Consider the following 45,835-nt stretch of genomic DNA (forward strand, 5'->3'; position numbering starts at 1 on the left):
AACGAGGCTCCGAGGCACACACCCGATGAGGCGCGGCCAACGCGTGTGCGATCGAGGAGCCATTCGGTGACGGCAGCACCAACCGCTCGAGTCCCGAAGCGGATCGGACGCTGGCAGGTGACAGGCTCACGGCTGCCCCGCGCATGTCGCTTCGACCGACCGCGAGGACGGCATGATGATCGGCGGCGTACTGCTGTGCCCTGTTGTCTTTCCAACGGTAGGGAAACACCTCGATCCCCTGCTCCACGGCAACAGACAATGTGGTGGTGAAGGACAGCACGTCGACGACGACCGACACATCGGCGTCGAGGGCGATGGCCGACGCACCGGTGAGTCCCCACTCGAACCGGACGGAATAGGGGCGTTGCTGGTGGGTGGGGTTCATGCGGTTACTTTGACAGACGCCGCGTGAAGCAACAGGTGACGACGCTGCTTGCGACGGCGCAGCAGGGAGAATGTGCCTACGGATTTCGATCCGAGGGCCGGGTTGCGTCCATCAGAGTGGTGTACGAGCCACAGCTGAATGAGCTTGCTGGCGTGTCGTAACCGAACGAAAGACGGTCACCGCGTGATCCTCAGAGAGACCGACCAAAGTCACTCGAGACAGGACCACACGATGACCACTGCCCACGATATCGACCTGCGCAAGCTTGTCGACGACCGACTCACCGGTGCCAGCCCTGACCTGCTGCGCGAACTGCTGGCGATGTTCCTCGACGCCCTGATGAGCGCCGAAAGCCGACGCACTGTGCGGCGCCAGCTACGGCCAACGCTCCGACGAACGGAGCAATACCCGCAACGGGTACCGGCACCGCGACTTCGACACCCGTGTCGGCACTCTCGACGTCGCCATCCCCAAACTGCGGCAAGGCTCCTACTTCCCTGATTGGCTGCTGCAACGCCGGAAGCGGGCCGAGAGGGCCCTGACCACCGTGGTCGCGACGTGCTACCTACTCGGGGTCTCGACCCGACGAATGGAGAAGCTCGTCGACACCCTCGGCATCACGTCGTTGTCGAAATCGCAGGTCAGCGTCATGGCGAAAGAACTCGACGAACAGGTCGAAGCCTTCCGAAACCGGCCACTCGATGCCGGGCCATATGCATTCGTCGCCGCCGACGCTCTCGTGCTCAAAGTCCGCGAAAACGGCCGTGTCGTCAATGTCCACACGCTGGTGGCGGTCGGGGTCAACGCCGACGGCTACCGCGAGATTCTCGGTGTCGATGTCACTTCTGCCGAAGACGGCGCCGGCTGGTTGACCTTCTTCCGCGGGCTCGTCGCCCGAGGCCTGTCCGGAGTGCAGCTCGTGACCTCCGATGCACATGCCGGCCTTGTGGGAGCGGTCGGCGCGACCCTGCCCGGCGCATCGTGGCAGCGATGCCGGACGCACTATTCGACCAACCTGATGGCGGTGACACCGAAAGCGTCGTGGCCGTGGGTGAAGACGCTGTTGCATTCCGTTCACGACCAACCGGATGCGGATTCGGTTCACGCGCAGTACAACCGGGTGATCGACGCCTTGGAGGAGAAGCTGCCGAAGGTGGCCGAGCATCTCGACGGGGCGCGAGCGGATCTGCTGGCATTCACTGCGTTCCCGAAGCAGATCTGGCGGCAGATCTGGTCCAACAATCCGCAGGAGCGGCTGAACAAGGAGATCCGCCGCAGAACCGACGTCGTCGGGATCTTCCCGGATCGGACTGCGCTGATCCGGCTGGTCGGTGCCGTGCTCGCCGAGCAGCACGACGAGTGGATCGAAGGGCGACGCTATCTCGGACTCGACGTCCTCGCTCGCTCTCGTAGCGATAGGACCGCTCAGAACGTCACTGAGTCTGACGAGGAGGTGGTACCGGCTTTGACCGCATAACCCGACAACGAGGAATCACGCGACGACGTCGCACACCACCTCACGGGACTTGACCGAGGGCCGTTCGAGTTGAGTGATGCGCTCGATGGACTCGAGACCGACGGTCCATGTCCTAACTCAGATGTGTTTTCACGGGCCGTCCGAACCGCCGAACACGAGGTGGGGTGTACCGACGACCGGCTCGTGAGGATGGAGTTGGTGTTGCAGCGATGTCAGGGCGTCGTCGTCGAGCGTTCCCGGGTGAATCTCTCCGGGTTCCCAGACCGGTCGACGGCGCCTGGGTCGCCCCCTCCAGCTCAGCGAACCGCCGTAACGGCAAGGTCCTGCGGGCGTGCGGCCAGGACGTGAGCGTCACCTGCCGAACTATGCGAATCGCTGCCTCACTTCAGTACGACCTGTTCGGCGTGGGGAAGTCGATCTGTTCGCGGATGATGTCGCCGTGGCCTGCGTGTCTGGCGAACTCTTGGATGAGCAGGAGAAGTGTCCACCGCATGCTGACGGTTCCCTCGCGTGGACGGCATTTGGTGTCGTCGAGGTCGAATCGCGCAGCAATGTCCCGTGATCGTTGGCTCGCCCGCTCGAACTCGGCAATGACGTCTTCGAGCGACTCGTCGTCGCCAACGGCGAAGGTGCCCTCGTCGCGGCGTGAATATCCATCGCACTCGGACTCGTCGAGACCCGCCCAGAACCGTTGGAACCAGATGCGTTCTGCCGCGGCGGCGTGCTTGATCAGGGAGATCGGTGTGGTCAGCGACGCGACGAGGCGACGGCGGGCGTCGTCCTCGGACAGGCCGCGTGCAGTGTCGGTCAGTGCCGCGCGGTTGCGGTCGAGCATGTCGTTGATGACTGCGCGCTCGGCGCCGGTGGTGATCCCGAAGTTGCTCATGCAGTGCACTCCATGTCTGTTGGGCAGGTTCGTCTGCGGTGCGTGTTGTGGTGCTGGGTGGCGCAGATGTGGCGGCAGTCGGCAGGAAGAAGCGAAGGCACGATGCCGGGGACAGGCTGGGCTGGCGGAAGGCAATCCGTGCGGATCGTCGCAAAAACCCTGCACGGCGCGGAAAGAAGTGGGTGGACGTTACCGTCGGCCGCGCTACGAAGCGCTGCTGTCTAGGTCACTGTATGTCCCACGCTGCCAATCCGGAAGCCCTTGAACCGAGCCCGTTGGCGGCGGCGGTGAAAGTGGCGGGTGGCAAGCACTCGTTCTTCCTCGATCCGGCGAAAGCGGCACGGTCGTCCTCGACTGCCACCGCCGAGTGCTCCGAACTCACGGTCACCACAGTGGACAGCCTCACCACCGTGACGATTCCTGCCTGGGCGCGGTGTCGAACGAGTTGCAGCAACGCTACGCCGACGCCGCAGCTGTCGGCATCGGCAGCGCGGCGACACCGCGGCCGGGACGAGCGTCGGCGTAATGGCGGTGGTGGTACGTCGTCGAGGTCGCGATCGTCCAGCCCCCCGCTTTCGCTGATCCGGTCTACGCCACGAGTCGGATGGGCGGGTGTCGTCGCGGAAGACTCCGGTCGCCGCCGCCAGGTCCTGGAATCGGCGGGTGCCGGGGACCGGAACCCAGCGTGGCGGACGGGCAGGTTCCGACGAGGATTGCTCGGCGAGTCGGTAGGTGTCGGAAACGATCCGGGCGCGCAGGATCCGGCCGGTGACCGAGCCGGTGGTGGCGTAGCCGAGGTCTCCGATGATCCGGCCGGTGAGTCGTTGCCGGCCGAGGAGGGGGCGTCGGCTGTACCAGGTGGCCGTCCACCCGTCGCCGCGCAGGAACAGTCGCCATTCCCACCAGCGTTCCTCGTCCCGAAAACCTGTAGTGGCTGCGGGCTGGAACAACGGGACACCGTCGTCGAGGGGTTCGACGTCGACGGTGACGGTGACGATGCTCGGGTCGGTCTCGTCCGGTGGGGTCTCGGTGAACAGCAGGGCGTAGCGGCCGGTGTCGCCGACCTGCGGTGGTGCGACCTCACCGTCGCCGATGGCCAGGTCGGTCACCAGCACCGACAGTCTCCGGTGTGGTCGAACCGGTGGCTGCGAGGTCGGCATGCGGCAGTGTGCCATCACGACCGGAAACCTCCGGTCCCAGCGATGGCAACGGCGAGGCGAGGAACCGTAGCCCCCTAAAGTTCTGCTCGGCACCGCAATCGACACCCGCCAGCAGCGTTTGCGACAACGACGCGCACCCGTCGGCCACCGGGGAACGGTGCTGTCACTGTCCGCCTCCGGTGCTGGGGTTCTGGGCTGTGATCGATCGTGGCGTGAGGTGCCGCTGGTCGGTGCCGTCGGGGTTCATCGAGGCCAGTTCTGGACGGGTCGAGGTCGCGATATCGGTGACCGGTGTGCCGTCGGGGCTGGTGGCGCGGGTGTAGAGAATGCGCGAGCCGTCGGGGGTGAACTGCGGGTGCACCGCGTAGGTGGCGGTCAACGGGGTGATGGGCCCGCCGCCGGCAGGCATCGCATAGATCTCCGAGCCGTTGTTGCCACCGCGGTTGCTCACGAACACCAAGGTGGAACCGTCGGGGGAGTAGACAGGGTCCTGGTTCCAGAACTGATCGCGCAGAAGCACTGTCGGGTCACCCCCGGTGACCGGCACCTCGACGAGGTGGCCGTCGGTAGCGAAGACCACGCGGGAGCCGTCCGGGGAGAACGCCGCACCGAAAGCGGAGTCCTGTTCGACGATGACGCGCACGTCGGAGCCGTCGGCGTTCATGATGCTGATTCCGTCGCTGCTGCTGAATGCGATCGAGGTGCCGTCCGGGGAGAAGACCGGTTGATAGCCACCCTCGTACAGAGTGCGTGATTGACCGGAGTCGAGATCGACGATGTCGATGAACCGGCCGGCGCGGGTGTAGGCCAACTGTGTGCCGCCGGGGGAGAGGGCGGGATAGGTGCTGTACCGGTCATCGGTGTTGTCGACGGTTGTGGTGGGGGTGATCTGCTGCAGAGCGCTGCCGTCGGCGTCGGCGAGGAAAACCTGTCCCCATCCGTCGTCGAAGGCCACTTTCACCGGTGACGGTTCGGATGATGGCTCGTCCGCACATCCGACCGTCACGAGGGCAGCGGTGATGAGCACGGGCGGCAACCGGAAGCAGCGCATCGCGTGATCATCGCAGCCGGGCGGGCCGACTGCGCGCCGACCGGACGATCGGAGGGCTGGGCTACGGATGGCTGCTCGGAACATTTCTTTCCGGTGTCGCGGAAGCAGCAGGACAGCGGCCGCCTGCGGGGTTGTGGGCGTGTTCGTTCCCGGATGTGTGGGAGGGGGAGCTCGGATGCTGTGGCCCAGTGTTCGGCGTCGACCGACTCATGGTGTCCCCACGCCGTCACCCGCACCCGAGGTGTCGGGGCCGGGCGGGAACTCGTGCAGATAGAACGTCGCTCCGTCCTCGATCTCGTCCATGCTGAAAAACAGGCGACTCGACGCCTCCGCGCCGGCCCGAAGGTCTCCGCCCCTGGAGTGCAGGACGTACCTGACGATCCGAACCGGGACTCAACTTGGGCCGAGACCGCGGAACGGATCCACGGCCGCAGCGACAAGGCGTTGTAACAGCTTGGGTGCCGGCCGGACGCTGCGCGAGGCAGGCGGGCACGGGGCCACGCCACCGCAGCGTGCCGGCACGGAGTGGAAAAGAAGGATCGGGTGCATTCGGTCGCCTCTCGGCGAAAGGCGCAGCACGGCTCCAGCCGAACGGAACTCCGTGAAGGCAAAGGGTTGAGCCCGGGGGACACGAAAACGCACCCGATCCGGCTAGTGCAACATGACCGTGCCTCAAGCTATTCCCGCCGGAATTGTCGGGGCCTAACCGCGTGAGCTGCGCCAGCGGCGGGATCCAGGACTTCGTGAATCCGTGTCGGCGCGGATGCGTGCAGTGCGTGCGATGCGTGCACGCATCGCGAGTCACGCATGCATATTCTGCCGATGCTGAGGGTAGAGCTCGTGATGTCGCGGTTTGGTGCTCTGGTCCGAGGTCGGTGAGTGAACGCGTCCTCATATCGCATGGATAACCAGGATTATCCATCAATATCAGTCAGGGAAGGTTGCCCACGGCCAGGGAGTCATTTCAGATGTAGCTGCGACGAGTGCTGGGGCGGCTGGCGCGCCCTCGGTAGGCATGCTGCCACCCGGGATGGCCCCGGGGCCGCCGCGATCATCGGCCGCCTGCCGGAGGTGTACGCCCGCCAGGCTATGGAGTAATCAACGTCCGCCCGGGACGCATGGATCCGGTGGCCGCGGGACTGTGGTGCGCGTCGACGGGCCGCGCGATCGGGACAGGTCGCTGGGGCCCGTCATTTACAGCCACGAGGCAGTCAAGTTACTAGTGAACATAAGAGCGCCTATCGGCCCGCCGGCACCGGGGCACCCGGGTGAGGGAGCGAGGTGCGCACTCGTCGCTGCCGTGCGGCCGCATCAGTCGGGTGACAAGCCCGCGGTTTGTACCGCCGCAGGGGCGTTGTCGAGGCGGGGTGGAAACGAAGAAGGATCGGGTACGTTCGGTCGCCTCTCGGCGAAAGGCGCAGCACGGTTCCAGCCGAGCGGAAATCCGTGACGGCAACTGGGTTGAGCCCGGGGGACACGAAGACACCCGATCCGCTCAGCGAAACACGACCCAAGGACGAGGTATTCCCGGGTGTCGAACTGTGGCGGACGGAGCAGGGTGACCTGCAGAAATCGTTCGGATTCCGGGATGTTGAACCGAGTCATCCCCCTGCGTGCTGTGCGTGCACGCATTGCACGCACAGCACGCACGATGTCGAGAAGATCGACTGGCTCCCGAAGAAGGGTGCACGGGGCGCATCGAGTCTCGGGATGCGGCGAGTTCGAGGACCTGCATGTTGGTCAACCCCTGCTAGGGGGAGATCTGCGGTGTTCGACGGTTCGACGGAGCATGCCGTGTCACCGCAGGACCAACGGGTGGACCCAGGACTTCATGAATCCGCGTCGGCACAGATGAGTGCAGTGCGTGTGATGCATGCACGCATCACACGCAGTGCACGCGGAGTGGCTCACGCAACGTGCGAGAGGGTTCCTCCCAAGCGAGGGCGGACTCACAGCCCCATTTCGGGGCCGGTCTGGGGACTGTGGTCGGGTGGTTCCGGCTGGGGCGGGGTCGTACTGCCGCCGGGTGTGCCGGGTTTCGCGCGGTGCGGGTGACCGGACGCGGCGGCGCGCAGAGCAGACAGCAACGACTCCTGTCCGTTGGCATCACGAGCGACGTGCTGCGCGGTGCCGGTATCGGTAGGTGGTCGGGGTGTGTGGCGGTCGGCGACGTAGCGGCGGATGAGGCCGGACAGACGCGCCGGGGTGATGGTCAGCCCGTCGATGCGCTGGCCGCGGTCGAGCATGGTGACCAGCTCGTGCAGCGCCCGGGCTGCGTCCTTGCGGGCACCGGTGCGGGCGGTGTGCAGCTTCCACTCGGACAGCCGGTCTCGGTGTTCGTGGGTGATCGACAGCAGGGTGCACAGGTCGGCGACATCCTTGGCGGCGAGGCGGCTGCGCCAGGCGAGCGCCTTGAGCACCACCGCCTGCTCGACGCCGGGCACCGGCACCTCGAAACGCAATGTCTCGCTGGTCGTCAACCGTGCTCGCACCCGCACCCGTAGAGGGTCGGAGGCAAGCGCGAGGGTCAGGCCGGGGATGGCGTCGAAGCCGCGCCCGGCGTACTCGATGCGTTCGAGCCGGCGACCACCGGTGCCGGGAACCAGCAGATCCACGGACAGGGGAGTGTCGTCGCCGGAGGGTGCCTCGTAGTGGTTGCCGGTCACCAGCCGATAGCCGCGGGCGAGCAGCGCGGTGTGGAAGGTGGCGTCGGCTGCGGCGACAGGGTCCATGCCGGCATCGGCGTCGGCGGTGACCCGGGCAGCGGTGTCGGTGGGGTAGAGGCGACCGAGCAGGTGCACCATGTGCCCGCCGACGACCCGATAGTTGGCCCCGGCCGCAGCGGCGGCGAGATCGGCCAACGCCCGCAGGCCGCGGTCGGCGGCATTCGACGCGGCGAGGATCTCCACCTCGGCCATATCAGTCACAGAGCAGCCTTCTGACGGATCGTGGCGAACACATGATCGGCGGCTTCGGCGGCATCAGCGCCACCGGTGCGCAGCACATCGCCCGCAGTGATCAGCGGATCGGCCAACAGCACTGGCTCGCTGATCTCCGCGGTGCGCCACAGGGTCGGATCGGCGGGGACCTGCACGGCCATGGTGTGTTCGGCCTCGGTGGCGGGACTGAAGCCCGCGGCGCTCAGGTCGACGAACCGATCGGTGTAGAGCAGCGCCCGGGTCGGCAGCCGCCATGGGGCGTACACATCGGCCGCGGCATCGCCGCTGATCAACACTGCCACATCCTGCCGGGCGCAGAAGTCAACAACGGCGGTGGCCTGTGCAATCACCGGATCCAGGCCGTACCAGTAGGTCACGGCGCCACCGGGACCGGGATAGCCGGCCAGATAGTCCGCGAGCAACTCCTCGGGGGATGCGGCGAACCAGCCGTGCTCGGTGCGCCGCACCGCCTGTAGCTGTTTGAGGGCGAGTGAGACTGCCTGCTGGGAGACCTCCAGTGTCTCGGCGAGCCGGTGTTGGGTTTGCGCCCTATCCGAGAGCAGCAGGACCCGGGCCAGAGCCCAGCGCACCCAGGGTTTGCGGCCCCGGGCAGCAGATGCGGCAGGGGATGTAGGGGTTGCGTTTTCGGTCACGTCGTAGCGCGCGCCGGCGAATACGAGTAGGTCTTCGTCCACGGCGATGAGATCGATTTCGCCGTTTGTCGCGAGAGTGCGCAGATGCGCCGTGGCGTGTGGGGTTACCACGAGCACGCGCCGGGCTGGGCTCGGTTCGGCGAGCAGCCGGGCGAGGACCGTGGGGGTGGGTGGCCGCCGGGATATGCGCACCCGGGTCGGCAATTCCCGGCCGTCGGGCAGAGTCAGGTCCCAGGCGTCGAGGGAACCGGAGACAAGGCGGATGCCGGCACGACGCAGCAGCGCGATCGCGCCGGAGAGAAGCTGTGATGTTTCGGCCATGCTCGTCCCCTCGACGTGTACAAGCTTAGATGAGAAATCCTACTTTATCTTGTATTAGCTGCTAGAGCGTATAAGGATGTCGAAGTTCGCCCGGTCGCTGGTCGACTGGAGGCACGAGCGGGCACCGAACGGTGGAGCGGCTCGGCGCCGGCGTGCCTAACGTGACGGTGTCCGGTTCTGGTCCACCCTTCCGTGACGATCCAGCGGCGGGGTCGGTATCACCGGTTGTCGGGGTGAGACGGTCGCCGGGTCCCGATCCAGTGAATACCGTCGGGGCCAGGCGAATACGGGTGCGGCAGGTAGCTGGGACAGAACTCGCCGGTGTGCCAGGCGCTCGCGACTGTCTCCGGATCGTCGGGTGCGAAACCTGCTCGGATTGTGGGCAGGTGTTCGCGCCAACCGACCAGGCCGGAGTCATCGCGACCCCATACCCGCACCACCAACGTCATGACCGAATCCGCCCAGCTCAGCCGTTCGATCTCGTACACCCCAGTGTCCCAGGGTCGTGCCGACAGATGTCTGGTCAGCGCGGACAAAAAGCGCATATCCCAGTCCGCTTGTTCGAAGTCACCGTGCCGGACGGTCGGCAGTTCCTCACCGACGTCGCTGGTGCTGTAGTACTCGTGGCGACCGTTGTTTCCGGTGCCTCGGTTCCGGTACATGGCCGAAGTCTGCCAGGCGGAATTGCCAGGATCCCTACCCTGAGTCGCAGTGTCGCACCATCACACACAGTGGTCCAGAACCCGGTTTCCGACCCCACAGAGGATCCCCGGTAGCAACTCGCACGTGCCAGCGGGCTTGACGGCCTCTCGACGTGGCGTCCTTCGGATCGCAGGATGGCGCTGATTGGCGGGGTCACCCTTGCGCAGTTCCGCCACTGCGATAAATCATGGATAACCCCGATTATCCATCGAAGTCGAGCATTTCGTGCACAATGCAACCAGAGCAGCACCACGCCCCGTTCGAACTGACGGGTCTCACGGTGACAGTGCCTGGCTCGAATACGATCCTGTCCGTGGCATTTGAGAAGTTTCCAGATCCGACCTCGGAGTCGATCGGTCAATTCCAAGTCGTTGACTCGAACGGCAAGGGACAAAGCCCGCAACGGACTGGTGTACTGCGGTTCAGCGACAATCGCGTCACTCTGGAGGTGAGTCCAGGTTTTACGCCGACTGTGAGGTGGAGTCAGCAGCCGAGCGGTGGATGGGTCGGAAGCAACAACGACTCGGAGCCTGCTCGATTCGCCGTTCTGGGTTCGCTTGCGGTGAACCCAAGCGCGGTAACTCTCTGGGGCGTGCGCACGACCCGCCGCCGCTCAATCGGATTCGCGATGCCTGACGAGGAGGCTCCAGGCAACCATGAGATGCGAATGGATTGGTGTCTCGTCGGCGACCACATCCCTGACGAAACCCAGCGGTTCGGCGAGATCCGGGTAGAAGCCACGAACCTGCACGACTGGGCCGGGATTCCGACGACGACGCACACCATTCCTTCGAGTGGTCGCGGCCCACGCGGATTCTCCGTTGAACTCCCCGACGCTCCACAAGCTGTACTGATCAACCCGCCGGGGCAGGTCCGTCTGGTCTCATCGGCCACGATCTCACCGCCAGCGTTCGACGGCTTCAAGGTCTCGACGAACACCGCCGCGGTGTTCAACATCGACGACGGACTGGTCCTGACTGACGCCCTCTCTCAAGTCGCGACACCGATCGCGAGCTTGATGACGATGCTGTCCGGAGCTGAAAGCTCAGTTCGACGACTCGGGTTGATCGAGGGCGACATCAGCGTGAACGTGCTGGGATACCAGGTCGACGCAGCCGCCCCGAAAAGTGCTGGTGAGCTGTTTCTATACCGCGGCGACGTCGACAACGACTTCCTCTCCCGATGGCTGGACCTGTCGCCGCGGGTGTCCCCAGTCCCGCAAATCCTCGCCGCCGCGTGGAGCGGCGAATTCGCCACCGTTGATACTGAGGCTCTCACGCTCGCCACCGCCGCCGAAATGCTTCACCGCCGGCTCTACCCGAATGCAGTGCGGTTCTCGGATGCTCAGATCGAGCAGGCAGTCGAAGCGTTACGTGACTCAATGGTCGAGGAACCGGTCAAGGAGAGCTTATTGAACGCTCTGGGGACATGGTGGGCGGACCAGTCGTACCCCCAGCGGCTCAGAGGAATCGCCGAGCCCGTCGCCGAAGCAGTCCCTTCGGCCGTCGGCAAAATCGGTCGATGGAGAAACGCCGTGCACGCCCAACGCGTTGCTGGCGCCCACGGTTTGGGTGAGAACGAAGCAGGGCGCAATCCAGACATCCTCGACGTCCATGCACTCAACCAGTCGCTGCGGTGGGTCTTAACGTTCAGGCTCCTTCTTGAGACTGGCGTTACACCAGAACAGCTCGCCGCCGTAGCCGGACGTAGTCGACGGTATGAGGCCGACTCGCGGCAGTGGAAGTATCAACTGCCGGACATCTTCGGCTGAGCCGAAGGTCAGGTGAGTGGTGAACGAAGCTACGATCACTAGTTAACATAACGGGTGGAATTATCGGGAGGCAAACGCGAGCGTGCATTGCACGCAGTGCGTGTAATGCACGCGTGACGCGCATCGAGTCCGCGTCACGCAGGAAGGGCTCCACGGCGCGGCGAGCGCCACCGAGCGCGTCGAGCTCGGTGAAGGTGAGCCCCCGGCGGAAACCTCCGGTGCGAGGATGTCGCGCAGAACCGGCGTGGGGTCGCCGCGTGCACCTTGATGCCGACGACGGGCGCGATGATGATGACCGCGAACATCGGTACGAAATGAGGACCGGGTGGCCGGCAGCCAGGGCCTCGATCGAGGCCCAGATCGCGTGCAGCAGCATCGCGGTAACAGCCAACGCTGGCCCGGGGTCGATCCGGTGAGGTTCGGCCGACCCGGTGAATCAACCCGGCTCAGGAGACGGCGCTGTAAAGAAGCTGCTCGTAGATGGCATCCACGCACGGACCCCTGGCCGAGTCGCTGTTCGAGCGGTCGATGCGCGCAGCGAGATCACTGGTGGCCGCGGCGGTGACACTCTGCTTACCGCGACGCAGCACAGGCTCGCATGATCACAACCGGAGACCGACAAGGTGGCCGCGACACAGATCGCCGCATGCCCCCGCTCGGGTCCGAGCCGCTGCAGGGGATCTCTACCAGCGCGAAGAACACCGTCGCCGGGACCGACGAAGAAGGAATCGGGACGGGGAAGATATCGACCTGGTGATTGTGAACCGGATCACTTATTTTCTGCAGGAGGGGGGTTATTCCTCTGTTTCGACGGGTAGCCAGATGCCAGCCCGGGAAAATCCGGGCGACCCGGTACGAATCGGGCCGGGTTCGAATCGACACGAGGAGAAGATGATGACCGAGATCCTGAATGCCTTCATCGAGAACTTCAACGTCGTTCTGCAGACCCTGTCGACCGGTAGCGCGGACCTGATCGACACCGTGGTCTGACCGGAGTCCACCGGGAAGATCGGAGGGTTCTTCCCGAAAACTCCACTGCCCCTGAGGAGATCTGCCACGCTGACTCAGCTGCCACCGTGGCAGATCTCCTTATGCCAACTGACGGTCGACCATTGCAGCTCGGCCGCCGAGGCAATGTCGATCACCTCGCGGAATGTCCGATCCTTCGTCTGCGAGAGACAACCACGAATACGTGTGGATATGCATGAATAAGGCGTCATGTGTTATCGATACGATCACACACGTCATTGTCGCGTTTGTCAGGGGGTTCCTGGTGAATGATTCGAAAGCGCATTACCTCAGAGGGCGCCGTGATATTAATGCGTTCGGCTTCCCGGATTGCGCGTGGCGTACTGACGATGGGGCTCGTGTCCTGTGGTACGCGTGACGACACCGACCCCGGTCTCTGCTCGAAACCCCGACATCAGCCGGCGCGACGGTGACCTCGGAAACCGCACCGCAGAAGCGGCAACCGGGTGGCGACGACGAAGGACTGCCCGTCGAGACGTCGGACAGCAGTGTCGAGGCCCGACTGAAAGCAGCGGGGGTGAGCGATGCGCTGGTGTGTGAGCTCGGTGCCCGCGCCGACGGTACCGGTTACGGACTCGACGGCGAAGCCGCCACATTCGCCCAGCGGGAGGATTTCGCGGTGATGATCGCGCAGACCTGCGCGGAGGTGGCCAGCGGATACCGCAGCTGGGAACAGGCGATCGACGACGACGTCGCCCAGGGGACACCGGTAGCGTCGGCGTCGAGACTGTGCAGTTATCTGCGCACCGCCTTCGGCCCCAGGTGAGCGCCTCGACTCTGTCCTGGTACCAGGGACGCTTCGAGGCGGTGCCACTGTCCGAGTGCACCTCCCGCCTGGGGAGTTCACCTTCGGTCGGGGATACGCGTTCCGCTTCGCCGCCGACACCGTGCTGTGCCTCGAGGATTACTCCGATCGGGGTGACCGTGGCGGGCACGAATTGTGGAGCGCTGATGTGGTGTTCGCTGACGCGGTGGCCGAGGATGTGGCCCTGGATGCCGCCCGGCAACTGCTGCCCGAAGATGCGGTCGAGGACAGTCGACCGGTGGCACGAACGCGACCGGTCCCAACAGTTGCCTGAGCGTCGATCACCACTCGGAACGTCTCGAAGGCCACGCCCGGGATGCGGTGTCACGACGGACGAACGATCCGGACTACGTCAACATCCACCTGTATTCCGAGCGTGAATCGGATCTGGGATCGTCGGCGCCGTATACCGGCACCGTGCAGCTCGCGTTGCTGAGCGCCTCCCTCAGCAACGACACCGACGATCCGGTGTGTTGACCCACACCCTTCGGCATCCGTTACCGCATGGCCTGGTGGTCGTGTCGGCTCGTTCACTTGGCGTTGGGGCGATAACACCCTTGGCATTCGCACGCCCGAGCCTGCTCGGTGGTCATTGTGTGCTGCCGTGACCCTCGGTTCAGCCACTGTCGAACAAGCGCATCGAGCTGGTATGGGTGGTGAACCAGCGCACCGGCCCGAAGTCGTCGGCACCGGAGACCAGTTCGTGCTGCCCCCTCCTTTCACCCGGGCCGGAGCTCGCGATCGCGCTGCGCGTCGGATGCTCTCCGATCAGCCCGGGTGATGTCGGCGCCGACCGCACCGAGGTCACTGTCCGATAACAAGCACATTTTTGATAAAGCTCATGTGTCGAAAGCGCTGCGACGGGTATTCCTGGACCAGCGTCCGACACAGGATGCACATTCGATCCCACACTGCACAGGAGGAATACACATGCTTCTCGGATCTCTCGCCCTGACCCTCGGCGGCCTGCTTGCAGCCCTGGGCATCGTGCTCTGAACCCGCTCACCGACCGCATCCGCGTCCGTCCCCATCCCTCCGGGGGCGGACGCGGTCCCCTTTTTACCCTGGAATCTCGGTGGGGTGCAGGGTAGTCCGAAGAGTTTCCCGGGCCCGCCCCGCCGCCGTGGCCCAGACCTGGTTCCCCGGCCTGAACCCGCTCCTCGACGACCGTCCGCCGGCGCTGCTGCTGCGCGAAGGAGACCTCCCCGACGTCGGCCCGAAGGTCCTCGCCGCGGCCCGGCAGTTCGCGGCGGTCGGATGAACGCACCGGACCCGACGCTGATCCGGATCCCGCGCGGCGATATCGCTGCATCCACGTCGACGGCGTGGTCGCCTACCTGCCTGGCGCTCACCACTCGAGTTCGTGTCGGTACTCGATTTCCTGGTCGCAGTCCTGTCACGGTGAGGACCGGGGTGTTGCCGATGCTCCCGCATAGCAACAAGGACCGGAACAAGAACGACCGGAACAAGGCAGAAGTGCCGCCGACACCGCTACCGGTGCCAGCACCGCCGTCACGCATGCCGACGGGTCGAAAACGGGATGAAAACAGAACGACTGGTCTGATAAGTTGGATTCGCTGTCATGCAACTGGCATCGGGACGGTTCACTGCGAGAGCTTTCGAAGCGGATACCGGTTCGCGTCAGCGCTGGGTCTCGAGGGGCTCGGTGATCGAACCGCAGCCTACAAGAAATTCCCGACCGGAAGGGTGAGTTGACGCCAATGCCAAGACAACCCGGGAGAGCGCCCTTCAATGAGTAGCCCCATCAACCAGGCTCGCAAACTCGAACAGGTGCGATACGACATCCGCGGACGCATCCTGGACAAGACGGAAGAACTCGAAGCCGAGGGTCACACTATCCTCAGGCTGAATGTGGGTAACCCGGCGCCGTTCGGGTTCGAAGCTCCCGACGAGATCATGATGGCGATGATCCGGAATCTCCCCACCTCTCAGGGATACTGCGACTCACGCGGGTTGTTCTCCGCCCGGACCGCGGTGGTGCAGTATTACCAAAGCAGGGGCATTACTGCACTCGACGTAGACGATGTCTACCTCGGAAACGGCGTTTCCGAGCTGATCACGATGACCCTCCAAGCGATGTGCGATCCTGGGGACGAGATCCTCATTCCAGCACCGGACTATCCGCTGTGGACTGCCTCCGTGGCGCTTGCGGGCGGAACACCGGTGCACTACTTGACGGATGAGGTCAGCGCCTGGGCTCCGGATTTCGAAGACCTCGAGGCGCGCATCACCGACCGCACCCGGGGCATCGTCGTGATCAATCCGAACAATCCCACAGGTGCCGTCTATTCGCCGGCAGTGCTCCAACGATTCGCCGGCATCGCACGCAGACATGACCTCGTACTGTTCGCGGACGAAATCTACGAGAAAATCGTCTACGACAACCAGGACGTGACCAATCTGGCTTCATTGACCGGCAGCGACGTCCTGTGTTTGACCTACTCGGGGCTGTCCAAGGCCTACCGGGTGTGCGGGTTCCGCGCGGGCTGGTTGGCCATTACCGGTCCACGTCACCGCGCCTTCAGTTTCATCGAGGGCATCAAGCTCCTCGCCAATATGCGGATGTGTGCCAATGTCCCGGCGCAGCATGCCATTCAGACGGCGCTCGGCGGCTATCAATCCATCAACGACCTGCTTCTGCCGAAGGGGCGGTTGACCGAACAGCGCAACCTCGCTCACCGGATGCTCAACGAGATCGACGGTGTCAGTTGTGAGCAAGCGCGAGGGTCGCTATACCTGTTTCCGCGCCTTGATACCGATCGATTCGGCATCGTCGACGACGAGAAGTTCGCCCTGGACCTCCTCAGCTCGGAAAAGATCCTCATCAGTCACGGCCGGGCATTCAACTGGTCCAAGCCCGACCACTTTCGGCTGGTGACTCTGCCGAGGGTCGATGAACTCGGTACGGCGCTCGATCGCCTCGGTAACTTCTTGAGCCACTATCGGCAATAGCCTTCCGGCTGGGAGGAAGGGCCACGGGTCTATGGTCGCCGTTCCTCCGGCAGGGGATGTTGCGATCGACGCTCGGCCCGCCTGCGCTGGCCGCAGAACTTCCGGTCGGTTGACGCTACCCCGTCAGCCGGCCTCTGACATGTATGGGCCGGCTTCATGGAAAAGCCCTCCACGGTCGCCATCATGTTGTCGAACAGTTCGGTGTCATTCTCACCGGAAAGACGGAGGTGGCCGACGACGTGATCGAAGAATGTGCTCGTCCGTGGAACAACCGCTTCGGTTCAGGGAGTGCCTCAGCACAAGAGCCCGGGGTGACACCGATGATCGACGTCACCGACTCGACTCGGCATACCGAGGTGGAGCACGCGCAGACTCTCGTGCGTGGAGGAAAGGCCGGGCAGGGACGGGAGGCTCCTCGGGGCGCCCGCTACGCGTGCAGCCACGGCACCGCCGGCAGTGAACCAGGATGCCGCGCGGGTGGTCTCAGTGACCGGAGCATCGCCGGAAGCACGGGGGTGTAGGTGGTTCGGTGACCCCGGCATCGGAGATCCACGCTCCGGTGTCCGGGTCGCGGCCTGCTCCCCGATGCTGCACCGGGGCCGACGCATCGTCGGCACTCGAGCCGATCCCGCTGGACGGCGCGTTCTTGGTCGCGAGCGGCCATGACGTTCCCGGTAGAGCGTCCAGCAGGCCGTCGGAGCCTGGTGGCGGAGTCGCGCTACCGGCGGGTAAATATGGTTCTTGTGTTCTCGCACGTAGCCTGAAAGCCGATGCACTACCGCACGGAGCACTTCGTGATGCGGTCCGAACAGACGTGGGAGACGAGACAAAAATGAGCGCCGATAAGCAGTCGACCATCATCTACACGTTGACCGACGAGGCACCGTTGCTCGCGACCTACGCCTTCCTGCCGATCGTGCGTACCTTCGCCGGTGCCGCGGGCATCGAGATCGAGTCCAGCGACATCTCGGTGCCAGCGCGAATCCTGGCCGAGTTCCCCGACAGCCTTACGGAAGAACAGCGCGTCCCGGACAACCTTGCCGAGCTGGGGCGACTGACGCAACTGGCCGAGACCAACATCATCAAACTGCCCAACATCAGCGCGTCTGTGCCGCAGCTCTTGGCCGCCATCAAGGAACTGCAGGGCAAGGGCTACCAGGTCCCGGACTTCCCGAACGCCCCGAAGACGGACGAGGAGCGTGCAATCCGGGAGCGCTACGGCAAGATTCTCGGCAGTGCGGTCAACCCGGTCCTGCGAGAGGGCAACTCCGATCGGCGCGCACCTCGGGCGGTGAAAGAGTACGCCCGTAAGCACCCGCACAGCATGGGCGAGTGGTCGATGGCCTCACGCAGCCACGTCGCGCACATGCGGCACGGCGACTTCTACCACGGCGAGAAGTCGATGACGCTGGACCGGCCGCGCAAGGTTCGGATGGAGCTGGTGACCGAGGGCGGTGAGACGATCGTCCTCAAGTCCGAGGTGGACCTGGGTAAGGGCGACATCATGGACAGCATGTTCATGAGCAAGACGGCGTTGCTCGACTTCTACGAGGAGCAGATGGAGGATGCGCGCAAGACGGGCGTGATGTTCTCCCTCCATGTCAAGGCGACGATGATGAAGGTCTCGCACCCCATCGTCTTCGGCCACGCGGTGAAGACCTTTTACAAGGACGCCTTCGCCAAGCATCAGAAGCTGTTCGACGAACTGGGCGTCAACGTCAACAATGGTCTCGGCGACCTGTACGACAAGATCGAGACGCTGCCCAGCACGCAGCGCGACGAAATCAAGCAGGACCTGCACAACTGCCATGAGCACCGTCCCGAGTTGGCCATGGTCGATTCCGCCCGTGGCATCTCGAACTTCCATTCACCCAGCGATGTCATCGTGGATGCCTCGATGCCCGCGATGATCCGCTCGGGCGGCAAGATGTACGGCGCCGACGGAAGACCCAAGGACGTGAAAGCGGTCATGCCGGAGTCGACTTTCGCGCGCATCTATCAGGAGATCATCAACTTCTGTAAGACCAACGGCGCGTTCGACCCGACGACCATGGGTACCGTCCCCAACGTCGGGCTCATGGCGCAGAAGGCCGAGGAGTACGGCTCGCACGACAAGACTTTCGAAGTTCCGGAGGAGGGCGAAGCCAACTTCGTCGATGTCGACACCGGTGAGGTGCTGCTCACGCAGCATGTCGAGGCGGGTGACATCTGGCGCATGTGCACTGTCAAGGACGCGCCGGTCCGCGACTGGGTCAAGCTCGCTGTCACCCGGGCACGCAACTCCGGTATGCCGGTTCTGTTCTGGCTCGACCCGTACCGCCCTCACGAGAACGAGTTGATCAAGAAGGTCGAGCTGTACCTGCAGGATCATGACACCGACGGCCTGGACATCCAGATCATGTCGCAGGTGCGTTCGATGCGATACACGCTGGAGCGGCTGATCCGCGGGATGGACACTATCGCCGCGACCGGCAACATCCTGCGTGACTACCTTACCGACCTGTTCCCGATCCTCGAACTCGGTACGAGCGCCAAGATGCTGTCGATTGTGCCGCTGATGGCGGGCGGCGGCCTTTACGAGACGGGCGCCGGCGGGTCGGCGCCCAAGCACGTCAAGCAATTGGTGGAGGAGAACCACCTGCGCTGGGATTCGCTTGGGGAGTTTCTGGCGTTGGCCGTAAGCCTGGAGGACCTCGGCATCAAGACCGGCAACGAGCGCGCCAAGATCCTGGCAAACACGCTCGATGCAGCGACCGGCAAGCTGCTGGAGACGAACAAGAGCCCGTCACGCAAGGTCGGCGAGCTCGACAACAGGGGTAGCCAGTTCTACCTCGCGATGTACTGGGCGCAGGAACTTGCCGCGCAGACCGGTGATCCGGAACTCGCAGAACAGTTCGCCCCGCTGGCCGAGACGCTGGCCAGAGACGAGGACACGATCGTGCGGGAGCTGATCGAGGTGCAGGGCGCGCCGGTCGACATCGGCGGCTACTACAAGCCGGACGGCGATAAGACCGTGGCCGTGATGCGGCCGAGTCAGGCCTTGAACACCGCGCTGGCGGCCGTCAACCCTGAGTCCGGAACCGCACCGTGACAGGTAGACCTGCATCCTTGTGAGTAAGGTCCGTCACTCCACGGCCGATGTGACGGCAGGTCGTCGAGCAGCCCCATGAATGCACGAGCAGGTCTCCCAAGCGGAAGGTCGGTCGACCTGCTCGTGTAGTACGGTTCGACACCAACGACGGATCGATCGTCCTCTCCGGCGACACCGGACCGACCTCGAACCGCGCACCGACGCCCAGGAGGGGCTGTACCAGCATCTGACCGAGTCACACACATCGATGACATCGACCCGATCGCACAGCAGGCGGGGTCGGGACGGTGGTGCTCTCGCACATGGTTCCCGGCAACCGCCCGGAGGAGACCTGGGCGGCATGCGTGGCGGGCTTCGGCGGAAGGCTGAGCATCGGTCACGATCTCGAGGTCGTCGGCATCGGTGTTATCCCGTAACCTGCCCTTCGTTCCGGCAGCGGACTCGGGAGAGTCCATGTTGTCCAGTCCCGCCTTGTTCCGAGAGGGCTCAACGCGGTTGGGAGGCTTCGAGGAGTTTCCACATCAGCGAGTTCGACCTGTCGATGATCTTCATCGCCCACAACATGGCGGTGGTGAAGAGCATCAGTGACCGGGTGATGGTGACGTACCTCGGGAAGGTCTGTGAGGTATCGCCCGCTGCGAACATGGAAAATGCTGTGCGGCATCCATATTCGAGACTGTTGCTGGATTCGATTCCCAACCCCGAACGACATCACGCAGACGCGTTGGACGTCGGGCAGATCGAAGGTGACCTGCCGTCGCCACTGAACCCGCCATCGGGCTGTCGTTTTCGGACGCGGTGCCCCCTCGCGACCGACAACTGCGCGGCCGAGGAACCACAGCTGCGCGAGGTCGGCGACAACCACTTCGTGGCCTGCCACCACGTCTGACGATTCGTACGACAACGCTGTCACCGACAGTCGAACAATCCTACTGGCATTCACACAGTCCAGCCGGAACAACCGAGCGGGTAGCCGAGAGCCCCTACTGAACCCGGCGCGCAACACTTCTCCCGGAGCGGGGTGTCCACCGTGGCGACGTAGGGTGATTCGTGTCGCTGTCGACATCGAGCGGTTCTTGCCGAACATCCGCGTCGAGCACCGTATTCAGGACGGCAACTGTCCTGCATTTGCGGCACTCGGGTCATGAGCGGAATCTTTGCGGCTGCGAGTCGGTCGGATCGGGCCGATATCACCGACTATTGCGATCCCGATGCGCCGTGGAACCAGGCTTGGGACGGGCAGGGCGGCATCGTCGATTGGAATGATGATGTGATCAGGGAGTTTCGGGAGAATTCGGGCAAGGTGGGTGGTGCTTACGCGGGTGGGGATCTCATCTTGCCCACTACCAGGGGAGCCAGGAGCAGGAGGCGGCATCCGGTTCCGTTGGCGCCTCTGTACCGGGGCGACGTCATGTTCGTGAGCTCGTTCACGGAGGACAGGTACCCGGCCTGGTGGTACAACATCAAGGTGAATCCGCAGGTCGTTGTCGAGCTCCGGGACTAGATCTACCGGGGGGCAGGCAGGGTGTTCGAAGGTGCGGAGTACGACGAGTTTGCGGGCTGGGTGCTGGTCGACAACCCTCTGTTGGCGGATTCCAGTCCAAGACGGGCCGGCCTGTGCCGTTGGTCGTGTCGACTCTCGACGGTGAGGTCTGAGCGCTTCCTGAGAATTGCCGGCCTCGGCGCGTCGAATGGTGTGCACCGGGCTGCACTACTCGTTCCCCGAACCCTGAGGAAACACTGTGGCCTGCACCGATATAGGGGTGCAGGCCACAGTCGTGCGCGGAGCGTGAGGGTGGTTAGTTGCTGCTGCCGAACAACGGGTTGGGCACCGGCTCGTTGCCGGGTGACGGGAGCGCCGGGAGTTCGGCCGGCACGGTGACCACTGTTGCCGCCTGTTCGACGGTGAACGATTCGTACGGGAACAGCGCCAGAGTTTCTTCGATGCCGGGATAGTCGGAGACCCACATGGCGGTCGCGTCGGCATTTACGCACGACGCCAAGGCGACGTAGGAACCGTCGGGAACATCGATCACGGTGTGCACGGTGGCGCCCGGTCGGATGTCGCTGGAAGTGCCGAGTTGCGTGCCGTAGAGGACTTCACTCACTGGGGGAAGGACCCCGCCGGGCGCGGGTGCGAGCGACGTCGCGCAGGTCAGGATACCGCCGGTGTTGTTGGTGACTGTATTGGTCACGCTGTGGCCGTCGACTCCGAAGGCGTAGGTGACTTCGCTCGCGTCGGCGGCTGCGGCGAGACCGGGGACGGCCACAGCCAGGGGAACGGCTGCGGAGGTGACAAAGGCGGTGCGGAGGATCGATCGCATGGAGGGTTCCTTGTGGTCGGATGATGGGACAACATTTCTGATCTTGGTGCGTGGGTGCGCGCCCCGCATGTTTTCGGCGGAACCCTGTTCCAGGCGGGGAAGAATGTGGGGTGAGTGCGCGCGTGCTCCAGGAACTCATTGCCCAGCGCAACATCGTCGAAAGGATGGCGTACACCAAGCGGGGCCACGACGATCCGCACCGCAATCATGTGCCGAGTCGATCGGAGGTCGAAGCGATCCCGACCGGGATGTACCGCCATCGGTTCGATCGGGGGAGAGGGCCATGGAGAACCTCGAGAGGGAGCTCGAGGCGGTGCGTCGACCTCGACGAGACGATAACCGCGACCGATTCGATGGCCGGGAGATGCCGCCCCGATCACGGTGCGTGCAAACTCCCCTCCCGGTCTTCGCGTTAAGGTGCCCTGCATACCCCACGGGTGTCGAAGGGAGTCTCGCGATCATGCAGGTACCTGTCCGTATGGCCGCAGTAATCCTCTCGCTCGCGGTCCTGGCCGCAGGATGCGCAACCGGGGAGCAGATCACTGGACCCGGCGCGCGAACCGGCGATGCGTCCGGGATGTCCTGCGAGCGGGTGGAGTCCTTCACCGGGACTCTGCGGGTAGGAATTTCTGCGCCGCCCCGCCCGACAGGAATGCCTGCAGACGGCACGTTCGCACCCGGCGAGACCCCGCCGGCGGTGGTCTATCCCGTGCTCGACTCCGTCGACATCGTCGGTACCGATGAGGATCGGGTGATGTTCACCTTCAGTGGTGACGGATCCATCGGATGGTCGGCGCGTTTCGTCGCCGTCGCGTTCCGCCAGGGGGAGGATGCTTCTGCACCGGTCTCCGGCCGGTGCGTGCTCCAAGTCGACTTCAGTGGCGCCGACACCGGTGAAGTCTGGTCCGGTGGAGCACCGGTATACCTTTCCCCTTCGAGTACCTCGGAAGTGGTCGAGGTGTTCGGCTACCCCAGCGTCAACCATCTCGCCCAGACGTTCATCGGTACCCGCACCGGCACACCGGTGGTCACCGTGGACAGCGCGCCCGCCGCCGGCACCCTCGAGGTGGCGGTCGCCACGGCGTCGCGGTAACCGCCCCAGGCCGGAGTGGAACGCGAGTACCGGCTGGGCTCGTGACGGCCGGTGTGCGTTCGACTGTCGGCCCGTCGTCCGAACCTGCCGGACCAGGTGTGCAAAGTCCGGGACGCGATCAGCATCGAAACCTTCCGAGTTGCTCCTCGTAGGGTCTATAGCCATGACACGGTGGTGGTGGGCAGCGATCGTCGGCGTTCGACGTATCCGGTGGTCACTCGTCGATCCGACCCGGGTCGGTCCACTTCCTCTACGCCACATCGTTTCGTTTCCTCAACTCGCACATGACATCTGCGATCAACGACGCCGGCTTGGGTGCGAGCAGCAGTCAGAGAGGCCCGTACGTGGCATTGCCGACAGGATCGCGCCACGTCCGGAGGTCCTGTTCGAGGAGAGCCTCCTCGTGCCCCGTTGTCGAATACGCTGTAGCCGAATACCGCGCCGAGGACGACGGCGAAGAAGGCGATCATGCTGATGCCACCCCGTGTCGATCCCGGTCCGCGCGTGATCAGGGTGCGTCGCGTGTTGGGCAGCCGGGATCGAAGGCGGCGGCATCCGAGCATCGAGAACCAGGAGTCCCGCTCCGATGATTCCGAGGGCGGCCGAAGGTCCGACGCCTCCGCCCAGGATGGTGATGAAGACCCCGGTGAGAATGAGAACCGCGCCGGCCCCGATCTGCGCTCCCGGGCTGCTGTCACAGCGCCCCGGGTGTCGGCCAGTTCGCGCAGGCGGGAGCGAGCCTCCGGGTCGCTCGGCCGCGCCGGGCCCGGAGAGATCCAGTACTCCAGTGGTCGCTCCGGCAGCGAGGAGTGGGATGAGCGCCCCAGGTGATCGTCCATCGCTTGCCTTCCTTGCGGACGAAGAGGGTGTTCCCGAATTCGCCGCGGCCGCGCCTTCATCGAGGTGTGGGCTCATCCCAGATCTTCGGCCCGGAACCGACGAAGGTCCTCGGCCATTTTCCTGGTCACCCGGGGCGGTTCGCTTCGTCACCGCGGAGGGGCCTACTACGGGGACCTACTGAAGTAGATCCTTCGCGATCTGCTCGATTCTGAGGACGCTGTCGAACAGGTCTTCGCCGATGCCGGCGCGCAGCTCGGCCTCGATGCCTGCCGCGAGGTCGTCGGCTTCCTCGATGGCCTTCGCGCCGAGCGTTGTCAGCCGTACCTCTACGAGCTTCTGATGCATCGGGGACGGTCGCCGACTGATGAGGCCCTTGCTCTCGAGAGTGGCCAACATCGTGGCAGTCGCTTGGGGGGTGCTCTGCCCAGTTCGTGCGAGCTGCGCTGCAGAGGTCGGCTCGAGGTGCCTGATCGACAGGAGGGTCGCATACTGCGGCACGGTGAGGTCGAGTGGACGCAGGGCCGCCGCCTTCGCGTCGATGATCAGCCGCGAGATTCGCCGAACGTGGGTGCCGAGTCGGTCGTCGAGCACCTCGGACAGCGAGTTGTCGACAGTCTCATCCCTCACCGAGCGCTTCTCCTCCGTCTACACCTACTTTGATGTATCAGAGTATTGCTTCATGTCGGCGCACGCCAATTCGCTGGCCGAGAGCCTCTGCATGGCGCCGCCCTCGACGGTCTCGGCCGGCCAAATCTTACCCGCCCATGAAGTCCTCGAAGCATGAGTTTCTCGAACATGTGATGCGGTGAGTGCAGAAGTGTCAACATCGAGCCGTGAATAAGTCTATTGATCTATGACAGATAGTTGCTACTGTCGTCGTGTCGCCCGACGGAGGACAATTCAGAGTCCGCCCGCCCACGCGGCTCGGGCGCGCCACGTCGACTCGCCCGTTGATTACAGAGTGGAGGAGCCAGATGTCCATGACGATCGAATCGCAGGCAGAGGACATTTCCTACGAGGAGAGCAAGAGAGAAGTCGTCACCGATGAAGGGGTGTTGCGGTATCACGAGGCCGGTGACGGTCCGCCTCTGTTGTTGCTACACGGCTCAGGCATCGGCGTCAGCGGATGGCGCAACTACCGCGGAAACCTCGCGACGCTGGCGCAGCAGTTCCACTGCTACGTGCTGGAGTTTCCGGGATTCGGTATCAGTGACCCGGTGGACGGCTACCCCATCGCGACAGCCGCCGCCGCGGTGACACGGTTCATGGATACCGTCGGTATCGAATCTGCTGCGATCATCGGCAATTCGATGGGCGGTGTCGTTGGCATCCATGTCGCGATGCGGCACCCCGACAGGGTCTCGAAGTTGATCACCATCGGCGGGGTCGGGCCGAACATCTTCAGCCAGCAGCCCAGCGAAGGCACTCGGCTGCTGCGCGACTTCGCCGACGAACCCAGTCGCGAGAAGCTGGTGCGATGGCTCAACTGCATGGTCTACGACCCTTCCGTCATCACGGAAGAGCGCATCGAAGAGCGGTGGGAGACCGCGAAAGACCCTGCTTCCCACAAGACACTTGCCGCGATGTACGGATCCCAAGCAGCTATCGAACAGCAAAGCGCGCTCGAGTCCTCCGACGCACCGCCGTACTGGTCGATGATGCGGAAGGTTCAGTGCCCGACACTGTTCACCTGGGGACTCGATGACCGGCAGTGTCCGCCCGACATGCCACTCGTTCCACTTCGATTGGCGCCCAAAGCCGAGCTCCACATCTTCCCGAACTGCGGGCACTGGGTAATGCTCGAAGCCAAGGAAGCGTTCGAGCGTGTCGCACTCGAGTTCCTGCTCCGCCGAGAGCCCTGAGCGTCGACTTCGGCCGCCTGGAACGACGTCGTCGCTCGGCGTTCCGGCGACCGGCTGCGCAGCAGATAGTGATGCCGATGAATCCAACCCGACAACCGCCGACGCAGCCGGAACGTCCTGCCGGCGGGTCGAATCGATTGCTGGGACGACCCTTTCCGGTGACGGTCCGATCGGATTGCCCCGGGTTGTGAACCCGGGGCCATCCGGTGTCACGAAGCTAGTTGGTGGGAGGCATCAGGACCGAATCGATCAGGTAGACCGTGGCATTGGCGGTTTGTACACCGCCACAGACGACTGAAGCGTCATTGACCTTCAAGTCGTCCCCGCTACCGGTGACCGTGAGGGTCGACCCTTCTGCGGTGGTGTGTGTGCCGTCCACATCAGAGGGGCTGAGCTGGCCCGGCACTACGTGATAGGTCAGGATCGTGGTCAGAAGAGCGGAGTCCGTCTCGAGTGTGTCGATAGTGGCCGGATCGATCTTGGCGAAAGCCTCGTCCACCGGTGCGAAAACGGTGAACTGACCGCCGTTGAGCGTGTCGACGAGATTCACCTGCGGATTCAGTTCGCCCGACACTGCTTGTGTGAGGGTGGTGAGCAGGGGATTGTTCGAAGCGGCGACGGCCACCGGATCCTGTGCCATGCCTTCGACCGACCCGGCGCCGGTAGGCACCTGCTCGGCGTAGGCGGAGCAACCTGGCCCGACCAGGCCCGAAGCCGAGTCGGCCTGCATGGTCGCAGTCGCCGGCATCGATTCCGTCATTGCCGTCGTCGAGTCGGCTGTGGTCGTCTGGTCGCCGTCCGACGAACAAGCCGACAGTCCCAGAACGGCTACGGCAGTAAGGCTGACGGCAGCTGCGGCGCGGGTCGTGATCATGAAATCCACCTTCGATCGGTCAAGGGTCGGGCCACCAGAGTTGTGCACTGCTGTCCCGGCTGTCAGAAGGGTCTTCGGTACCGATCCCTGTGCGGATGGGTCCGCTCCAGACGATTTCTCGAGCATGCTCGGGGACTCGCACCCATCCGATTCGCGGGCGGCTCCGAAGTCCACACGACCCCGACAGTAAGGACGGCACAGATGACGACGAACGAGGATGCTGCCGCAGGGCATTCCGACCCCTCGGAAACCGGCAGCCCTCGCTCGTCGTGGCGATCGACGGCGCTGGCCAAGGGACTTGCCGGGATACTGTCCGTCGCTGTCGCGCTGGGTATCGGGGAACTGATGGCGGTTCCGTTCGGGCCGTCGACCTCCCCGTTCTTCGCAGTCGGCTCCACGACCGTCGACCGAAGTCCGGCGTGGGCGCGGGAATTCGCGATCACCACTTTCGGTACCGACGACAAGGCAGCGCTGTTCATCGGAATGAGCGTGCTGATCGTGGTATTTGCAGCCATCGCTGGACTCGTCGAACGCCCTGGTCGTCCCTTCGGCAGCGGTGTGCTCATAGCCCTCGGTCTGGCCGGAGTTTATGCCGCTGTATCTCGCCCCGGGGCGAGCGCCCTCGATGCGCTGCCGACGATCGTGGGGTTGGTCGCCGGCCTCGTCGCGCTGCGGCTGCTCACTCACAGCGCTCGAGAACTCGATGGTGTCTCACGGACGCGGGCGGGCGTGTCCCGTCGACGCTTCCTGGTGCTGGCCGGTACCGCAGCGGCGGTGGCGGTAGCCGCGGGTGCAGCCGGACGTCACCTCGCAGGCTCGATCGCTGATGCTGTGCGCAACCGCGCCGCATTTACTGTCCCATTCGTCGTGCCGAGAAATCGCGCCGCGGCAGTTGCTGCGGGCACCGACCTGGCGATACCCGGGGCGACACCGTTCATCACCGGCAACGACGCCTTCTACCGAATCGACACCGCCCTCCAGGTCCCGAGGCTCACCACCGACGACTGGAGTTTGCGCATCCACGGCATGGTCGAACGCGAAATCACTGTGCGCTGGGCCGACCTGATCGCCCGTACCCCCATCGAACGGACCATCACCCTGACCTGTGTGTCCAACGAGGTCGGTGGTGAGCTCGCCGGCACCGCCACTTGGGTCGGTTATCCGATGGCGGAGCTACTCGACGAGGCCGGGGTGTCCGCCGACGCCGACATGCTGCTTTCGACCAGCACCGACGGGTTCACTGTCGGAACACCGATCGCGGTTCTGCGTGACGGCCGAGACGCGCTGCTCGCGGTGGCGATGAACGGGCAACCCTTGGCGTTCGAGCACGGTTATCCGGTGCGGCAGGTGGTACCGGGTCTGTACGGGTTCGTCTCCGCCACCAAGTGGGTCGTCGACTGGGAAGTGACCCGGTTCGACCGGGCACAGGCCTACTGGACTCAGCGCGGCTGGGCCGAGCAGGCCCCCGTCAAAACAGCTTCCCGCATCGACGTCCCGGCCTCCTTCGCACGAATCCCCGCCGGCGAGGTCATGGTCGCCGGGACCGCGTGGGCACAGCACCGCGGCATTTCGCGAGTGCAGGTGAGGGTCGATGACGGGCCATGGGCGGAAGCCACTCTGACACCGCAGTACTCGATCGATACGTGGCGGCAATGGTCGTGGAAATGGTCGGCCCTTCCGGGCAATCACACGCTGCAGGTGCGAGCGATCGACGGCACCGGACAGCTCCAGACCGAGCAACGCGCACAGCCGATTCCCGACGGGGCCAGCGGATGGCACACCCGCCAGATCACCGTGACGTGACCGCAGCGGCGAGATACCCGGCCACGTTCAGGTGCACTCCGCCGTACACCTCGGCGACGGCCCGCCAGTCGGGCAGCACCCACCGTCCGTCGCGGCCGGTGGTGCGGTACCAGCCGGGGCGTTTCTGCGCGATGACCTCGAGCGGAAACCGCCGGCACAACTGCACCCAGTCGTCGGGACCGTGGATTTCGAGCACGTCGACGGTGCCGGGAACGACCCGGCGACACCGACCGACCGCACTGGTATCGAGCAGCTCGATCGTCGTCCAAGACGAGGTGATCCGAAGGAAGTCACTCCCGCATGTCCGGCGGAAGAAGGAACACCCGATCACGCTGCACCGGACGATATCCCTTGATAATGACCAATTCTCGTAGACAACCGCCATTGACGACACCGGCGACACCTCTGCATTCTGCAACAGCCTCCGTAGCGAGCCGGAATTGGCTCCCTCGCCGCCGCCACCGACCCACAGTCCGAGGATGTCGCGGTGGCCATCGACGGTCACGTAGACGGGTCGGTTGGCGACCTGTCCGTAAGCGGTCCTTGACGTGGATCGCGTCGATGAACAGCACTGGATACGCCGGATCGAGCGGCCGCCCGGTTCATCCGGCCATCTCGTCGAGCGCCTTGTCGGTGATCTTGCTGATCGTGTTCTTCGACACCGACGCTCAGTAGGCGTCGTCGAAGTGGGCGAAGATCTCCCCGGTGGTCGGACCCTTCGCCGATAGCGACAAGGTGATCTCATCGACCCCGATCAGTCGCCGCTGTCGTTTCTTGACGATCTGCGGATCGAACGACGAGCCGGTGTCACGCGGCACCTGGATCTGAACGGCTTCAGGAATGGGAGCGATGTCCGAGGAGCTTTGTCCGTCCCGCAGAGGCCGCGACGATTGGTGAACAAGGCCGTCGTTATCGTGTGTGGTGATGGTTGATGAATCCGCGTTCACACGGGGCGCACGACTTCGTCTGGGCCTGCACGTGCTCGTTGTCGTGCTGGCGTTGATCGTCCTGCTGCGTGCGGTGCTGCTTTCCGAAGCATCGGCGGGATGGATCGGTGCGTTGACTGCGCTGTTCGTTGTCGTTCACATCGTAGGTGCCAGTTCGTTGCGTGCTCCGGCTGCGCGATTCGCTTGGTTGGGATCATTGTGTGCAGTGTGGGTGGCGATGGCGCTTCTGGGCGCCGACGCGGCGTACGTATCGTTCGGGCTCATCCTGCTCTTCATGACCGAGGTGCCGCTCGTGCCCGCTGTGTCTGCGGTGGCGGTGATCACTGGTGCCAACGTGCTGATCGGCGTCCACACTCGCGGACAGTGGGGCGGAGCGCTGGTCGGGTCGTTGCTCGGGGCTGTGGTCGGTGTCGTTGTCGGGCTCGGTTTTCGGGTGCTGTTCTACGAGACGGAGCGCCGGCAGCAGTTGATCGAGGATTTGCATCGCACTCGCGCGGAGCTGGCGGAGACCGAGCGTTCCGCGGGCGAACTGGCCGAACGTGAGCGGTTGGCCAGCGAGATTCACGACACCGTCGCGCAGGGGCTGAGCAGCATTCAGATGCTGTTGCACGCCGCTGAGGCCGAAGATCTGCCCCCGGGTGTTGCGGACAAGATCGTCATGGCTCGGCGGACCGCGTCGGCGGGATTGGCGGACGCGAGACGTCTGATCGCGGCTCTCTCGCCCGCTGACCTGGCGGGCAGTTCGCTCGCCGACGCGTTGGGCAGGGTGTGTGAGCGAGCCGCGGCGGGGAGGGTTGACGTGCGTCTTCTCGTCGAGGGGCAGGCGGTGTCCTTGCCGATGCCGTTGGAGTCGGCGCTGGTGCGCCTCGTCCAGGGCGCGGTCTCGAATGTGGTGCGCCATGCCGATGCCGGCCACGCGGTGGTTACCCTCGGCTATGGTGCTGACGCCGTACACCTGGACGTGGTCGATGACGGACGGGGCTTCGATACCGCGATCCTCGACGATCCGTCCGCACACAACTTCGGGCTCAATGCCATGCGGACCCGGGTCGAGCAGCTCGATGGGCAGTGGTTCATCGAATCGGAGCCCGGCCACACCGCAGTGTCGGTGACGTTTCCGCTTCCACAGCAAGGGGAGGAGCTCCGATGATCCGGCTGATGCTCGCAGACGACCATGCGATCGTCCGCGCCGGACTACGAGCGCTGCTCGAGTTGCATTCGGATGCAGTCTCGATCGTCGCCGAAGCCTCCACGGGTCAACAAGCCGTTGCGCTGTGCAGGGAGGGGGGGATCGACCTCGTTCTCATGGATCTGCGGTTCGGCACCGGACTGAGCGGCGTGGAGGCGACCAGCCGGATCCGGGCTCTGCCGAACGCTCCGCGGGTACTGGTGGTGACGAACTACGACACCGATGCCGAGATTCTGCGCGCAATCGAGGCCGGCGCCAGCGGCTATCTCCTCAAGGACACTGCGCCGGCCGAACTCTTCACGGCAATCGTCGCGGCAGCAGGGGGTGCGAGCGCGTTGTCACCGTCGGTGGCCTCGAAACTGATGGCGCAGATGCGTGCGGGCCCGACCCTCACCCCACGTGAGATTCAGGTGTTGGAGGCTGTGGCCGCAGGGTTCTCCAACCGAGAGATAGCGCGTCGGATGTTCCTCAGCGAGGGCACGGTGAAGACGCACCTGACGAACACTTTCGGCAAACTGGGTGTGCGATCCCGGACCGCAGCTGTGGCACAGGCACGGGCGCGGGGGATCATCGACGGCACCATCGACTAGATCTACCGCTCGGTCCGACGGTCGGGTGCTGTCTCTGTCCGTATCGGCTGCGTGTGTCGCCCGTGTGGCTCCGGACTGCGCTGCTTCACGCGGTCTCTATCGAAAGTCGTAGATGAATCTCACCGTTCGTTCGATGTGCCAGAGCGCGTAGTCCGGTCGGATGGAAGGTATGAAGATACTTGTCAATTCCGCGTTCGGGTACGCCGTCGCGGGTCTGGCGTCGGGCCTGTACTACCGGGAGCTGACCAAGGCCCAGGACTTCGACGGCCCGACTCAACTGTCCATCGTGCACACCCATTTCCTGGTTCTCGGGGTGCTGTTCCTGCTGATTGTTGCCATTCTCGAGCGCCTGTTGGTGCTCTCGGCCAGCCCGCTCTACCGCTGGTTCACCGTCACCTTTCACGCCGGCCTGATCCTCACGGTGGCGATGCAGCTCGTCCACGGGACCATGCAGGTCTTCGGTAAGGATGCGTCGGCCGCGATTTCGGGAATCGCCGGGATCGGTCATGTCCTGCTGACCGTCGCCTTTGTCGTCTTCTTCCTCGCACTTCGAAGCGCAGTCGCGCGCACACCACAACATCGCGACGTTCACCAGATAGCAGACACATCAACGAATGCGGAGGAAGTGGCATGAGTGACCTGCCTCAACGACCGACGGCGACGTCGGATGCCCGCATTCTGGTGCGGGCGTTCCGTATCGTGGCGACGCTGGAAGCAGTGACCTGGCTCGGGTTGCTGATCGGCATGTACTTCAAGTGGATAGCCGAGAGCACCGAGGTCGGCGTCCGCATCTTCGGATCCCTGCACGGGGCGGTGTTCGTGACATTCGTCGTGCTCTCGATCGCAATGTACGTCCGGCTCGGATGGCGCCTGCGGACCCTACTGTTGGCGCTGGTTTCTTCTCTGCCGCCGTTCGCCACGATCGCGTTCGAGGTGTGGGCTGCCCGTACCGGGCGCTTCGTCCCGGGCGCGGACCGCTACTCCGACTTTCCGTCTCACTATCCGACGTCGGTGCGATGAACGCATTCCAGTCGAGTTTGGATGCCCTGATATGACATCACGCTTTATGAACACTCTCTTCGGATCACGGCGTCGGGCCGGCATCGTCGTGCTGCTGTGGATCATCCTCGCGGGCGCCCTCGCAAGCATCGCGCCGGCCTTGGAGGACGTCGAAAACAACGCGGGAGCAAACGATCCGCCCCCGTCATCGCAATCCGTGCAGGCTGCCGAACTCGCTGCCCGCGAGTTTCCCCGCAATGAGGGCACCCCGGCGATCGTCGTCGTGCACGGCGCCGACGGGGCCACGACGGCAGCGGCAGTGGAGCGGATCGTCACGAGCATTGACGGTGCGAGAGCCGACAATCCCGCGATCGCCGCGATAGTCACCGCCGACGGCCCTGGCGGCGACAATCTGCGCACCACCGACGGTGACAGTGAGATGATTATCGTATCGCTGACAGGCGACCCGACCGACGAATCGTTCCAAAACACGGTCGGTGAGCTGCGCGATCTGGTCAGCGAGGCCGCCGGACCTGCTGATGCGGCGGTCACCGGGCCTGCAGGAATCGCCACCGACACCGTCAAGGTGTTCAGCAGCGGCGACAAGATCCTGCTCCTCGGAACGATCCTGCTGGTCGCCATCATCCTCCTGGTGATCTATCGGTCGCCGGTCCTCGTGGTTGTCGCGCTGGCCGGTGTGGGCGTCGCGATGCGGCTCGCCGAGACGGTGGGCGCGATGATGGCCGACGCGGGATGGTTCGATATCAGTTCGCAGACCGCGTCGATCATGACCGTGCTGCTGTTCGGTGTCGGCACCGACTACGCACTGATCGTCACCGCCCGCTACCGTGAAGCCCTCGCGGAGGAATCGAATCGCTCCGCCGCCATGATGCGGGCGCTGCGAGGAGTGTCCGAGGCGATCTTGTCGAGTGTCTCGACGATCGTCCTGGCCATGCTGGCTCTGCTCGTAGCGGTCTCTCCGGCCCTGCGTGGATTCGGCCCCTATCTCGCGCTGGGCGTCGCTTCGATGGGGCTGGTCGCCTTCACCTTCACCCCCGCACTCATGTTGCTCTTCGGAGGAAAACTGTTCTGGCCCTCCACAACCCAGACTGCGTCGGGACGCGCCGGTGGCAAGGTCTGGGAACGGATCGCGGATCTGGTCGACCGATCGCCGAAGACTGTGCTGGTATCCACACTCCTCGGTCTTCTCGTGATGACCGCGGGCCTGGCCGGCTATCGTGAAAGCTTCGACTTCATCAGCGGATTCCGCATCGACACCCAGTCCGAGGCCGGTCAGAACATGATCGCCGACGCATTCGGACCCGGGGAGATCGCGCCGTCCACCGTCTACGTCACCACCCAGCCCGGGACACCGTCACCCGACTGGAACCAGATCACCAGCCGCCTGTCGGACGTGGACGGGGTGGCCCGAGTCGGTGAGCAACCCGCGGTCAGTGCTGACGGGACAACGGCAGCATTCCAAGTCGCCCTCACCGACAACCCCTACAGCCCTGAGGCAATGGACCGCATAGACACCCTCGCGTCCGCTGCTCGGACTGCAGCGGACAGCGCGGGGATCGACGGTGCGCAGGTCCTCGTCGGCGGTGAAACAGCTCACTCCGCCGATATCCGGGCGGCGCTCGATCGCGACAACTGGGTCGTTGCCGCACTGGTCCTCGTGATCGTCGCCGCCGTCCTGGCACTGCTGCTGCGGTCCGTGCTCGCGCCTCTGTACCTGATCGGGACGCTGGTGTTGTCGTTCACCGCGACACTCGGGATCACGACCTTCATCACTGTCACGCTGCTCGGGGACGAGGGGATCGGGAACCGCGTTACGATCTACATCTTCGTGTTCCTGGTCGCTCTCGGTGTCGACTACACCATCTTCCTGATGAGCCGCTACCGGCAAGAGCTATCGGCGCATCCACCACGGGCGGCCCTGCGGGTAGCGCTCACCCGATCAGGTGGGGTGATTTCGTCTGCAGGACTCATCTTGGCAGCCACCTTCGCGGTGCTGACCACCCAACCGATCCGGGAACTGTTCCAGTTCGGTCTCGCGATGGCCATCGGGATCCTGCTCGACACCTTCGTTGTCCGGCCGCTTCTCGTTCCCGCGATCATGCGGCTACTCGGAGACAAGGCGCTGTGGCCGAGCGTGACCGAGGCGAATGCGAAGCCGGCGATGGAACCGTCCCACGTCTGAGGTACCGCCGCCAAGTGCCCGCGTCCCCGTAGACGGATGCGGGCACTCAGCGGGGCCCTGGCCGTCCTCTCAGCCCGCTGAGTTGAGGGGTTGTTCGAACAACCGAATGCGGCGTCGACCTCCGCCGGGACTGCTTTGTGATGCCCTTCCTTCTCCGCCCTGCCCGTCGATCGAGCGTCGTGAGGGGCGAGGCGACAAAACGGTGCGTTTGTTATGCGCGCTCTGTCGGGGTGGTGGTACCAGCAGCGCGCAGCGCGTCGTCAGGATCGCTGTTGTGCTTGCCGGCGAACGCGCGATAGCCCATGACCACCAGCCAGACGTAGGCGAGCGTCTTCGGGATCATCAACAGGCCGACGGTCTCGTTCTGCTGTGCCCACAGCACAACGGGGAGGCAGAACCCGAACGAGAGAGTCACCGCCGGCCAAGCGAAGCGGTAGAAGGCGTCGCCCCGAGCACGGACCCACAACGCGCCAATGATGACCACGCCGAGGACGAGGAAGAGGATGTTGCGAATGATCCCCCACGACAACGGCGGGTCTGCGCTGAATATGTCGTTCTGCGGCTACAGAACCAGCAGCACGTGCACGATGGCCGCCGTATACACGACAATGCTCATCACCGGGCTCGGTCCCAACGGCCGGTAGGTGCCTTCGGTGCGCGTTTCTCGTGCGGTCGGCCAGCGTCGCAGGATGAGCAGATAGACCAGCACGTAGAAGGCCGTCATGGTCAGCGCGGTGACCAGCTTGCCGTAGCCGAGGGAAACATGGTGGGCCTCGACGCCGGTGGTGTTCAATGCCCACGCCCGGGCGAGCAGGTGGAACGAGTCGCCGAAGCCGAGAACGATCGCGGTCCAGCCCGCCAGTTGCGCCGGCAGCTCGCCCCGGCGCGCAGGCCCGCCGCGCAAGATGAGTACGCCGAGCGTGAAGATCGTCAGTAGATAGGTGATGTCGAAAGCCGACTCGAATATCGCTCGCAATGCCACAGCCGAGTTTTTCGTTCGGCGCCGGTTCCTCGAACTGCGCACCGTGTGAGAATCCGATTACATTGCCCGAACGCCGATTCCGTGCTCGACGAACAACGGCCATCGGGCCCCGCCGCGGCGGGGCCCGATGGACCTGAAGGTAGTCGCCGCTGCGCCTCAGGACGCCGGCGTGGAAAGACGGCTGTAGGTGGGAAGCAGCGCTCCGCTGCGCATTCCATAGGCGCGGTCGACGAGGATCAGCTGACTCAGGTCATGGGTGACCATCACCGTGGCCACGTTCCGGTCGCGGCTCAGTTCCGCGAGCAGACCGACGATCTCGCGGCTACGGTCCTCGTCGAGTGCCGAGGTCGGTTCGTCGACCAGCAACACCGAGGGGTCGTTGATCAGCCCACGCGCAATCGCGATACGCTGGCGCTGTCCGCCCGACAGCTGGTGGGGACGCCGATCGAGCTGCTTCTCGAGACCGAGCGAGCACAACAGGTCCGCGGCGCGCTCGGCTGTCGCGGACCGACCCGCCGGCGAGGTGGGTCATCATCTGCAGCTGCTCGACGGCGGTCAACGAGGGGAGCAGGTTCGACTGCTGGAACACGAAGCCCGCCTGGGTTCGACCCGGTCGAGTACGCAGGTCGTAACGTAGTCGAGCGCTGCATCAATCGGCTCGAACACTTCCGTGACCTGGCCTCCCCGCTACGCCAAACGGGCTGCCTACCTCCGGTCCGAGTTGATCATCGCTGCGATCGTCCTGTGGCTTCGATGATTCATAGGTCAGGCCCCTAGGCGGTATGGGCAGCCCCCGACTCGACGTCGGGAGCTACCCATACCGCCTAGAGCGTGTCCTGTGAATCGGTGAACACCCCCCGTGATACGCATTCGGGGTGGTAGGACGCGGTGAGCTGACCGACAAGGCCTGGACGCAGATCGAACCGCTACTGCCCGCTTCAGGACGAGGCGGACAGTGGCGCGATCACCGACAGGTGATCAACGCGATCTTGTGGAAGCTGCGCACCGGCGCACCCTGGCGGGACCTGCCCGAACGCTACGGACCATGGAAGACGGCCCACGAGCGGTTGCGTAAATGGACCATGGACGGCACCTGGGAGAAGATCCTCGATGCTGCGGTCGTCAAAGACGACGCGGTCGGGGCGATCGAGTGGATCGTCTCGGTCGACTCGACCGTGGTCCGGGCACACCAGCATTCGGCCGGTGCCCGGAAAAAGGGGGCTGCACACCGGCAGTCGAAGCGCTCGCCGTCGACGGAGAATGTCTCGGACGTTCCCGAGGAGGACTGAGCAGCAAGATTCATCTCGCGGTCGACGGACGCGGTATGCCGATGAGTGTGATCCTTACCGCCGGCCAGGCCGGTGACAACCCGCAGCTGGTTCCGCTGCTCGACGGGATCGAGGTCGCCCGCCTTGGGGGTGGACGGTCGCGATCCCGTCCGGATGCGGTGGTGGCGGACAAGGCGTATTCGCATCCGAGTACCCGTGTCCTGCTGCGGGGGCGCGGGATCCGGTTCACCTGTCCGGAACGGGCGGATCAGAAGGCCGGCCGGGCGGCGAGAGGCTCCCGTGGTGGGCGTCCACCGGCGTTCGACCGGTCGAGTACGCAGGCCGCAACGTCGTCGAGCGCTGCATCAACCGGCTCAAACACTTCCGTGACCTGGCCACTCGTTACGCCAAACGAGCTGCCTATTTCCGATCCGAGTTGATCATCGCTGCGATCGTCCTGTGGCTTCGATGATTCATAGGTGTACCCGGCCATCAGGTTGGTGCCAGTCGGCTGACCGGTGGAAGTCCTCCGAGTGCGCTGTGACGCCGTCGAGTGTTGTAGTACTCGAGCCAGGGTGCAAGAGCAGCGGTCAGTTCGGCGTTGGACGTGAACACCTGCCGGTAGGCCCATTCGCTCTGCAGGGGGCGGTTCAGACGTTCGACCTTGCCGTTCTGCCAAGGGCCGTGGGGTTTGATGAAGCGCTGCCGGATGCCGTGCTCGGCGCACACGGTGCGCAGCGAGTACCGGTAGGCCCACGCGTTGTCGGTCATCAACCGTTCGATCCGGGTGATGCCGTGGCCGGCGAAGTAGTCGATCGCGCGGATCAGGAAACCTGCACAGGTGGCACCCTTTTCGTCCGGGAGGATCTACGAGTACGCGAGTCGGGAGTGATCGTTGACGAGCGAGTGCACATAATCGAAGCCCACCTTCGTCGTGCGGTTGCGGGGCCGGTTCTGTCGACCGTGGGCCCGCCAGCCGCCAGCCGCCAGCCGCCAGCCGCCGCCGTCGGTGATCCGACCGAGCGTTTTGACGTCCATGTGCACCAGTTCGCCCGGGCGCCGACGTTCGTGGCGCACCGCGGTCGTCTTCGACGCCCGGATCACGTGCCCGGTCAGCGGGTCGCAGTCGGCCAGGTGGGGCACCTGGTGGCGTCGGAGAACCCGGGAGATGGTGCGGGCCGGAACTCCGAGTTCGGCCGCGAGGACCGGTCGCGCAATCCGCTCTCACTTTCGGTCTCGTAGCGGGCCACCCATGTGGACACACTTGCGGGAGATTCCCATTGCGCTGGCGATATGCGCTTTGGGCCAGCCGTTTCGGTAGCGCCCGATGATGAGCAATCTTCCGAGATAAGTCGTGCGGGCATTACGGTGGGACACGAGAACCTCCGAGCGGATGTGGGCCTTGGACAAGCCACCCCCACTCGGAGGTTCTCTTCACATCAAGCCGACACGCCTGCTACCAACGTCCCGGCCGAGTACACCTAGGGTGTGAACGCCGCTGCGGTTGCTGCTGTGTCCTCGAACAGGTGCATTCGCGTGATCTTTCCCGCCTTCACGGTCAAGCGCACCGCGACGTCGGTGTGGAACGGGCGTCCGGTCGCAGCTGCGACGTGGTCGAACGCACCGAAGACGACGGCATCCTCGCCGTCGGTGACGACAGTCTCGACCGAGACGACGCTCTTGCCCGGTACGAGGGCGGCCCACAGGGCACGGAAGTAGTCGGGCACCTCGCTTTTGCGCGAGCGAGCGCCGACCCAGTGTGCTAACGCCGGGTCGCCCGGAACGAACCAGTCGATTTCCTCCGCGAACAGCTCGCCCAGTTGTTCCGGGTCCTGCGCTCCCAGGGCCTCGAGGAAGGCGGTCGTGGTGTCTGTTGTGGTGGGGGTCATCAGGTGTCCTGTCTCTGGTGGCGATCGCCGACCGCCGATCTGTAGTGGTCGATACAGAACGCTAGCACATCTGTAGTGGTCGTTATAGAATGAATGTATGGGACGGCCGCGCAACTTCGATCGAGACACCGCATTGGACAAGGCGATGCTTCTGTTCTGGGAGCACGGCTACGAGCAGACCTCCATCGCCGACCTCACGCAGGAGCTCGGCATTTCCGCGCCTAGCCTGTACGCCGCGTTCGGCGACAAACGGACCCTGTTCGAGGAGGCCGTCGCCCGCTATGAAGCCAACCCCGCGTCGGTGACGACAGCCGGGACCGCCGGGACGACTCCGCACGAGGTGCTGCGATTGATGCTCGACCGTGCCTGCCAGGAGTACGTCAGCGAAGCACATCCACGTGGATGTCTCGTCAACACAGCACCTGAGCTCACCGACAATCGCAACCAGAACCGCGCGATCACCGCAGACCGACTGCGGACAGTCGACATCGACACGGAGACGAGCGTCGACGCCGACACGCTCGCCGCCTTCACCCATGCTCTGCTCGTGGGCCTGTCGTCCTACGCTCGCGACGGCGCCGACGAGGAGCAGTTGCGCCGCGTAGCCGAGCTGGCCCTGCGTGTGACGACTGCGTGAGTGGTACTCCTCTGGGGTAGCCACGCACCGAACACGATGTGCTCGCCGCTTGTTCGTGCACCGTCTTCTATACGCCGAAGTCCTGTGCCGTTCCGGCGGCCTCACGCGCGACATCGACAAAGAGCATGAGAGTGCACCACTTCTGGTTGCGGCCGGACTCTGACCGGACGCCGCAGGCGCCGACTGAGGGAGGAGGCGTTCGAGGAGGGGGTTGATGACCGTGTCCGCCACCCAATCGAGCCGGGGGGTGTTGGTCTGCGCCTCCTGACGCATGCAGTGCGGGAACTCCGGAAAGCGGGCCGTGTACTGGAACAAAGCGCGGTACTCGAGCATCAGGCGCTCGATCGGGGATTGTGACTCTGAGTCAACTCGCCGACACCAGTGACGATTCAGTAAAAACGCCTGCCGATCGGGCCCTCGCGAGACCCTGCCGTTACCGGAGCACCGAGGCGAGGCCGGCCCCTTGGCGGCAGGTCATCACCAGGTGAGCGCGACGTACTGCGACTTTGTGAACTCAAGCAGGACCTCGTGTCTGCCCTCCTAGCCGATCCCGCTCTGCTTCATGCCCTCGAAGGGTGCCGCGGTCCATGCCGACCTGGAGCACTCAGTGCTGGCACACCTGTCGTTCAGAATCTTCAACGCTAACGCCGCATGGCTCGTGCTGGTGGTCATCGCGTTCAACTTGACCCGCGCGGCGGGAACCGTGGAGGCACCCGAACTCGCGAGGACGACCACCGCGACCCTGCGCCGCAAGCTGGTCAATGTCGGGAGAACGGTCTATGGCACGGAGGCGACTGTCGCCGACATGAGCATGACGACCGCGGTCGTGTGTCGTGTTTTCGGTCGGCATCCCGCCACCCGGGACGGTCCTCGCGTCGCTTCGAGGTGTCGGTCATTGCCGAGGTGGATGCCAGGTATCCGAGTTGATCGACGCGCGTCCGGACTGACAGGGGCGATGACTGCGGATCGCTGGTTCGTGCCGACAGGTCGCGCTCGGACTAATCCCCGCGGCGTCTTCATCGGCGGCGACGGCAGGGTTGCGTTCGCAGTCCACGCGAATAACCAAACTGATAGTGAACATAAGAGCGCGTATCGGTAGCGTTGGGCGGCGCGTGCATGCATTGCGTTGCGTGCACGCAGTGCGCGCAGGCCTGCATGGATCACAATGCGCCAGAAATTGTGGGATTGGACCGGCCTGACCAGGCTGTCCTCACCTGTAGCGGTAAGTGCAGCATCGAGGTCGGGACTCGCCCCGGTTTGGTTGACATTTGATCTGTGAGGATCATTCCTCACGATGGAGCGATGTTCCCCATGCCGAAGCCGTTCTCTGACGAGTTCCGTCGCGACGTCATCGCCGTCACACGCAAGGGAGAGGCCCGCTGCGTCCGATCGCGAAGACTTCGGGATCTCCGAAGGGTGCCTGCACCGCTGGTCGAAGATCACCGACCGCGAGGACGGTATCGATACCGGGTGCGAAGGGTTCAGTAACGGACGAGTCCGCGCAACTGCGACGAGCCCATAAACGGCTCAACTGCTCGAGCAAGAAGCCGAGGTCATGTGCCGTGCCGTGGCGTACCTGTCCCGGGACGTCAACCCAAAATAAGGCTCCCACTCGTCCTCGGCTTCGCCGCTGACGGGGTGCCTGTCACGGTGGCCTGCCGGGTTCTCGGATTCTCCACCCATGCCTCTACAGTTGGAAGAAACACCGATAACACAATGGGATTGGGATGATGCCCACCTGATTAACACCGCTCGTGACATCCACGCGGCCGATCCCCCCTTCGGCTACCGCTTCATCGCCGACGAACTCCGATCGGGGCATCATCGCCGGCGAGAACAACGGGTGCGGTTGTGCTCACAAGAGGGCATCTGGTCGGTGTTCGCCAAGATGAGAGCCGAGCCGGAAAGCTGGGCGGCCTGAGCGTGTACGAACTCCGGGCGGTGATGGCCGCGAAGGAAAACACTACCGAACCGGCGATGTCGTTGTCCGGTTTAAGCGAAACAGTGTAGTATTCAACACGAGTCGGGGATAGCTACGTGTACTGCAAAGCTGATTTGAAGTACACCACTCCATGGGACATTATCCATCGGGGTTCCGGTCCGGACAGCTCCGGCATCGGTCCGGCACACGATCTCGACGCCGGGATGTTACTGCAGTTAGGCGGAGTCGGTGCCGTTGGTTCGATCGGGCAGCAGATCGACCGGAGGACAAATCTACGACGACAGTTCCGTAGACGTGGCCGCGGCAGAGCGCGAAGTCGTCAACCCCAAATCTGCGTGGTCTCGATCGGCCGATCCGGGATCGAGCGCACGACACGCAACAGCGTGTCCCTGCTGACGTGTATCCCAAGTCGGGGAGCGAGGCGGGCACCGGCACGGCCGACCACAACCAGCCCGATAGCCTCGATCATCGTGGTGATACCGCGGTTCGCGGAGCCCACCATTGTGTCAGTCCGGGTACTTGCTCGGCGGATGGTATGGCGGCGCGAGTGTCGTTGTCGCAGAAGAGCCTGCGGACCCCACATCGAGGGCGACGGGAGGGCGCCGATACCGTGAGCGCATCCGCCGCTATTGCCCCCTGGTCAGCGGCATATTTCCGCCTCGACGGAAAAGTGCGCCCAGACCCACCTTCGCTCACCCTCATCAGCGGAGAGTTCGGGTTGCTTGACCGTCCCAGTGGGCCGCGCCGCCAGGCCGCCGCGAACGGTGGAGCAGATTGAGAGGTTGCGACGGAGCCAGAAGTGGTCTCCGGCGGGTCATGTTCGAAGGTGAGACGCGCCGTTGAGGTCCAGGATCGTTCCGGTGGCCCATTCGGCTTCAGGTGAGGCGAGATAGACGATGGCTGCGGCTACTTCGGCCGGTGTCCCGACGCGACCGAGGGGACTCTGTTGCCGCAGCGCGGCGCCCTCTCCACAGCTGAGCTTCGGTTGCTGACGTTCACTGGAGACGAATCCGGGCGCGACGCTGCTCACGGCGATTCCTCGTGGTGCCAGGGCGATCGCCAGCGATTGTCCGAGTGCGTGCAAAGCAGCCTTGGTTGCGCCGTAGGCCGGATGCTCGGGTTCACCTCGAAACGCCCCACGGGAGCCGACGTTGACGATTCGTCCCCCTACGGTCATGTATTGTGCCGCTGCCCAGGTCACGCAGGAAGACCCGAGAAGGTTCACCTCCACCATCCTGGTCCACACGGCGCACCAATCGTCGTAGCTGGTATCCGTAATCGGGTGGCGATTGCCTGCGGACGGTGCTACCGCGGCGTTGTTGACAAGCACGTCCAACGAACCGAGCTCGCTGACCGCGCGCTCTACGAGGTTTCGTGCTTGCGTCGGATCTCCGATGTCACCGCTGACGATGGTGTGGCCTTCCCCGGGAAGCTCTGACCTCGTATGCTCGGCGCCGCGCCGGTCGGTCGCGTAGTGCACTGCCACGATGTCACCGAGTTCGGCGAATGCACGGGCGGTGGCGCGGCCGATGCCGCTCGATGCGCCGGTGACCAGAATCTTTCGCATGGATTGAACCTTCTCCTTCGCGGTGAGTATCCCACCGATCTCTTGTCATTCCGCCGTCTGTCCGAAAGGCAGGATCCCGTCACGAGACAGGGGCGGGCTCGACGTGGACAACACTGTCCAACATCGATTGGGGCCGAGCTCCCATTCGTTGCCAGGACGGTGGCAGTATCACTCTCGAACGCTGCCGCTCTGTTCAGCAAGGGTTCACAGTCCAAATACCGGACAGTTCCTGTCTGTCGCAACGACGGAGCTACGGGCTATCGAGACGGGCGGTGGCTGCGAGGGATCCCAGCAGTTGGAGCTTGTCGGCGCTGGACGAGCCGACGGGAGCTTGGTAGACGATCAGTTGGTGGCCGGGTGCGCTGCGGACGTCGAAAGCGTTGTATTCGAGGAGAAGATCGCCGACGGCAGGATGACGAAATTCTTTCGCCTCGTGAGTTTTTCCCCGGACGTCGTGCCGGCTCCACAGTTCGCGGAACTCGGCGCTTGCAGCGTGTGCCTGGAGAATGAGAGCACGGACGTCGTCTGCCGACCCCGTGTGGCCGAGAGCGAGCCGAAGGTTCGCGACACAGGAAGTGGTTGCGCGGTCCCGGTCGGTGAAGAAGCTGCGTCCGAAGGGGTCGAGGAAGACCATCCGCGCAATGTTGTCGATGCGTTCGAAACCGCTGTACAGGGCTCCAGCCAGGTCGTTGTATGCAAGAACATCCAACTGACGGTTGATGATGAACGCGGGGGTGTGCGACCAGGATGCGAGCAGTTGCCGGAGTGAATCGTCGACGGTGGTCCTTACCGGAGCGCGCGGTGTCGGTGCCAGGCCCGCGAGGCGGAACAGGTGCTCGCGCAAATCGGTGTCGAGGTCGAGTGCACCGGCGAGGGCGTTGAGGACCGCTGGGGAGGGGTTTCGCTCACGGCCCTGCTCGAGTCGGGTGTAGTAGTCGACGCTGACGCCGGCGAGCATGGCGACTTCTTCACGGCGAAGGCCGGAAACCCGCCGCCCCGACTGCGCTGTGAGGCCGACATCCGTGGGCTGCACGTGGCCGCGTCGCGCTTTGAGGAATGTTCCCAGTTCGGTGGAGCTCATGAGACGACGCTAGCCTCACCGCGTCGCGGCTGGCAGGCCGTGTCGCACCCTGGCTGGGATTGCTTGGCCGTGAGCACCAGCGCGGCACCGGATAGGGTGATCGCCACCACGAGGAACATGGCGGTGGTCACACTGCCGCTGTGGGCCGGTGCAGCGATCATCGGCCCGATGCTGCCGCCGAGGAACATGAACGCGCCGTACCAAGCGGTCGCGCCGGCCGTCTCGGCGGGTGCAGACATCTCGATGATGCGTGCGACAAGGGCAGAAGTGGTCAGCGCGATGGCAGCGACGAAGACGATGACACCACCGGCGACGACCGAGGTGGTATCCACCAGCCCGATCACTGCCGCGCTGAGCGCGGCAATCAGGAAGCCGGCAGTGGCGCGGCGCCGAGCCGGAACGGTGTGGAGCAGGCCGGTCGTAAGCGGCACCAGAACGAGGGCAGCAAGGGTGGCCACTCGCACACCTTGTAGACCTCCGGGGAACCGGGCGACGGCGGCAGAATCACTGAGTTGCAATGCAGTGAACAGTGCGACGTAGCTGCCCAGGACTGCTGCTGTCGCGATGTACAGGGCGAGCATCCGTCCACGCCGGATCACGGCGGGAAGCACGAGGAACGCCTGAGCCACGGGTACGGATGTCATCGGGCCGCGGTCCAGCATGAACGCGAGGACGACGGTGCATACCGCCAGTGCCGCCGTGCTCGCGATGAACGCCCCTTTCCATCCCCACGCGTGCCCTACAGGACGAGCGATCAGGGGCATAACCACAGCCGACGCCAAGAACGCGGTTGTCAATGCGGTGGTGGCAAACGTTCGAAGGCGTGCGGGGAATTGCTGCGCTACATACACGAGCGCGCAGGGTGCGAAGGCAGCGGTGACCAGGCCCTGGATGGCGCGAGCAACCAGTTCGCCGGCGAGCGACGACGGTACGGCCGCGACGAGAGCGGTGGCGCTTGCGCATGCCAAACCCACGACGAGGACGGGTTTGGCGCCGAAGCGTCCCGCTAGAGGGCCGGCGGCCAGGAAGCCACACGCGTAGGTGATTCCGAAGACGGTTGTCGTTGCCGCGACCGCGGACGGTGCAATGTTCAAATCGTCGGCCATCGAATCGAGGAGACCGAGAACAATGTAGGTTTGCCCGACGGCGAGGATGCCCGTGACGGTCAAGGCCGCCACCGTGGCCAAGCCGCGTAGTCGAGAGAATTCGGGTGCAGTCATGAGGGTTGATCCTCGAGTTCGTAGTTGCAATTACTTCGTGAGAGTTGCGTTGAGCTGTCGCCCGAGTGGATCGGGGAGGCTGACGTGCTGGTTGCTGATCTGCGAATGCTGCTTGAAAAGGCATGGCGCCCAGGCCCAGAGATTTCCGGGGAACGCGCCGGGCGCCTGCACACCCCGCAGCGCTACAACAGGCGCCTTCGCCGGGTGATGCACACGTCGGCGTCGACCGCAGCGCGTTGCGGATCCGTATCCCGCGCTTACCGCTGACGCCGATGCGCCGCAGGCAACGTCCCGTGCAAGCCACCTGGTGCCTGGCTTGCCGGCGCACGAACGTTCCCTATGCCCTCGTCCGCGACCATCCCACCTGGCAGCGCGAGGCGCCGGAAACCTCGGGTGCCGCTTGACCGGCCATGAGACTCCTCTCACGAGATGCCTCGGAGCGACAGGATCCAACTCTCGTGCCTGGGGCCAGTCCGAGCCAGGCCGTAGCGCACCCAGGCACACAGCGGCCTGTTCCGGTGCACCGTCCAGCCGGATAGTGGATTTCGCCGGAATCACCCGGCGTCCTCGAATCCCCATTCCGGAGTACAACATGATCACCCCCTTCACCCCCGAACTGCTCGAGCTCATCACCACCAACCGCACCGGCGGGCATCGTCCGCTGCTGTTCGCCAACGCCCGGATCATCACCGACGACTCCCTGATCTGCGACTTCGACTGCGGCGATGTTCTTCTCGGTGGTTCTCGCGTGGTCGGCATCGGTCCGGGTCTGCTGACCGCAGCAGAGGACGACGGCGCCATCGTCATCGACTGTGCCGGGTACGTCATCGTGCCGGCAATCGTCGACACCACTCGGCTGCGTGGCCTGAGTCCGACATCGTTCCGGTCACCGACCGCGATCGCACCCGGCAATCCGGCCGGTTTCGCGATCCTGCCCGCCGTATCCGGAGAATCGGAATCCGCCGCGCTGCACCGATTCCTCGCCGCCCCCGACATTTCGCTCGTGCTCGTCGTCGACGGTGAGATCGTCCTGTGGGACGGACACCCGGTCGACGCCGGCCGTGCAGCAGATATCGAGGTTGCCCACACCGCCTCCGCGGACCGTTATCTCGGCACGTGGATCGACGAGAACGATTTCGTGCATCAGCACCTGACCGCGGACGGTCGCTACGACGAAACCCGCGGTGGACGCCCGCACGCCTACCAGGGCTCGTACTGGATCACCGGCGACCGCATCGACTACCGCGACGATCTCGGATTCTGGGCCTTCGGCGAATTCGCC

The 45,835-nt window shown here is 64.5% G+C and carries 38 protein-coding genes and 7 pseudogenes (1 of these 45 running past the window's edge); 24 read left to right on the forward strand and 21 right to left on the reverse strand.

The genetic code is table 11. The annotated features are described in order from the left end of the window. On the reverse strand, positions 1 to 2 hold a 2-nt sliver of the coding sequence (locus A8G18_RS23630; RefSeq protein WP_342435197.1) for a 2-phosphosulfolactate phosphatase. Its footprint begins 385 nt before the window's first position; only 2 of the gene's 387 nt are visible here; its start codon straddles the left edge of the window (only 2 of its three bases are visible, at positions 1 to 2); its stop codon lies off the left edge, out of view. A gap of 614 nt (positions 3 to 616) precedes the next feature. Between A8G18_RS23630 and A8G18_RS10060 the strand changes: the two are divergent. After that, positions 617 to 1,862 (forward strand): annotated as a pseudogene (locus A8G18_RS10060) (IS256 family transposase). Positions 1,863 to 2,247: 385 nt separating this feature from the next. Here A8G18_RS10060 and A8G18_RS10065 read toward each other — a convergent pair. The 6 genes from A8G18_RS10065 to A8G18_RS10090 all read right to left on the reverse strand — a co-directional run bounded on the left by A8G18_RS10065 (position 2,248) and on the right by A8G18_RS10090 (position 9,534). Then, positions 2,248 to 2,748, reverse strand: a complete 501-nt coding sequence (locus tag A8G18_RS10065) for a DinB family protein (RefSeq protein WP_064063751.1) — start codon at positions 2,746 to 2,748, stop codon at positions 2,248 to 2,250. A 221-nt stretch (positions 2,749 to 2,969) separates the two neighbouring features. Beyond that, the gene (locus A8G18_RS10070; RefSeq protein ID WP_245207829.1) at positions 2,970 to 3,857 is read right to left on the reverse strand and encodes a hypothetical protein; all 888 of its coding nucleotides are present in this window, start codon (positions 3,855 to 3,857) and stop codon (positions 2,970 to 2,972) included. A gap of 214 nt (positions 3,858 to 4,071) precedes the next feature. Further along, on the reverse strand, positions 4,072 to 4,935 hold the full coding sequence (locus tag A8G18_RS10075) for a TolB family protein (RefSeq protein WP_245207830.1): 864 nt from the start codon (positions 4,933 to 4,935) through the stop codon (positions 4,072 to 4,074). Between the two features lie 1,973 nt (positions 4,936 to 6,908). Beyond that, positions 6,909 to 7,886 (reverse strand): hypothetical protein, encoded by a 978-nt coding sequence (locus A8G18_RS10080; RefSeq protein ID WP_147290713.1) that lies wholly within the window; start codon positions 7,884 to 7,886, stop codon positions 6,909 to 6,911. After that, positions 7,883 to 8,872 carry a hypothetical protein gene (locus A8G18_RS22400; RefSeq protein WP_084421677.1) on the reverse strand — a complete coding sequence of 330 codons (990 nt, stop codon included), beginning with the start codon at positions 8,870 to 8,872 and terminating at the stop codon, positions 7,883 to 7,885. Before A8G18_RS22400 ends, A8G18_RS10080 begins: the two co-directional genes overlap by 4 nt. Positions 8,873 to 9,090: 218 nt before the next feature. After that, the gene (locus A8G18_RS10090) at positions 9,091 to 9,534 is read right to left on the reverse strand and encodes a hypothetical protein (RefSeq protein WP_064063754.1); all 444 of its coding nucleotides are present in this window, start codon (positions 9,532 to 9,534) and stop codon (positions 9,091 to 9,093) included. Between the two features lie 353 nt (positions 9,535 to 9,887). Here A8G18_RS10090 and A8G18_RS10095 point away from each other — a divergent pair, with 353 nt between their 5' ends. The 4 genes from A8G18_RS10095 to A8G18_RS22785 all read left to right on the forward strand — a co-directional run bounded on the left by A8G18_RS10095 (position 9,888) and on the right by A8G18_RS22785 (position 13,656). Next, positions 9,888 to 11,345 carry an ApeA N-terminal domain 1-containing protein gene (locus tag A8G18_RS10095; protein ID WP_147290714.1) on the forward strand — a complete coding sequence of 486 codons (1,458 nt, stop codon included), beginning with the start codon at positions 9,888 to 9,890 and terminating at the stop codon, positions 11,343 to 11,345. Between the two features lie 1,438 nt (positions 11,346 to 12,783). Then, the gene (locus A8G18_RS10100; protein WP_064063756.1) at positions 12,784 to 13,140 is read left to right on the forward strand and encodes a hypothetical protein; all 357 of its coding nucleotides are present in this window, start codon (positions 12,784 to 12,786) and stop codon (positions 13,138 to 13,140) included. Between the two features lie 55 nt (positions 13,141 to 13,195). Continuing rightward, entirely contained in the window at positions 13,196 to 13,453 is a 258-nt protein-coding gene (locus tag A8G18_RS10105; protein ID WP_064063757.1) for a hypothetical protein, read from the forward strand. Positions 13,454 to 13,500: 47 nt separating this feature from the next. Beyond that, entirely contained in the window at positions 13,501 to 13,656 is a 156-nt protein-coding gene (locus tag A8G18_RS22785; protein ID WP_157100848.1) for a hypothetical protein, read from the forward strand. A 139-nt stretch (positions 13,657 to 13,795) separates the two neighbouring features. Here A8G18_RS22785 and A8G18_RS10110 read toward each other — a convergent pair whose 3' ends face one another. Further along, positions 13,796 to 13,978 carry a hypothetical protein gene (locus A8G18_RS10110; RefSeq protein ID WP_147290715.1) on the reverse strand — a complete coding sequence of 61 codons (183 nt, stop codon included), beginning with the start codon at positions 13,976 to 13,978 and terminating at the stop codon, positions 13,796 to 13,798. A gap of 324 nt (positions 13,979 to 14,302) precedes the next feature. Between A8G18_RS10110 and A8G18_RS10115 the strand changes: the two genes are divergently transcribed. The 5 genes from A8G18_RS10115 to A8G18_RS10140 all read left to right on the forward strand — a co-directional run bounded on the left by A8G18_RS10115 (position 14,303) and on the right by A8G18_RS10140 (position 20,747). Next, positions 14,303 to 14,440 (forward strand): hypothetical protein, encoded by a 138-nt coding sequence (locus A8G18_RS10115; protein WP_167352083.1) that lies wholly within the window; start codon positions 14,303 to 14,305, stop codon positions 14,438 to 14,440. A 491-nt stretch (positions 14,441 to 14,931) separates the two neighbouring features. After that, a complete protein-coding gene (locus A8G18_RS10120) occupies positions 14,932 to 16,152 on the forward strand; it encodes a pyridoxal phosphate-dependent aminotransferase (protein WP_064063760.1) in 1,221 nt (406 codons plus the stop codon). A gap of 832 nt (positions 16,153 to 16,984) precedes the next feature. Continuing rightward, complete coding sequence (locus A8G18_RS10130; RefSeq protein WP_064063762.1) at positions 16,985 to 19,243, forward strand: NADP-dependent isocitrate dehydrogenase; 2,259 nt, start codon at positions 16,985 to 16,987, stop codon at positions 19,241 to 19,243. A 541-nt stretch (positions 19,244 to 19,784) separates the two neighbouring features. Next, positions 19,785 to 20,132, forward strand: a complete 348-nt coding sequence (locus tag A8G18_RS23365; RefSeq protein ID WP_245207831.1) for an oligopeptide/dipeptide ABC transporter ATP-binding protein — start codon at positions 19,785 to 19,787, stop codon at positions 20,130 to 20,132. Between the two features lie 255 nt (positions 20,133 to 20,387). Beyond that, a complete protein-coding gene (locus A8G18_RS10140; RefSeq protein WP_242496860.1) occupies positions 20,388 to 20,747 on the forward strand; it encodes a nitroreductase/quinone reductase family protein in 360 nt (119 codons plus the stop codon). Between the two features lie 295 nt (positions 20,748 to 21,042). On the opposite strand, the gene A8G18_RS10145 is transcribed toward A8G18_RS10140, so the two are convergent. After that, entirely contained in the window at positions 21,043 to 21,567 is a 525-nt protein-coding gene (locus A8G18_RS10145; RefSeq protein ID WP_016934039.1) for a hypothetical protein, read from the reverse strand. 460 nt (positions 21,568 to 22,027) lie between these two features. Between A8G18_RS10145 and A8G18_RS10150 the strand changes: the two genes are divergently transcribed. Further along, positions 22,028 to 22,660, forward strand: coding sequence for an AMIN-like domain-containing (lipo)protein (locus tag A8G18_RS10150; protein WP_245207832.1), 633 nt, complete (start codon positions 22,028 to 22,030; stop codon positions 22,658 to 22,660). Positions 22,661 to 23,674: 1,014 nt separating this feature from the next. On the opposite strand, the gene A8G18_RS10155 is transcribed toward A8G18_RS10150, so the two are convergent. Continuing rightward, complete coding sequence (locus tag A8G18_RS10155) at positions 23,675 to 24,127, reverse strand: MarR family winged helix-turn-helix transcriptional regulator (protein ID WP_016934037.1); 453 nt, start codon at positions 24,125 to 24,127, stop codon at positions 23,675 to 23,677. Positions 24,128 to 24,474: 347 nt separating this feature from the next. On the opposite strand from A8G18_RS10155, the gene A8G18_RS10160 reads away from it, so the two are divergent. Continuing rightward, on the forward strand, positions 24,475 to 25,362 hold the full coding sequence (locus tag A8G18_RS10160; protein ID WP_064063764.1) for an alpha/beta fold hydrolase: 888 nt from the start codon (positions 24,475 to 24,477) through the stop codon (positions 25,360 to 25,362). A 217-nt stretch (positions 25,363 to 25,579) separates the two neighbouring features. Here A8G18_RS10160 and A8G18_RS10165 read toward each other — a convergent pair whose 3' ends face one another. Next, positions 25,580 to 26,236 (reverse strand): fasciclin domain-containing protein, encoded by a 657-nt coding sequence (locus A8G18_RS10165; RefSeq protein ID WP_064063804.1) that lies wholly within the window; start codon positions 26,234 to 26,236, stop codon positions 25,580 to 25,582. Positions 26,237 to 26,437: 201 nt separating this feature from the next. Between A8G18_RS10165 and A8G18_RS10170 the strand changes: the two genes are divergently transcribed. Beyond that, positions 26,438 to 28,039, forward strand: coding sequence for a molybdopterin-dependent oxidoreductase (locus A8G18_RS10170; protein ID WP_245207833.1), 1,602 nt, complete (start codon positions 26,438 to 26,440; stop codon positions 28,037 to 28,039). Here the strand turns inward: A8G18_RS10170 and A8G18_RS22405 are convergent. Further along, complete coding sequence (locus A8G18_RS22405; protein ID WP_342435198.1) at positions 28,026 to 28,235, reverse strand: hypothetical protein; 210 nt, start codon at positions 28,233 to 28,235, stop codon at positions 28,026 to 28,028. The two genes, A8G18_RS10170 and A8G18_RS22405, sit on opposite strands and share 14 nt — an antisense overlap. A gap of 246 nt (positions 28,236 to 28,481) precedes the next feature. Further along, positions 28,482 to 28,869 (reverse strand): annotated as a pseudogene (locus A8G18_RS10180) (transposase); the annotation flags it as partial. Positions 28,870 to 28,963: 94 nt separating this feature from the next. Here A8G18_RS10180 and A8G18_RS10185 point away from each other — a divergent pair. From A8G18_RS10185 to A8G18_RS10205, 5 genes are all read left to right on the forward strand, one after another. Next, positions 28,964 to 30,136: a sensor histidine kinase gene (locus tag A8G18_RS10185; RefSeq protein ID WP_064063766.1), complete on the forward strand. Its 1,173-nt coding sequence runs from the start codon at positions 28,964 to 28,966 to the stop codon at positions 30,134 to 30,136. Further along, on the forward strand, positions 30,133 to 30,765 hold the full coding sequence (locus A8G18_RS10190; protein ID WP_064063767.1) for a response regulator: 633 nt from the start codon (positions 30,133 to 30,135) through the stop codon (positions 30,763 to 30,765). The genes A8G18_RS10185 and A8G18_RS10190 overlap by 4 nt, the downstream gene beginning before the upstream one ends. Positions 30,766 to 30,925: 160 nt before the next feature. Beyond that, complete coding sequence (locus A8G18_RS10195) at positions 30,926 to 31,399, forward strand: DUF2871 domain-containing protein (RefSeq protein WP_064063768.1); 474 nt, start codon at positions 30,926 to 30,928, stop codon at positions 31,397 to 31,399. Then, complete coding sequence (locus A8G18_RS10200; RefSeq protein ID WP_064063769.1) at positions 31,396 to 31,785, forward strand: DUF3817 domain-containing protein; 390 nt, start codon at positions 31,396 to 31,398, stop codon at positions 31,783 to 31,785. Before A8G18_RS10195 ends, A8G18_RS10200 begins: the two co-directional genes overlap by 4 nt. Before the next feature lie 46 nt (positions 31,786 to 31,831). Next, complete coding sequence (locus A8G18_RS10205; RefSeq protein ID WP_245207834.1) at positions 31,832 to 33,967, forward strand: MMPL family transporter; 2,136 nt, start codon at positions 31,832 to 31,834, stop codon at positions 33,965 to 33,967. 211 nt (positions 33,968 to 34,178) lie between these two features. On the opposite strand, the gene A8G18_RS23200 is transcribed toward A8G18_RS10205, so the two are convergent. The 3 genes and pseudogenes from A8G18_RS23200 to A8G18_RS10220 all read right to left on the reverse strand — a co-directional run. Continuing rightward, a complete protein-coding gene (locus tag A8G18_RS23200; RefSeq protein ID WP_174906202.1) occupies positions 34,179 to 34,451 on the reverse strand; it encodes a hypothetical protein in 273 nt (90 codons plus the stop codon). A gap of 78 nt (positions 34,452 to 34,529) precedes the next feature. Then, the gene (locus tag A8G18_RS23205; protein WP_064063772.1) at positions 34,530 to 34,949 is read right to left on the reverse strand and encodes a hypothetical protein; all 420 of its coding nucleotides are present in this window, start codon (positions 34,947 to 34,949) and stop codon (positions 34,530 to 34,532) included. 156 nt (positions 34,950 to 35,105) lie between these two features. Continuing rightward, a pseudogene (locus tag A8G18_RS10220) lies at positions 35,106 to 35,571 on the reverse strand (ABC transporter ATP-binding protein); the annotation flags it as partial. A gap of 253 nt (positions 35,572 to 35,824) precedes the next feature. Here A8G18_RS10220 and A8G18_RS22415 point away from each other — a divergent pair. Further along, positions 35,825 to 36,689: pseudogene (locus A8G18_RS22415) on the forward strand (IS5 family transposase). Positions 36,690 to 36,709: 20 nt separating this feature from the next. Here the strand turns inward: A8G18_RS22415 and A8G18_RS22420 are convergent. After that, positions 36,710 to 37,594: pseudogene (locus tag A8G18_RS22420) on the reverse strand (integrase core domain-containing protein). Between the two features lie 104 nt (positions 37,595 to 37,698). Then, a complete protein-coding gene (locus A8G18_RS10235) occupies positions 37,699 to 38,106 on the reverse strand; it encodes a nuclear transport factor 2 family protein (protein WP_064063774.1) in 408 nt (135 codons plus the stop codon). 97 nt (positions 38,107 to 38,203) lie between these two features. Here A8G18_RS10235 and A8G18_RS10240 point away from each other — a divergent pair, with 97 nt between their 5' ends. The 3 genes and pseudogenes from A8G18_RS10240 to A8G18_RS23375 form a co-directional block, all read left to right on the forward strand. Continuing rightward, positions 38,204 to 38,743, forward strand: a complete 540-nt coding sequence (locus tag A8G18_RS10240; protein WP_064063775.1) for a TetR/AcrR family transcriptional regulator — start codon at positions 38,204 to 38,206, stop codon at positions 38,741 to 38,743. Between the two features lie 583 nt (positions 38,744 to 39,326). Next, positions 39,327 to 39,509: pseudogene (locus tag A8G18_RS23370) on the forward strand (IS1380 family transposase); the annotation flags it as partial. A 545-nt stretch (positions 39,510 to 40,054) separates the two neighbouring features. After that, positions 40,055 to 40,637, forward strand: a pseudogene (locus A8G18_RS23375) (transposase family protein); the annotation flags it as partial. Between the two features lie 862 nt (positions 40,638 to 41,499). Here the strand turns inward: A8G18_RS23375 and A8G18_RS10255 are convergent. The 3 genes from A8G18_RS10255 to A8G18_RS10265 form a co-directional block, all read right to left on the reverse strand. Then, complete coding sequence (locus A8G18_RS10255) at positions 41,500 to 42,252, reverse strand: SDR family NAD(P)-dependent oxidoreductase (protein ID WP_064063778.1); 753 nt, start codon at positions 42,250 to 42,252, stop codon at positions 41,500 to 41,502. Positions 42,253 to 42,502: 250 nt separating this feature from the next. Then, positions 42,503 to 43,333, reverse strand: coding sequence for a helix-turn-helix domain-containing protein (locus tag A8G18_RS10260; RefSeq protein WP_064063779.1), 831 nt, complete (start codon positions 43,331 to 43,333; stop codon positions 42,503 to 42,505). Continuing rightward, complete coding sequence (locus tag A8G18_RS10265; RefSeq protein WP_064063780.1) at positions 43,330 to 44,553, reverse strand: MFS transporter; 1,224 nt, start codon at positions 44,551 to 44,553, stop codon at positions 43,330 to 43,332. Before A8G18_RS10265 ends, A8G18_RS10260 begins: the two co-directional genes overlap by 4 nt. 105 nt (positions 44,554 to 44,658) lie before the next feature. Here A8G18_RS10265 and A8G18_RS23655 point away from each other — a divergent pair, with 105 nt between their 5' ends. Both A8G18_RS23655 and A8G18_RS10270 read left to right on the forward strand, forming a co-directional pair. Beyond that, positions 44,659 to 44,820: a transposase gene (locus A8G18_RS23655; RefSeq protein ID WP_425337697.1), complete on the forward strand. Its 162-nt coding sequence runs from the start codon at positions 44,659 to 44,661 to the stop codon at positions 44,818 to 44,820. A 325-nt stretch (positions 44,821 to 45,145) separates the two neighbouring features. After that, positions 45,146 to 45,835, forward strand: a 690-nt coding sequence (locus tag A8G18_RS10270; protein ID WP_064063781.1) for an Atu4866 domain-containing protein, incomplete at its 3' end; no start/stop codon positions are given.

It is taken from the genome of Rhodococcus gordoniae, from assembly GCF_001646655.1.
GTDB lineage: Bacteria > Actinomycetota > Actinomycetes > Mycobacteriales > Mycobacteriaceae > Rhodococcus > Rhodococcus gordoniae.

Coding starts and splice junctions, on each gene's coding strand:
- A8G18_RS10065 (WP_064063751.1), bottom strand. CDS start 2,748: ATGAGCAACTTCGGGATCACCACCGGCGCCGAGCGCGCAGTCATCAAC.
- A8G18_RS22400 (WP_084421677.1), bottom strand. CDS start 8,872: ATGGCCGAAACATCACAGCTTCTCTCCGGCGCGATCGCGCTGCTGCGT.
- A8G18_RS10090 (WP_064063754.1), bottom strand. CDS start 9,534: ATGTACCGGAACCGAGGCACCGGAAACAACGGTCGCCACGAGTACTAC.
- A8G18_RS10120 (WP_064063760.1), top strand. CDS start 14,932: ATGAGTAGCCCCATCAACCAGGCTCGCAAACTCGAACAGGTGCGATAC.
- A8G18_RS10130 (WP_064063762.1), top strand. CDS start 16,985: ATGAGCGCCGATAAGCAGTCGACCATCATCTACACGTTGACCGACGAG.
- A8G18_RS23365 (WP_245207831.1), top strand. CDS start 19,785: ATGATCTTCATCGCCCACAACATGGCGGTGGTGAAGAGCATCAGTGAC.
- A8G18_RS10140 (WP_242496860.1), top strand. CDS start 20,388: ATGAGCGGAATCTTTGCGGCTGCGAGTCGGTCGGATCGGGCCGATATC.
- A8G18_RS10145 (WP_016934039.1), bottom strand. CDS start 21,567: ATGCGATCGATCCTCCGCACCGCCTTTGTCACCTCCGCAGCCGTTCCC.
- A8G18_RS10150 (WP_245207832.1), top strand. CDS start 22,028: ATGCAGGTACCTGTCCGTATGGCCGCAGTAATCCTCTCGCTCGCGGTC.
- A8G18_RS10160 (WP_064063764.1), top strand. CDS start 24,475: ATGTCCATGACGATCGAATCGCAGGCAGAGGACATTTCCTACGAGGAG.
- A8G18_RS10165 (WP_064063804.1), bottom strand. CDS start 26,236: ATGATCACGACCCGCGCCGCAGCTGCCGTCAGCCTTACTGCCGTAGCC.
- A8G18_RS10170 (WP_245207833.1), top strand. CDS start 26,438: ATGACGACGAACGAGGATGCTGCCGCAGGGCATTCCGACCCCTCGGAA.
- A8G18_RS10185 (WP_064063766.1), top strand. CDS start 28,964: ATGGTTGATGAATCCGCGTTCACACGGGGCGCACGACTTCGTCTGGGC.
- A8G18_RS10190 (WP_064063767.1), top strand. CDS start 30,133: ATGATCCGGCTGATGCTCGCAGACGACCATGCGATCGTCCGCGCCGGA.
- A8G18_RS10195 (WP_064063768.1), top strand. CDS start 30,926: ATGGAAGGTATGAAGATACTTGTCAATTCCGCGTTCGGGTACGCCGTC.
- A8G18_RS10200 (WP_064063769.1), top strand. CDS start 31,396: ATGAGTGACCTGCCTCAACGACCGACGGCGACGTCGGATGCCCGCATT.
- A8G18_RS10205 (WP_245207834.1), top strand. CDS start 31,832: ATGAACACTCTCTTCGGATCACGGCGTCGGGCCGGCATCGTCGTGCTG.
- A8G18_RS10235 (WP_064063774.1), bottom strand. CDS start 38,106: ATGACCCCCACCACAACAGACACCACGACCGCCTTCCTCGAGGCCCTG.
- A8G18_RS10240 (WP_064063775.1), top strand. CDS start 38,204: ATGGGACGGCCGCGCAACTTCGATCGAGACACCGCATTGGACAAGGCG.
- A8G18_RS10255 (WP_064063778.1), bottom strand. CDS start 42,252: ATGCGAAAGATTCTGGTCACCGGCGCATCGAGCGGCATCGGCCGCGCC.
- A8G18_RS10260 (WP_064063779.1), bottom strand. CDS start 43,333: ATGAGCTCCACCGAACTGGGAACATTCCTCAAAGCGCGACGCGGCCAC.
- A8G18_RS10265 (WP_064063780.1), bottom strand. CDS start 44,553: ATGACTGCACCCGAATTCTCTCGACTACGCGGCTTGGCCACGGTGGCG.
- A8G18_RS23655 (WP_425337697.1), top strand. CDS start 44,659: ATGCTGCTTGAAAAGGCATGGCGCCCAGGCCCAGAGATTTCCGGGGAA.